Origin of the sequence: Virgisporangium ochraceum (assembly GCF_016863655.1) — a bacterium.
GTDB lineage: Bacteria > Actinomycetota > Actinomycetes > Mycobacteriales > Micromonosporaceae > Virgisporangium > Virgisporangium ochraceum.
This window is the reverse complement of record NZ_BOPH01000081.1, coordinates 1-57,671: the sequence shown is the minus strand read 5'-3', so window position 1 is coordinate 57,671 and position 57,671 is coordinate 1. Positions and strand designations below refer to the sequence as shown.

Sequence of the window (57,671 nt, the reverse complement as noted above, 5' to 3'; positions counted from 1 at the left end):
GACCTTCGCGCCGACCGAGTCGGCGATCTCCCGGATGGCCGCGACGGGGTGCGGAACGAGGTTGAGGCTGCCACCGATCGTGATGAGCTTCGGGCGGACCGCGCGCGCGAGGTCGGCCAGGGCGTCGACGTCGACCGTGTACCCGGTGGGGTCGACCGGTGCGGCGACGGTGGTCACCCCGTAGAGACCGGCGGCGCCGGCGGCGTGGTGCGTGACGTGGCCCCCGATGGTCGCCGGTGGGGCGATCACCGGGTCGCCGGGTTCGCAGCACGCCATGAACGCGTACAGGTTCGCCAGGGCGCCGGACCCGACCCGCACCTCGGCGTGGTCGGCGTGGAACACCCGCGCCGCCAGCGCGGCCGCGACGACCTCGATGTGCTCGATGGCCTCCAGACCCGTCTCGTACTTCTCGCCCGGGTAGCCCAGGGACGCGCGGGACCCCAGCCGGGCCGCCAGCATGTTCTCCGCGCGTGGGTTCATGCGGTTGGTCGCCGGGTTGAGATTGAGGCACTCCTCGTCGTGGATGCGCTGGTTGTCCACGATCAGGTCCGACAGGAGGTCCGCGACGCCCGCCGCGTCCCGGGTCTGCAGGTCGGTGACGATCGAGGTGATCCGGTCGGCGACCGGGCCGGGCAGCCACGGACGCGGGGCGAGGGTGTCGGTCACGGGTGCTGCCCTCCTGGGACGCGGTCGGTACCGATGACGGTAGGAGCGGTGCCACCTGCGCGTCTTCGGAGCGGTGACCGCAATTCGCCCGCCGGTCTCCTACATTTGACGGATGGAGCCCGGCGACGTGCAGCGCGAGCTGGACGGGCTGGCCGCTACGCTCGGCCGCTCGGTGAGCCTCGACGACCCGGACGGAACGCTGATCGGCTACAGCACGCAGGGCGCCGACGTCGACCCGGTCCGCGTCCAGGCCATCCTGTCCCGCCGGGTCCCCGAGGCGGTGCTCGCCTACCAGCGCGGCCACGGCGTCGACACCGCGACCGGACCCGTCCGGCTGCCGGCGAACGCCGACCTCGGCATGTCGGCCCGCACCTGCGTCCCCGTCCGCGACGGCCGCGCGCCCGTCGCCTACCTGTGGGTCCTCGACGACGGAGCGCCGCTCGACCGGGCCGCCGACGACGCGGTGCGGGCGTGCGCCGACCGCCTGGCGACCCTGCTCCGCGCGCCCGGCGTCGACGGCGCGCTGGCCGAGCTCTTCGGCGACCGGCCCCGGGCCGACCCGGTCGGCGAGCTGGTCGGCCGCGAGCCCCGCATCCGGTCACACGAGCTGCGGTTCGCCGTCGTCGCCGCGACCACGACGACCGACGGTCGGCGGGCACCCGCCCCACGGACGACGCCGCCGGTGGCGACCTCGCGCGCCGTCCTCGGCACGGCCGCCGCCCACGGCCGCCGGCTCGTGCTCCTGGCGCACTCCGGGCGGGCCGGCGCCGTCGACGTCGGTGCCGTCGCCGGGTCCCACGTGACCGGGTACAGCGCGCCCTTCCGCGCCGGCGACGGTGACCCGGCGCTCGCGTCGGCCCTCGCCGCCCGCGCGATCGTCGCCGCCGACTGCGCGGCCGTCGACCCGGCGCTGCCGGCCACCGTCGGATGGGACCACCTCGGCGTCCACCGCCGGCTGCTGCTCGCCGGCGACCCCGGCGGCTGGCCCGACCCGCTGCCGATCGCCGACGACGACCGCTCCGCCGCAATGCTGCGTCAGACGCTGGAGACCTACCTCGACAACGCCGGCGACGCCGCCCGCACCATCACCGCGCTGCGGATCCACCGCACCACGTTCTACTACCGCCTCGAACGCCTCGCCGCGGTGCACGGCATCGCCCTCGACGACGGGCTGGTGCGCACCGAACTCCACCTCGCCCTCAAGACGCACCGCCTGGCCCGGGCCCGCGACACCTACGGCTGGACGGCCCGGTTCCTGACCCGTCTGCGCTGACCAGCGGACCCCGCCGGTCTAGCGCACCAGGCCGGCGTCGTACGCGCGGATGATCGCGGCCGGACGGTCGCGGACGCCGAGCTTCTGGAAGATGGCCGAGATGTGGCCCTTGACCGTGCGTTCGCTCAGGAAGAGCCGTCCGGCGATCTCCGCGTTGGTGGCGCCCGAGGCCACGAGGGCGAGTACCTCGCGCTCCCGGTCAGTGAGGACGTCGAGAGACGCGACCGGCGACGCGACGCGCTGCCGCACGGTGGCCATGACCCGGCGGGCCACCCGGGGGTCGAGCCAGGAGCCGCCGCGTGCGGTGACCCGGATCGCGCCGACGAGGTCGGCGGCGGGTGCGTCCTTGAGCACGAAACCGGCCGCACCCGCCTCGATTGCGCCCCACAGCACGTCGTCGTCCTCGAACGTGGTGAGCGCGAGGACGTGCGGCGGTGCCTCGTCCCGCAGCAGGTGACGGGTCGCCTCGATGCCGTCGAGCACCGGCATGCGGATGTCCATGAGCACGACGTCCGGGCGCAGCGTGCGCGCGGCGTCGATACCGGCCCGCCCGTCGGCGGCCTCGCCGACGATGTCGAGGTCGTCATGGGGTGACAGGATCAGCCGCAGGCCGACGCGGACCAGTTCCTGGTCGTCGACCAGCAGGACGCCGGTCACGCGTCGACCGTCGCCGACACGTGGGGCAACGGCAGCGACGCCGTCACCAGCCAGCCGTCGCCGTTCGGGCCGGCCGTCATCGAGCCACCGAGGGCGTCGACCCGTTGCCGCATTCCGTCGAGGCCGGTGCCGCCGCCGCGACCGCGCTGCCCCGCCCGGCGGGCCGGGCCGTTGCGCACCGAGACGACCAGCCGGCGCGGCTCCCGGGCCACCCGCACGACGGCGTCCGACCCGGGAGCGTGATGCTCCACGTTGGACACCGCTTCCTGTACCAGCCGGAACGCCGCGAGGCCGGTGTACGGGTCCACTGTGGACAGATCGCCGGAGAGCTCGCCGCGCACCGCGAGCCCCGACGATGCCGCCGTCCGCAGCAGGCCGGCGATGTCGCCGGCGCCCGGCGGTGGCGGCCTGGCTCCACCGGGGTCCCCGGCCGAGCCGCGGTCGGGGCCGCCGTCGGGGTCCCTGAGAAGGCCGACAATGCCGCGCACCGACTCCAGGCTCTCGCGTCCCACGTGCTCGGCCCGGGCGAGGGCCTCGGCGGCGGCCGCGGAGTCGCGGCTGAGGACCTCGCGCGCACCGACGACGTTGAGCAGCACGACGCTGAGCCCGTGACCGATGGCGTCGTGCACGTCGACCGCGATCCGTCGGCGTTCCGCGGCGGCCGCCGCGGCGTCGAGGCGGCCCTGCGCCTCGGTGAGCGCCGCGACGAGTGTGCGCTCCCGGCGCACCATGCGCCCGATCAGCCAGGACAGCAGGGTGCCGGTGCCGAAGAAGACGGCGGCGGGATAGTCCTCGCGCCACTCCCCGTACCGGACCACGAACGCCACCGGGACGGCCAGCGCACCCGCGAAGGCGACCGCCTCCGCCGGCCACGACGCTGCGGTGGCGGCGAGCCAGGCGACCGCCAGCAGGGCCAGGAAGATCGCGCCGGGCGCGTCGAACCCGATGCTCACCACCGCCGGCGCGCCGACCCCGACGCCCGCCATCACCCACGAACCGACCCGCACGTCCCCGGCCAGCAGCGCCCACGGCACGAGCGCGACGGCCAGTACGCTCACCAACCCGGCGGACACGCCGCTGGTCACGAACACCAGCAACGCCACGGCCAGCGCCGCGAACGGGAACGCCGGACCCGTCGTGAGCGCGCCGCCCCACGCCCGCGGCCCCTTCACGTCCATCACTGCAAACTACCGTCGTGACGGCCGCCGCGGCCCGTACCGTGGTACGGGTCGGAGACCGACCGCGGTGCGATGTGCGCGCAGCGCCCGGGCCGCAGATTCATGGCATGTTCACGAGCATCGGTCGCCTCACCGTCCGCCGGCGCCGGCTTGTGCTGGCGCTCACCGTCCTCTTCGTCGTCGTCGCGGGGGCCCTGGGCTCCGGCCTGTTCGGATCGCTCGGCGGCGGCGGCTTCACCGACCCGGACGCCGAGTCGGCCCGCGCCGCCGCGTTCCTCACCGCGACCGGCACGACCACCGTCCCCGAACTGGTGCTGCTCGTCGAGGCGGCCGCCGGCGTCGACGACCCCACCGTCGCCGCCGCCGGACGCGACCTCACCGCGGCCGTCGCGGCCGAACCCGGCGTCGGCCGGGCGGTCTCCCACTGGTCGGCGGGAGGCGACGAGCCGACGCTGCGGTCCGCCGACGGCCGCTTCGCGCTCGTCGTCGTCGACCTGGCCGACGCGACGGACGCCGACGACCTGGCCGCCGCGATCGCCGGGCGGTACACCGGCACGCGCGGCCCGATCGCCGTACGCGAGGGCGGCGCGCACGCCATCGACACCGCGATCGGCGAGCAGTTGGAGACCGACCTGATCCGGGCAGAGGCCATCGCCGTGCCGGTCACGTTGGCGCTGCTGCTCATCGTGTTCGGCGGCCTCGTGGCCTCGGTGACGCCACTCGTCGTGGCGGCGATCGGCGTCGCCGGCGCGTTCCTCGGACTCGCCGTCATCGCCCGGTTCACCGAGGTCTCGGTGTACTCCATCAACCTGATGACCGGGCTCGGTTTCGGCCTCGCCATCGACTATTCGCTGTTCATCCTGACCCGGTTCCGGGAGGAGCTGGCCGCCGGTCGGCCCACCGCCGACGCCGTGGTCCGCACGGTGGAGACCGCGGGACGCACCGTCGCCTTCTCGGCCCTCACCGTCGCGGTCTCGCTGTCGGCGCTGCTGGTGTTCCCCCTGTCGTTCCTGCGCTCGTTCGCCTACGCCGGGGTGGCGGTCGTGCTGAGCGCCGCCGCGGCGTCGCTGCTGACGTTGCCGGCGTTGCTCGCCGTCCTCGGTCCACGGGTCGGGCGTCGGCGCACGGCCCGGCGCACGGCTGAGCACCGGTTCTGGTTCCGCCTCGCCCAGGCGGTCATGCGCCGGCCGGTGCCGGTCACCGTCGGCGTCGTCGGGGTGCTCCTCGCCCTCGGAACCCCGTTCCTGCGGGTCGACGCGGGTCTACCGACCTACCGGTCGCTGCCGCCCGGCAGTGAGGCGCGCGAGGTCGCCGAGATCCTCGACACCCGGTTCGCCGGCACCCGGACGGACGAGTTCGCCATCGCGCTGCCCGGCGTCGCGGCCGGCCCGGCGGTCGACGACCTCGCGCGGCGGGTCCGCGCCGTGGGCGGCGTCGACAGCGTGCGGGTGGAGACCTCGCCGGCCGGCTCCTGGCTGACCGTCGTGCCGTCCGTCGTCCCCCGGTCGCCGGAAGGCGAGCGGATGGTCCACGACCTCCGTGCCCTCGACGCGCCGTTCGACTACGCGGTGGGCGGCGACGCGGCCGAACTCGTCGACGCGAAGGCCGCCATCGCCGACCGCCTGCCGCTGGCACTGGCCGTCATCGCGTTGGCCACGGCTGTGCTGCTCTTCGCCGCGTTCGGCAGCCTCCTGGTGCCGGCCAAGGCGATCCTGCTCAACCTGCTCTCGCTCACCGCGACGTTCGGCGCGATGGTCTGGATCTTCCAGGACGGCCATCTGTCCGGGCTGCTCGGCTTCACCGCGACCGGGCAGCTCGACGTGACGATGCCGATCCTCATGTTCTGCGTGGCGTTCGGCCTGTCGATGGACTACGAGGTGTTCCTGCTCTCACGCATCAAGGAGGAGTACGACGCCACCGGCGACAACTCCCGCGCCGTCGCGACCGGCCTGGCCCGCACCGGCGGCCTCATCACCGCCGCCGCGCTGCTGCTCGCCGTGTCGTTCGCCGCCTTCGGCGTGAGCGGCATGAGCTTCCTCAAGCTCATGGGCATCGGCCTGGCCCTGGCGGTGGTCGTCGACGCCACGGTGATCCGCGGGCTGCTGGTCCCGGCGCTGATGCGGCTCGCCGGCGACGCCAACTGGTGGGCGCCCGCGCCGCTGCGCCGGCTGCACCGCCGCCTGGCACACCGGTGAACCCGCGGGGTCACTGGTACGGCAGCGTCAGCGTGGACAGCGCGCCCAGCGACACCGTGCTCGGCCCGGGGCCGATCGCACTCCAGATCTCCACCTTGACCGTGCCGTTCACCAGGTTGCCGAACGACCCCGTCGTGGTGATCTGGCCGACGCCGTCGGTGTACCGCTCCCACCCGGTCACCGGGTCGGTGGCGAAGTACCGGTAGGTCTCCACCCGGTCGAAGCTGCCGTTGCCGGTCAGGTCGTAGGAGACGCGGACCTGGGTGGCGTTGCCGACCCAGGTGCCGGCGTCGACGGAGAAGGTGAACGTGGTCGCGGCGCCCGACCGGTACGTCAGGTTCAGGCCCGTCGCGGTGAAGGTGGTCGGCGAGTGCGGCTGGTTGTCGTTGGCACCGGACGCCTTGACCACGGTCGCGGTGCCGGCGCTGCCCGCGGAGCCGGCGAGGACGCCGTTGGCCTGCAGGTAGCGGACCGCTCCCCCGCCGGTCGGCGGTGCGGAGGACGACTGCGAGGCCGACGGCGACGGGTTCGACGGCGACGGGCTGCCGCCGGACGGGCTCGGGTTGATCCCGCCGCCGGTGGCGTTGCCGCCGGACCAGTTCTGCGCGCCGCTGGCGACCGTCTTCCCGGCCGGCACCGTCAGCACCCGGCCGTCGGAGAAGGTCACCGTGATCGCCGCGTTGGTGATGTTGGACGCGACGTAGGTGCGGGCGCCGTTCTTCGTGAACACCCGGAACAGCGGGTGGTTGGCGGTGACGCCGAGGTCGACCGTGCCGAGGGCGGCGAGGTTGCGGATCCAGTGGAACGTGTGCGCCTTCGTCTCCCCCTCCTCGGGCGTGTAGCCGCTGTTGGCCCGGAACCTGGACAGCGCGCCGTCGCCGTCGCCGAGCGCCAGGTACTGCCAGGCGATGTCCTGCCACAGCGCGGGTTCGCGGCCGGCGTTGCGGACCAGCTCGGCGTAGTTGCTCCGCACGTAGGCCGGGTCGTTGCCGAGGTAGAAGTGCCCGCCGGTCACGGGGAGCATGTTGATGCCCTGGATCTGCTCCGGAGCGGCGGAGAACCAGGTGGCGTACGCGCCGCCGTCGCCCCAGACCATGCCGACGGTGCCGTGGCCGAAGGCGGCCGGGAAGTTCTCGTTGCGCGTGTCGAACCAGTACTCGTTGATCGCGGCCGACTGCGTCGTCCAGATGAAGATGCCGGCGTCGCGGATCGCGGTGTTGCCGGTCGCCTGTCCCCACTGGATCAGGGCGTTGGCGAAGTTCATCCCCTCCGACGAGGACTCCTGGTTGTTGCCGGCGAAGAACGCGCCGTGCCCGGCCGCCCAGTCGTGGCCGGCGTAGATGTCGAAGTCGCGCAGGTACGGGAACCGGTTGTCGCCGCGGTCGTAGTTGTTGGCGTCGCGGATCAGCAGGTCCACCATGCCGCCGTAGGCGGAGTTCGCGGCCCACGCCGGGTCGAACTTGGCCAGCGTCGCGGCGGCGGCGATGTAGTAGCCGTAGTGGAAGTGGTGGTCGTTGAGCTCGGCGTCCGACCCGTACGAGGCGGGGTAGCCGATCAGGGTGCCCCAGTTGCGGTCGTAGTAGAACAGCCGCTGCGTCTTGCCCTGCGACGCGGTGAACCAGTCGGTCAGCCGGGCCCGGATGGCGGCCAGGGCGGCGTCGCGGACGTCGGTGCGGCCGACCTGGTCGGCGATCTCGGCGATCCGCGCGCCGACGCCCAGCGCCTTGCCGGTCCAGTAGGTGTCGTTGCCGAGCACGTTGACCGGGTTGGCCTTGACCTGGTCGAGGTAGCCGTTGAGGGTGCTCAGGTCGGAGCCGGAGCTGTCGGCCACGGCGGGGACCTCGGGCAGTACGCCGGTGAAGACCGCCGACGTGGTGTAGGACGAGGCACCGACGAGGGTTCTCATCGCGCCGCGGGCGGTGACGTAGCTCTGCGCGATCGGCGTCCCGCTCGACAGCGCCCGCCACTGGTGCGGGTAGAGGCCGATGACGGTCCCGGAGCCGCTGCCCTCGCGGGCGGTGGTCGTGTACGTGTACGTGGTGGCGACCCGGCTGGTGCTCTGGTTGTACGTGTACGACACGCGGGTGCCGGTGACGTGATTGTGCGCGTAGGTCCCGTAGCTGTTCGCCAGCGCGACCTTGTCCGCGGTGCTGGTGCCCGACGCGGTGGGCAGCACGGCGATCGAGAAGTAGCCCCGGCCCGCGAGCGTGGACGTGATGACGGTGCCGCTCACCGCCCAGGTGGCACCGGACGGCGCGTACGCGACGTAGTCCCGGCCGGCGACCGTGTAGCCGATCCGCGAGCCGCTGTTGGACCAGACGGTCCGCGTGCTCTTCGCGGTGATCTGGGCGTTGCCGCCGGTGACCTGGAAGTACGCGAACGGCAGGCCGTGGCCGATGGTCGCCTTCATGGTGCGGGTGCCGTCGCTCCAGTACGGCGTGACGGTCCAGTCGGTCCAGCCGTCGACCAGGGTGCGCGGCGCGTTGAGCCCGGTCACCCCGGCGGTGAAGTCCTCCTGGTAGATGTAGTGGTACTCACCGACGCCGGTGCTCGAACCGCTGATCTGGGGCGTGGTGTTGTAGGAGAAGCCCAGCCCGCCGGCGGTGGTGTCGTAGCTGATCGGGTGCGCGTGCAGGTTCTCGCTGTAGGAGCAGTCGAACTTCTTGAAGACCAGCGACGACCACCAGTCGTTCGTCGGCACCGGGCCGGCCGGCGCGTTGGCGGTCATGAACTGCCGGGGGTTCGTGGCGAGGTCTCCGCAGCCGACCGGCAGGCTCGCGCCGGCCGGCAGGGTCTCGGTGTAGCTGCCCGAACCGACGGGGGCCGCGGGGGTCGCTCCGCCGAAGGCCACCGCTCCCAGCGCGGCCGCGAGCACCGCGGCGGCGGCCAGGGCGAGGGTCCGGCCGGACGGGGTCCGTGAAAGCCGGGAACCGTCTGAGCTCGCACGTCGGAAGACTGGTCCCATGACGCCTCCACCTTCGGCACACCATCTGTGAGAGCGCTCTCTCGCCGCTCGAACTGTAAGTGTGAACATCGCGTCTCGTCAATGTTGCGACGAGTTCACGTGCCGGTGCCGGGCTCCGGTGCGCGCAGCGAGTCGACCATGGTCCGCAGGAGCCGGAACGCGTCGGACCGCTCGGCCCCGGTCAGCCCGGCGACCATCCTGAGCTCGACGGACCGGACCGCCACGGTCGCCTTCTCCAGGCTGCGCCGGCCGCGGGACGTCAGCCGCGTGGGGAGCACCTTGCCGACGGGCGCCTCCGCGGGCCTGGTCACGTAGCCCTCCCGCTCCAGGGCCTGCAACAGCACGTTCATCGACTGCCTGGTCACGAACGCGCCCCGCGCGAGCTCGGAGTTCGACAGGCCCGGCCGCTGGGCCAGCAGCTCGAGGCAGGCGTAGCGGGTCACGTTCATCCCGAGCGGGCGCAGCACCTCCTCCATGGCCGCGCGCAACGCGCTCGACGCCTCCTTCAGCAGGTAGCCCAGCGACGTCTCCAGGTCGATGCCGGCACCGTCTTGACTCATGTCAGGATTCTGACATACTCTCGTGCGTGTCAGCAAACTGACATGCATTGTCGACATCCCGAGGAGCACCACCATGCCCGTCACCGGTCCCGACTTCATCTCGCTCCAGGCGCGCGACCTCGCGGCGTCACAGGCGTTCTACGAGCGGTACCTGGGGCTCGTCCGCTCGCCGGCCGGACCTCCCCACGCCGTCGTCTTCGAGACCACGCCGATCGCGTTCGCGCTGCGCGACGTGGTTCCCGGCACCGACCTCGACTCCGTCGACCGGCCCGGCATCGGGGCCGCGATCTGGCTGCACGCCACCGAGGTCCAGGCCATCCACGACGCGCTCGTGGCCGACGGGCACCCGATCGTCTCCGCGCCGGTCGACGGCCCGTTCGGCCGCACGTTCACCTTCGCCGACCCCGACGGCTACCAGATCACGCTCCACGACCGGGCCTGACCGCCGGCGCACCGGCAGGTGCCGAAACCTGGCGGCGACGTGGTGCGCCCGGCCCGTACATTGGGGAACCGGTCATGCCCGTTCGCTGCCGGCCGGCGGAGGTTGTTTTGCAGGTGCGGATACTCGGTCCGCTGGAGGCGTTCCGCGGTGACCGCCCGCTACCGCTCGGCGCGCCGAAGCAGCGCACGGTGCTGGCGATGCTGCTGGCCCGCGCGAACGACACCGTCGACCTGACCGAGCTGATCGACGAGCTGTGGGACGAGCACCCGCCCGCGTCGGCGACCGCGAACGCCCAGATGTACACGGCGAACCTGCGTCGGCTGCTCACCGCGGAGCCCCCGGTGGCGCGGCTGGTCAAGCGCGGCCAGAGCTACGAGCTCAGCGTCGACCCGGCCGGGTTCGACCTGCCGTGCTTCCGCGACCTGGCCCGCGAGGGCCGGGACCGCGCGCGGCGCGGTGACCTGCCGGCGGCCATCGAGCGGTTCTCCGCCGCCGCGGCGCTCTGGCGCGGTCCGGCCGCCGCCGACGTCGCCGCCGGCCGGTGGCTGTCGGCCTGGCGGGTGGCGCTCGACCAGGAGCGCGCGACGCTGCTCGACGAGTGCATCGAGGCGCTGCTGGCGCTGGGCTCCCACGAGGCGGCCGCCCGGCAGGCGCACGACCTGCTGCTGCGCGAGCCGCTGCGGGAACGGACCCACGCGTTGCTGGTCCGGGCGGTCTACCTGGCCGGCGACGTTCCCGCGGCGCTGGCCGCCTACGACGCCGCGCGCCGGACCCTCGTCGCCGAGCTGGGCCTGGAGCCCGGGGACGAGCTACGGCAGCTGCACCGGGCGATCCTCAACCGGGCCGAGCTGCCACCGCTCCCGGGGTCCGCCGCGGTGGCGGTGGTCGCCGACCGGCCGTCGGTACGGGACCGGCCGCCGGCGGTCGTGCCGCGCCAGCTGCCCACCGACATCGCCGGGTTCACCGGCCGGGAGACGTACCTGCGGCGGCTCGACGCGATGCGGTCCGACGCCGGTCCCCCGGGTGCCGGCGCACCCGCGGCCGTACCCATCGCCGTGATCGCCGGGACGGCGGGCGTGGGCAAGACCGCGCTGGCGGTGCACTGGGCCCACCGGGTGGCCGAGCGGTTCCCGGACGGCCAGCTCTACGCCAACCTGCGGGGGTTCGGGCCGGCCGGTGCGACCACCGAGCCCGCCGCGGCACTGCGCGGCTTCCTGATCGCGCTGGAGGTGCCCGTGCAGCGCATACCGTCCGACCTCGACGCGCTGGCGGCGCTCTACCGCAGCGTGCTGGCCGGTCGGCGGGTGCTGGTCGTGCTGGACAACGCCCGCGACGCCGAGCAGGTCCGTCCGCTCATTCCCGGCTCCGCGGGCTGCCTCGCCCTGGTCACCAGCCGCAACCGGTTGGCCGGCCTGGTCGCCGCCGAGGGCGCGCGTCCCCTCGAACTGGACGTGCTGACCCCCGCCGAGGCGCGGGACCTGCTCGCCCACCGGATCGGTCCGCGCCGGATCCACGCCGAACCCGACGCGACGTCCGGGATCGTGACCTACTGCGCCGGGCTGCCGCTGGCGCTCACGCTGATGGCGGCGCGGGCCGCGCAGCGCCCCGACAGCGCCCTGCACGCGCTCGTCGAGGAGGTACGGCAGCTCCGCGGCCTGCCCGACCCGCTCGACAGCGACGACGCGACCACCGACCTGCGTGCGGTGTTCTCCTGGTCCTACCGCAGCGTCAGCCCGCCGGCCGCGACGCTGTTCCGTCAGCTGGGGCTGCATCCGGGTCCGGACATCACCGCGGCCGCCGCGGCCAGTCTCGCCGGCCTCGACGCGGGCCCGACCCGCGCGCTGCTGACCGAACTGGCCCGCGCCCACCTCGTCGACGAGCCGGTGCCCGGCCGGTACACCGCCCACGACCTGCTGCGCGCCTACGCCGCCGAGCTCGCCGCGTCGGAGGACCCGGCCACCGAGCGGTCGGCGACCCTGCGGCGGGTGCTCGACCACTACCAGCACACCGCCTACGCCGCCGCGCTGCTGCTGCACCCGCACCGGGACCGGATCGAGCCGGGCACCCCGGCACCGGGCACGACGCCGGAACGGCTGGCCGACCGCGACCACGCGCAGGCGTGGCTGGACGCCGAGTACCCGGTGCTGCTCGCCGCGGTCGACCGGGCCGCCACCGCCGGCCGGTACCCGACGGCGTGGCTGCTGACCTGGGCCCTGGCCGACCACGTCCAGCGGCGCGGCCACTGGCAGGACTGGGTACGGATCCAGCAGACGGCGCTGCACGCCGCGCGGTCCCTCGACGACCGGGCCAAGCAGGCGCACGCCCACCGCGGGCTCGGCCGGGCCTACGCCCGGCTGGGCCGGTTGACCGACGCCGACGACCACTACCGGCGGGCGCTGCGGATCTTCGACGGACTGGGTGACCTCCGCGGCCAGGGGCATGTCCGGCGGGGGCTGGCGTGGCTGCAGGAGTTGCAGGGCGACCACGCGGGCGCCCTGCGGCAGAACGAGGCGGCGCTCGCGTTGTTCAGTGCCGCCGGCTACCGGACGGCCGAGGCCGACTGCCGCAACGCGATCGGCTGGAACCTCGCCCACCTCGGTGAGTACCGGGCCGCGCTCGCGTACTGCGAACAGGCCCGCGATTTGGTCGACGACCTCGACGACCAGCACGTCCTGATCTCCGTCCTGGACAGCATCGGCTTCATCCGCACCCACCTCGACGACCAGGCGGGAGCCGTCGCCGTCTACCGGGAGGCGCTCGACGGGGCGCAACGCCTCGGCGACCGGTACCTGGAGGGCCGGGTCTCGGCGAACCTGGCCGAGGCGATGGAGCGTGCCGGCGACCCCGCCGGCGCGCTCGCGCTGCTCCGGGAGGCGGTGGCGATCCTCGACGAGCTCGGCCACCCGGAGGCCGACCAGGTCCGCGACGAGCTGGACCGGTTGACGGCCGGCCGATCCACGCGGGTGGTCACCGGGTAGCGACCTATCGCCGGTCTATCGCCGGCCGGAATATCGTCCCGCTTCGGCAGTGACAGCCCACGGGGGGCGGGCGGCCGGTCGCGGTCGCGCGGCCGGTCGCCGACGGGCTGCCGGTCGCGCGGGAGGGTGCGATGCCGACCTTTCACATCCTCGGCCCGGTCGAGGTGGTGCGTGACGGGCGGCGCCAGCCGCTCGGCTCGGGCAAGGTGGCCGCCCTCGCCGTCGCGTTGGCCGTGCGGTGCGGTACGCACGTCGGCCAGACCCGGCTCTTCGAGTGCCTGTGGACGGAACCACCGGCCTCCGCCCTCGCCAACCTGCGCACCTACGTGCACCGGCTGCGTCGGGTCGTCGGGTTCGACACGCTGCACGAACGCGAAGGCGGCTACGTCCTGTCGACCCGGCCGGAGGACTGCGACCACGTGCGGTTCCGTCACCTGTGCGAGCTGGGCCGCTCGGCTGTTCGCGACTGCGACCTGGTCGCCGCCGCGGCCCGGCTGGAGCAGGCGCTGCGGCTGTGGCGCGACGACCGGGCCGCGGAGTCGGTGCCGCGCCACGGACCGCTGGCCGGCTGGCTGGCCGCCCTCGACGACGAGCGGACCGCGGCCGCCACCGACCTCGCCGAGGTCTGGCTGCGGCTCGGGCAGCCGGCCACGGCCGTCGACCAGCTGCGCCGGCTGCTCGCCGTGGCGCCGACCGAGAGCCGGGCCTGGCGGCTGCGCATGATCGGTCACCACCGCCTCCGGGAGCCGGGCGCGGTGACGCGGGCGTACCGCGAGGCCGTCGCGAGCTTCCGCACCCACCTGGACATGGACGTCGACCCGCAGCTGACCGTCCTGCACGGCCGGCTGTTCGGGGCGTCCGGGCCGGGGGTCCGGGCGGACGTCGCCCGCCCGGACCCTGTGCGCACGTATCAGCAGCAGCCGTTGTTGTAACAGCTGGTGCAGCCACCACCGCTGTCGTGGCAGTAGCACCGGATCCGCTGCGAGCCACCGCCGCTCGAGCACGCGTACGGCTGGCAGAAGTTCTGCCAGTAGTAGATCGCCGACGCCTCGACCTTCGGGACGAACATCCCGAGCAGTCCGTCGGCCATGCGCTGTAGCGCCCGCATCTGCCGCTCCTCTCCACGTGTGCCGGCCCCCGTGGCCGACGTCGGCGACCGTAGGCGCGGTCGCTACACCGGCCGTCCACGTCGGCGTGTATCGGCGGTGTACCGGATCCGCGTACGTTTCCCGCTGCTTGCGACCTGATGGGAGATCTGATGGCTCTACTCACCGCCGCCGTCGTCGTCGTGGGAACGGTCGGCGTCGTCAACCTCGTGCTCACCGTCGGGGTGATCAGGCGGCTGCGCGAACACGAGGAACTGCTGCGGCGCGGGCCGCAGGGCCGGCCGGTCAGCGGGCTCGCGCCGGGCGCCACCGTTCCCGACTTCTCGGTGCGGACCCGCGCCGGCGGCCACCGGTCCGGTGCGGACTTCAGCGGTGACACGCTGGTCGGCTTCTTCTCCGTCGGCTGCCAGCCGTGCGAGGAGCTGGTGCCGCAGTTCGTCGAGGCGGCGCGCACCCACCCGGGCGGTCCGGCGCGGGTGCTGGCCGTCGTCACCGGCCGGGAGCCCGACACGCTGGCCGACGCGCTGGCACCCGTCGCCGACGTGGTGGTCGACGCCGAGGCCGACACGCTGGCCAAGGTGTTCCAGGTCAGCGCGTTCCCGACGCTCATGCTGGTCGACGGCCACGGCCACGTCCGGGCGAACGACCTGCGGTTGGACCACCTGCCGGACCTCGTCGCGGCATGAACCCCGGTCCCGCCGCGCCGCCGGCGGCGCCGTTCGGCCGGCTCGTGCTGGACGCCGTGCGGCTCGGGGCGCGCGGCGCGAAGGGTCCACTGGTCCTGGTGGTGGCGGTCACGCTGGTCGGCGCGGTGGTGCCGACCGCCGTCGCGTGGCTGACCAGCGTGATCATCGACCAGCTCGCCGGCGACGGGGTGATGCCGGCCGGCCGCGCGTGGACCGTGTGCCTCGCGCTGGCCGGAGCCAGCCTCGTGGCCGCGCTCCTACCGTTGGTCACCGAGTACGCCGAGGCGGAGTTCGGCCGCCGCGTCGGGCTGGTCGCGCAGGACGAGCTGTACCGTGCGTTGGACCGGTTCGGCGGGCTGGCCCGTTTCGAGGACCCCGCCTTCCACAACCGGCTCGCCGTGGCACAGGCGTCCGGCGGCGCCATTCCCGGTCACGTCATCGGCAGCGGGCTGCGGGTCGGCCAGGCGCTGATCGGCGCGGTCAGCTTCGTGGTCACCATCGCGCTGATGGTCGGCTGGCTGGTGGTGTTCCTCGTCGCGGCGGCCGTGCCCATGCTGCTGGCCGAGCTGCGGCTGGCCCGGCACCTGGCCGCCCTGACCTACCGGGTGGAGACCCTGGAGCGGCGCGAGCGGTTCTTCGCGTCGCTGATCTGCGACCTGCGGGCCGCCAAGGAGGTGCGCCTGTTCCGCCTCGGCCCGTGGCTGCGGGGACGGGTGCGCCGGGACCGGGAGGCGATCAACGCCGGGCAGCGCGCCCTGGACCGCCGCCGGCTCGCCGTGCTCGGCTGGCTCCGGCTGCTGTCCTCGGTCACCGCGCTCGCCGGTCTCCTGTGGACGGTCAACCTCGCGCTCCGGGGCGAGCTGTCCACCGGCGACGTCGCGATGTTCCTCGCCGCGGTCGCCGGCGTGCAGGGCGCCCTGGCCGTGATCGCCAGCTCGACGGCGTCGATGCGCCGGCACACGCTGCTGTTCGGCCACTACCGGGCGGTGGTGACCGCGCCGGCCGACCTCGCGGTGCCGGCGACGCCGCGGCCGCTGCCCCCGCTCCACGACGGGATCGAGCTGCGCGACGTGTGGTTCCGCTACGGCGAGGACCAGCCGTGGGTGCTGCGTGGCGTCGACCTCACCATCCCGAAGGGCAGCTCGCTCGCGCTCGTCGGCTCCAACGGCGCCGGCAAGTCCACGCTGGTCAAGCTGCTGTGCCGGTTCTACGACCCGCAGCGCGGGTCGATCCGGTGGGACGGCGTGGACCTGCGCGACGTGCCGCCGGCCGACCTGCGCGACCGGATGGCGGTGATCTTCCAGGACTTCATGCAGTACGACCTCACCGCCGGGGAGAACATCGCCGTCGGCGACCTGACCCGCGCCGCCGACCCGGCGGCGGTGCCCGCGGCGGCCGGTCGGGCCGGGATCCACGACGTGCTGGCGGCGCTGCCCGACGGCTACCGGACGATGCTCAGCCGGTCCTTCGAGGACGGTGACCCCGACCACGGGACCGGCGGGTCCGGGGTGCTGCTCTCCGGTGGACAGTGGCAGCGGGTGGCGCTGGCCCGGGCGCTGGTGCGCCAGCCCCGGGACCTGGCCCTGTTCGACGAGCCCAGCTCGGGACTCGACCCGCGGGCCGAACACGACCTCTACCGCGACCTGTACACCAACCGGCTCGCCGGCACCCTGGTCACGGTGACCCACCGGCTCGGCTCGGTGCGCCGGGCCGATCTGGTCGCGGTCATGGACCGGGGCACGGTCGTGGAGTGCGGCGACCACGACACGCTGGTGGCCCGCCCCGGCTGGTACGCCACGATGTTCGGCCTCCAGGCCGACAGCTACCGGGCCGGTGCCGGGCGGTGAACGGGCGGTGAGCGGGCGGTGAGCGCGGCGCTCTGGACCGGCGGCGCGGTGGCGGTGATCGTGGCACTGGTGGTGGCGGTCCGGGTCGCCACCCGTCGGCTGTTCATCGTCACGGTGGACGGCCCGAGCATGGAGCCGGTGATGGTCGCCGGCGACCGGCTCGTCGCGCACCGGGTGGCGGGGAACGGGCTGCGGGTCGGGCAGGTCGCCGTCGCCGAACGCCCGCTGAACGCCGGCGGCTGGCACTGGCCGGCCGGCGATCCCGCCCGGCGCCGCTGGATGATCAAGCGGGTCGTCGCCGTCGCCGGCGACCCGGTGCCTCCGGACGTGCTCGGCGCGGTCGGCTCGGCACCCGGTGCCACCGTGCCGGCCGGAATGCTGGTCCTGCTCGGCGACAACCGCGACGACAGCCTGGACTCGCGCGTGTTCGGCTTCGTGCCGGCCGACCGTGTCCTCGGTGTCGTGCGCCGCCGGCACGGCGAGCGGACCGCGGTCGCCACGGCCTGACGCTGCAACAAACCTGCAAACACCTTCGCTTGCCATGAGGAAAGCGCTTTCCTAGATTGATGGTTGTCGACGACTCACCCCACCCCGGGTAGTGACCGCCATGCACTACGACAACGAAGGTGAACACCCATGAGACGATCAGTTGCCCTACGGTGGGCATCCGGGGCAGCCCTGGCTGTCGCGGGCGCCGCCGTCACGCTGACCGTGGCGCTCCCCCACGCCGCGGCCGCCGACGGCAACCTCAGCATCGGTGCCGGCGCCGACGGTTCCAGCAAGGCCAGCGGCACCAGCTACGGCAACGTCAAGGACGGCGACACCGGCACCTACTGGTCGCCCAACGGCACGACCGGCTACGTCTCGGTCAAGTGGAGCAGCGCCACGACCGTGAGCAGCGCCGTCATCCAGCAGGCGTCCGGCGGCGGGTCGATCGGCGCCTGGCGCGTGCTCAACGGCGACAACCAGCAGGTTCTCACCAGCGGCAGCGGCAGCCCGAGCAGGATCTCCTTCTCCTCGACCTCGCTCAAGAAGCTCACCTTCGAGATCACCAGCGCCTCCAGCGCGCCGCGGATCTCGGAGTTCGAGACCTACGCCTCCGGCGGCGGGTCCAACCCGACCCCCACCGCGACGGGACCCACGGGCAACCCGACCCCGAGCTCCAGCGGCGGCGCCGGCACCCCGACCACCACCTGGCCGACGTCGCGCGGGAACGTGTCGATCTCCGGCACGCAGAACGTGTCGGGCGTGTTCGACGGCGGCATGAAGACCTACTGCTGCATCGGTGACGGCGGGCAGAGCGAGAGCCAGGACCCGATGTTCAAGCTGGCCAACGGCGCCACGCTGCAGAACGTCATCCTCGGTGGCCCGGCCGGCGACGGCGTGCACTGCGAGGGCACCTGCACGCTGCGCAACGTGTGGTGGAACGACATCGGCGAGGACGCCGCCACGTTCAAGCAGACCAACGGCGGCACGTCGTACGTCATCGGCGGCGGCGCCCGCAACGGCAGCGACAAGACGTTCCAGCACAACGGCAACGGCACCGTCAACATCAGCGGCTTCTACCTCAAGGGTTCCGGCAAGCTGTACCGCGGCTGCGGCAACTGCTCCAGCTCGTACCAGCGCCACGTCGTGATCGACAACGTCATCGTCGACGACGTGGACTACGTGGCCGGGATCAACAGCAACTGGGGTGACACGGCCACGATCACCCGCGTCACCGTCTACAACAACTCCAGCATCCACGTGTGCGCCAAGTACCAGGGCGTCGCGAAGGGCAGCGAGCCGAAGTACCTTGGCGACGGGTGGAACGACACCAACTGCCGGGTCCGGCAGAGCGACATCACCTACCGGTAGACCGGCCGCAGGTCGAGGGGCGCCCACCACCACCAGTGGGCGCCCCTCCGCGCGTCCCCGACACCGTGAGTAGTTGACGGAACAACAACCGGGAATCTAACGTAGGAGTTGATATCCGTTAGAAGCGCGGTGGAGGACGTCACCATGACCATGGACATTGCGGCACCCTCGGAGCGGTCGGAGCGCGGTCCCGTCGACCCGGTCGCCGCCGAGCTGGCCGCGGCGGACTTCCTCGCGGCCCTCGGCATCGACCTCGGCCGGGAGGGGCTGCGCGAGACGCCCGCCCGCATGGCGCGCGCCTATGCCGAACTGCTCACGCCGGAGCCGTTCGAGATGACGACCTTCCCCAACGACGAGGGCTACGACGAGTTGGTGCTCGCCCGCGCGATCCCCTTCCGGACCATCTGCGAGCACCACCTGCTGCCGTTCGCCGGCGTCGCGCACGTCGGGTACCTGCCGGGTGACCGCATCGTCGGGCTGTCCAAGCTCGCCCGCGTGGTCGGGCACTTCGCCGCGCGGCCACAGACCCAGGAGCGGCTCACCCGGCAGATCGCCAACCACCTGGTCACCACCCTGGACCCGCGCGGCGTCGGCGTCGTCCTCGACGCGGGGCACACCTGCATGACGCTGCGTGGGGTGAGGGCGGTCGGCGCCACGACGCTGACGTCCGCGCTGCTCGGAACGCTGCGCACCGACGCCCGGTCGCGGGCCGAGTTCCTCTCGTTGGTCGGCGCGCCCGCCTGAGGTTCCCGCCGGCGGAGCGCCGCGTCCGGGAGCCGACATCGCGCCGATCCCCGGACGGTCACCGCAGCGGCCACCACCGCCGGCCGGTCCGGCCGGTGCGGCGGGGCGGGTCGGCCGGCGGCGGCACGGGTGGGTCCTCCTCCGGCTCCGGCGGCTCGACCGGCTCCGGGGCGGTCGCCATCGTGGTCGGTGACGCGACGTCGGCGACGCACGCGTCGGTGACGTGCCGCAGCCGGGTCCGGCGGGCGGTACGCAGGCCCGCGAGGAGGACCACGGGCCGCGGCGTCGACCGGGCGTCCTCCCACACCGCGGGGGTCCGGGCGGCCGGATGCAGCCACACCGCGTCCGCGACCGACGGCAGCGGTCGTCCGGCCGGCGGGGGCACGACGCCCCACGGAGCCGGGCCTCCCGGTGGGGTGTGGACCGGTCCGGCCACGGTGCGGTGCCAGTCCGGGCGTACCCACGCGTCGTAGGTTGCCGCGGCCCACCGCGTCCAGCCGGCGCGGAACTGGTCGAACGCGGGCGCGGCCGCCCGGTCGGTGCCGAGCCAGCCGACGAAGCAGTAGAACGGGCGCCGCCCGTCGGAGTCCAGCTCGGTACCTAGGTCCCGGCACAGACACGCGACACCGACCAGGCACCGGTCACCGGAATGGGCCAGCAGCAGCCGGGGCGACCGGTCGAGCTCCCAGCCGCTGGACACGGCCGCCTGCACCACCCGCCGTACCCACGGGTCCCGCCCGGACGGGTCGGCGCGCCACCAGTCGTCGACGTGCAGCAACCGGCCGTACACGACGGGCGCCCAATCGTCCTCAGGCATCGCGGCGCACTCCGCCGATGTACACCGGCACCTCCCGGAGCTCGCCGGCGATCAGGTCGGCCCACTGCCCCCGTACGTATGCGGCGGCCCATGCCTGACGCTCGGCGTCGCCGAGATACCCCAGCCGGGTCTGCGCCTCGCGGATGCGGCCGCCGTGCCTCAGCCCGTGCAGGAACCGGCTCTGCAGCTCGGTCGAGACGACGGTGAGGTCCTGGCGCTCGGCGGCGAGGGCGTGCGCCTGCGCGGCGTACCGGGCGGCGTCGCGCCGCAGCCACTGCTCGGCGGTGAACAGCACCGGCAGGTGCAGGTCCTTCGGTGTGATGGTCCGCGGGTCGACGCGGGTGGCGTTGGCTTCGCCGAACTGCCCCACCATCACCGGGCAGACGACAGCGGTGACCCCGGGCATCGTCATCACCGGCAGCAGGTCCCGGACCTGCCCGTGGGCCCGGTCGAGCCGATCGGCCGCGGGCGTGTCGTCGCCGTACATCGTCAGCAGGTCCGCCTTGGTCAGCAGCACCGCGAGCGAGGGAAGCGGTAGGTGGCGGCACAGCCGTTCCTGGAACGCCCGCCGCACCAGGCTGGTCATGCGCCGGGCCATACTCAGCTGGGTCAGTCCGTCGGCGCGGCCCACCAGGTGGTCGCTGTCGAGCACCAGGTAGATGCTGTCCGACCCGGCGAGCCGGGCGACGAGTTCGGCGGCGTCCCCGGCCTGCGCGTCGCTCAACCGGGCGTCCATGGCCCCGCCACGGAAATCGGTCCAGGCCAACCGCATGAGCTCCGTGGCGCCGTAGTTGAACGCGAAGAGATGATGCTGCGGCGTCTCGTCGGTCGGTAGTGGCAGCACGCCCTCCCGGGTGAGACGGTCCCACGCGTCGCCGAGGTCCTTGTCCCGGTCGTGGTCCTGCTCCACGAGCGAGAAGGCGCTCACCCCGCGCGACAGGGTGGCGTACGTCGCCAGCATGTACGTCGTCTTGCCGCAGCTCGGGGCGCCCAGCATCGTCACGGTCACGGTCCGCTCCGTGGTGGCGGGCGCCGGAGAGGGCGCCCGCCGGGACTCCGCGGCGGTCACGTCCGGGTCCATTCGCGGGGCGTGAACGTGGCCGCCGCGCCCGCCGCCGCGACCGCGCCCGCCGCCGCGGACCCGGCGTGGTGCAGGCACCACAGAAGCGGCAGCGCCCGCGCCAGGGCCGGGTCGTCGGCGCGCAACGGCACCGTGACCCCGGCGACGCGGACCTCGTGGCGGTGGCCGATGCGCAGCGGGCGCAGCGGGCCGTCGAGGTCGAACGGGTCCCGGCCGAGCGGCAGCCGTTCGCAGCCGGTCAGGGCGAGCACGACAGGGAACGGCGACGACCGGGCGTGCCGCAGTGCCTCGGTCACCCGGCGGCGGATCAGCACCACGAGCGTACGGACCTGGGACGCGGCGAGGACCGGGTCGTCGCACAGGACGGTCGCGTCGACAGCGGCCACGATCGCGTCGGCCGCCGCGAGCTCGGCGAGGAGCCGACGGGTCCCGGAGGTTCCGCTGCTGCCCCGCACCGACCCGCCGCCGCCGTCGACGACGCGCACCACCGCGCCGCCGCCGGCGTGGCGCAGCCGCATCGGGTACGCCCGCGGACGCTCGTCGCGCTGCGGCCGCCGTGCCCGACGCGACGCGGTCCACAGCCGCCACCGGCCGATCGGCGACCGCGGGCGCAGCGCCACCCCGGACGCGGGGTCACGCAGCGCCGCGCGTGCGTCCGTGAGCAATGTCGTGGTGCCGGAACCCGGATGGCCGAGGAGCACGATGCGCACCGGTCACTCTCGACCGAAGACGACGCGGCCGGGCACCTCGTCGCCGGGAACCCGAAGCCACACCCGCAGGGTCGTCAGCACCGTTCCGGCCCGCGACCGTCCACTGTGGTGGGACAGGTCGGCGCCGCCGGTGTAGCGCCGCGCGGTCGGGTAGTCCTGGTCCAGGGTGCGGATCTGCCCGCCGGCAGCGTGGACCGCCTGCCGCAGGCAGTCGCGCGAGAGGCCCTGGACCACGCCCCACCAGCTGTCCGGTGCCGCCGGCGGCAGGTGGACCAGCGAGCAGAAAGCCTCGTCGACCTCGTGCAACGCCAGCGCCTCGGCCACGGTGCCCGGTGCCGCCAGTGCCCACGCGCGCACGCGACGCAGGAGCTCGTCGTCGTAGGCGCGGCGCACGGCGTCGTCGGTCATCGGGTGGAAGCCGCGGGCGCGCAGGCTCTCCAGGGCGTGACAGAGGTCCGGGTCGACCGCGCCGAGCGCGAGGGCGACGTTTGCCAGCGCCGTGACGGTCCCGTGGCGGGGGTTGTCCACCGCGCCCTCGACGGCGGCGGTGAGGCGCGGGTCGACGATCCCGTCCGGAGCGACGTGCAACCCGTCGACGCCGAGGTCCGGGTCGGGGGCGACGACGACCGTCGCGACGGGGCCGGCGACGGTCGACCATCCGACGTCACCGTCCACTGTGGCCGGACACAGGCGGGTGGCCACCTCCGCGGGCAGTCTCAGCAACGCGGTCCAGGCGCGCCGCCACCGGACCTCCGGTGGGTCACCGTCCACATCGGACGGTAACCACGAAGCGGCGTCCCGGTCGGCGGCCATGGCGGCCGCGAGAGCGACGAGGCCCGCATGGGTCCGGGCGGACACCGCGCCGGCGGACCCGGTGGCGTCGGGGCCGGTCGACGTGCAGCCCCTCAGTGCCAGTAGGTCCGCGTGGACCCGCGACACCGCGTCGCGGGCCGGGTCGTGCGGGTCGGCCTTGTCCAGCGCCGCGGACAGCGCCGCGACGGCACCGGTCAGCACCGCGTGGGCCGCGAGTCCCAACGGCGATCCGGTCTCCCCCACCTGTGTACCTCAGTGCTTTCCGCAGAACGGGTCGTAGTGGTCGCGCCGGTCGCCGTTGTCGGGGGTCATCGCCACGCGCAGCACCGCACCGGGACGGTCGGCCAGCTGCCGGGCCGTGACGGCCGACCGGTACGGTGGACGGCCCGCGTACACCCGCAACTCCCCCGCGTCGTCGAGCGTGACCCAGTGCGGCAGCGGCACCCCCGACGGCTCGTCGTCGGGTCCGTCGACCGCGCCGATGAACCGGTCGACGGGCTCCCCGTCCGGGCCGGTCCGGCGAAGGTAGAAGCTCCACCGGCCGTCGGAGGGCAGGTCGACCGGCAGCGGACGCCCGCTGACCGCGCCGAGCCTCGCCGCGTCGTCGGCGTCGTCGGCGACGAACCGCGCCGTGTACACCCCGCCGGACCCGTCGAGGTCGAACACGACGTGGGCGGGCGCGCGCTCCATCGAGCCGGGCACGCCGGGGTTCACCACCACCTGCCCGGACGGCCTCGTGCCCGGTTCGCCGGCGAGGAACATGGCGTCATGGTCCTCGGGAGTGCTGCTCCCGACCCGGTACCAGGCGATCTCCCGGCCGGTGCCGGCGGCGGTCGTGCCCGTGCCGTCTGCGTTGTCTGTGCTGTCTGCCGTGTCCGTGTCCGTGTCCGTGGCGTGGCACAGCAGCAGCGCCATGTTCAGCTCGGCGTCGGTCTCCACCCGGGCGCGGACCCGGTCGCGCCAGAACGCCGATGCCGGGTCCGGACCGGGGTCGGCGTTGTCCTTCAGGTAGGTCGCCAGCAGGAACTGCGCCCACATCATCGTGGACCCGTCACCGCGTTCCCGCGACACCGAGAAGTTCTCCACGAACGGCAGCCACTCCGGGTTGCGCAGCGCGGGCGGCCCGTCCGGTGCGTAGCGGGTCAGCGGCGTCCCCGACGTGAACAGCGGGGTCGCCGCGGCCCGGTCCTCGACGGTGCCACCGGTGCGGAACGACCCGTGCAGATGGTGGAACAGGTTGCGCACATCGATGGACAGCATCGTCGAGCCGCTCTCCAGTCGCGACACGTCGACGATGTCCTGATGCACCGTCTGGCAGATGTTCTCCGCCCAGACCGCGCCGATCGACGTCGCGTGCTTGGCGTACCGCTCCTCGACCCACAGCCCGTTGGGGTCCCACGGCACGGCGCGCAGCCGCTTGCCGCCGCGCACGTCGTCGCCGGCGAGCGTGCGCACCAGCAGGTCCCGGACGAGACCGAGCCGCGAACTGCGGCCGGTCAGCGCCACCCGGTCCAGCCGCGCCTCCGCGGGCAGATGGCTGCGCACGAGGTCCGCCGCGAGCCGCAGGACCTCGGTCAGCGACGGCGTGACGAGGCGGTCGAAGACGTCCTGTCGCAGCGTCGCCGCGCCGGCCGCCCAGTCTCCCGCCGCCCGCTCCGGCACCGCCTTGGGAGCGACCCTGGTGAGCAGTTGCCGCAGCAGGTTCTCCTTCGGCACGTGCACCGCCGGTTCCGCACCGGCCGGCCGGCGCCGGCCGAGGTCGATCTTCGCGGTCTCCGCCATCGCCCACAACTGGTGGAACGTCTGCCGGCGCTCGGCCGTCTCGTGTGCCCCGGCGCGGTCCCACCGGGTCGGCACGATCCGGTCGGCGGCCGCCCGCGCGGTCGCCTGGCGACCCGGGTCGTCGACGAGGGCCTCCATGACGAGCGCGCCGTCGCGGTACCGCGTGCCGTCGGCGTCGAGCAGGTTCTCCGGGAAGTTCTCCACGACGCCGGCGTAGTCGGCGTGACGCGTCGTCAGCAGGTGGTCGGCCAGGACAGCCTTGAGCCAGTGGAACACCAGCAGCGTGAGGTAGTCCCCGCCGCGCAGGGTGTCGCCGGTGCTGCCGAGCACCTGCGGCACCAGCTTGTAGGCGCGGCCGTAGTGCGGTCGTTGTGCGTCGTCGACGTTCGACGGGGTCCGGTCGACCAGCCGCAGCTCGAGCAGCGCGATGTCGGTGGTGCCTCCACCGATGTCCACGATCAGCATGTGCTGGCGCCACGTCGGCGGACCGTCGTCGTCCACGCGGTGACTGCGTGCCTTGAACGCGCTGACGCTCGGGTCGTACAGCCCACCGAACTCGCGGACGAGGAAGAACATGGCGGCCGCGATGGCCTCGTCGAACAGGATGCTGACCTTCGGCACGCCGAGGTCGTGCAGCATCCGGCGCATGGTCTGGCGCACCTGCGGCGGCGCCATCGTCGGGTAGGTGGCGACGACGTTGACGACCTCGCCGCTCATCAGCGTCTCGCTGCCGTCGCGGGCGATGTGGTCGTCGGTGCGTTGCAGCAGGAACCGCAGGGCGCCACGGACGAGCGCGTCGGCGGACATCTCGTGTCCGTCGACATCGATCCGGACGTCCCGGCCCACCTTCTGCTTCAGGCCGCGCTGCGGGGTCACGTCCTCGCCCGCGGTCGTCTCGTGTCCCAGCTCGACCGACGCCGGCTCACCGGGCCGGGTCACCCACATCACACTCGGCAGCTCGTCCTCGCCGGTGGCGTGGTCGAGGACCACCGGGAACAGCCGCAGGTTGTCCAGCGCGGGCTGGGTGACCGTGTCGTCGTAGCAGGCGTCCAGGCGCACGGCCAACGCCCGGCGCAAGGCCGGGGAGCACCCGGAGCGGGCCCGTTCCAGCTCCAGCACCACGTCGTCGAGCAGGTGCGGCAGATCCGGCGGGAGGGCGCGGAGAAGGCCGGCGAGCGCCGGCTCGTCGGTGTCCTTCTGCCGGTCGGCGGGCAGGAGGCGCTGAGAGACCTCCGCCACGATGGCGTCCCACTCGACGCGGGTGGCGCCGGTCGTCCACCCGCCCCCGATCAGCTCCACCGTCCGGACGGCCAGAACTCCCTTCTGCAGCCCCGACAGCGGCGGGTAGCGGCGCTCGCGGGGGTCGTGGAGCGTCACCGTGCAGCTCGCCGTGCCGAAGTCGACGGCGGCGATGCCGGCGTAGCGCCGGCGTCGCGTGGCGGGGACGACCTCGTCGCCGGCCGTGCCCTGCAACGGTACGGTCGGGGTCTCGTCCGCCGGCACCGTCGGCCAGGTCTGCGTATCGGCGCGCACCCGGGCGACGCCGTTCCAGCTGGCGAAGTCGCCGGCCCGTCCGGTCGCGGGCACCTCTGCCATCGTGTTCTCCTCGTCCGTGGTCCGGGTCAGGTGCCGGTGCTGTCGACGGCGCGGCCGAGTGCCTCGGCGCGGTCCTGCCATTCGCGGAACTGGTTGCGGAAGTCCTCCAGGTTGACCACGACCAGCTCGCGGACCTGGGCCTGCAGCTCGCTCAGGCTGCGCACGGCCCGGTCGCTCGCCGCCCGCACCAGCTCGCGGCGGTACCGCAGCACCTGGTACTGGGATGTGTGCTGGTCGTCGTCCTGCGGAGAGTCCGGGTGCCACGGGAAGGCGCGGTCGAGGTCGAGCGGGAACGCGGCGGCGACGTCGTCGTCGGTGGGAGCGTCCGTGGTCTTCAGGAGCTCCCGGACCTTGTCCTCGAACACCGACAGGTCCTGCACATACTCCAGTGCCGCGACGAGCAGGTCGCCGTCGGGCAGCCTCTCGACCTGGGCGCGGGCCGGTTCGGCGGTCAACGGCGCGAGGTCCGTCATCGCCGAGGCGACCCGCCCCTCCCACGTGGCCAGCCAGTCGCCGACGGCGTCGAGCAGGTGCCGGTGGGCGCGCTCGAACAGGGTCCGGCAGGTCTGCGCGAACGGCTCCGCGAGGTCCGACACGAGCAGGGGCACGGTGCGCCGGGCGCCGAGGAGGCTCATCGAGCCACCCGACGCGGCCCGTGCCACGACCCGCCCACCGTCGACGGCGGCCAGCAACCGGGTCCAGGCCGGCCACTGCAGTACCTCGTCGGCGGCGTCGTCGACGACCTGGGTGCGCAGGGGCGCGCTGCTGCCGATCCCGGAGTACGGGTCGATGAGTGTGCTGCGGGCGTCCTGCACCATGTCCGTCAGGACGCGGTCGAGCGCGGCGAGCGCGGTGCGTACCATCGCGGCGGAGTCGCCCGCGCCGAGGTCCGCGCCGAGCTGGTTCAGCTTGCGGTCGAGCCGCGCCTCGTGCGCCCGCAGCTCGTCGGCGACCTTCGTCGCGACGCTCGCCTGCAGCGCAAGACCACGCTGGTTGACCAGCCCGACGACCATTGCCCGCAGGTGCCGTAGCCCACCGTCCACAGTGAACTCGGCCAGTGCCGTCCCGATCGTTCCCGCGGGCCGGTCGACCTTCGTCCACTGGTCGGCCGTGTGCGCGGCCCGAACGACCAGCGCGGCACCGCCGACGGCGCGCGTCACGTCCGCCGCCCGCCACGGCGGGCCGCCGTCGGCGTCGGCACGGGCCACGGTGACCAGTGGTGAGACGAACGCGATCCGCTCGTCGCCCCCGGCCGGCAGCAGCCCTCGCGCCGCCTCCAGCAGGCTGCGCAGGTCGGCGGCCGAGTCGAGGTCGACCGGTACGCCGTCTTCCACCTGCTGGTGCGGGGTGGACGGCAGCGTGTCGAACTTGCCACCCACCACCAGGATCGCCTCCTGGATGGCGTTCCACGGACGGCCGTGCCGACGCAGGATGTCGCGCAGCTGCTGCGGTTTGGTCGCCGCACCCCTGTTGGCGTCGAGGACCACGAGCGTCGCGGCGACCGCACCGACCTCCTCGGCCGCCAGGAACTCGTCGCGGATCGTCGCCGTGCCGCCGCTGGAGCCCGGCAGGTCGACGAACTGCACCTGGGCGCCGTGAAGCTCCGCGAGGTTCCACACGCCGACCGGCACCGCGACGTCCAGGACCACCCGGCGCACCAGCGGCAGCCGCGACCTCAGACCGCGCGCGTCGGGTGGGTCGACCGACGCACCGGGGTGGGCGACGACCAGCGGCAGCTCGTCGAGGGACAGCGTCTCGGGCCCGGGGTCTGTGGGCCGGTGCGCCAGTGCGGCGTGCAGCCGGTCGAGCTCACCTCTGAGCCGGCTGAGGCCGTCGGAGCGGTCCGCGACCGCCGTCACCGCCGCACGCAGCGGCGCGACTCCGGTGGCGCCGCGCGGCATATCCGCCGGCACCAGGTCGGTGACCGCCGCCAGGTGCGCCTCCTGCGTGGCGGTGTACGCGAGATGGTCCACATAGGAGTCCAAATCGCCGTCGGTGAACCACTCGACGGCGGCCTCCTGGACGACGGCCGGACCGTCCTCCGACTGTCGCAACCGCAGCAGCACCACGTTGCAGGTCGTCGGGATGGCACTGACCGGAAGCAGCACGGGGTTGCCGAGCAGCGTGCCGAGCAGCAGCGACTTGCCGACGGAGAACTCCCCCCACACCGCGACCGTCACGACCTGCGTGGCCTGGCGTGCCAGCGCCTCGGCCCGCTCGGCCAGTTGCGTGCGGAGGTGGTCGAGCTCCGGGTGCTGCGGCGTGCGGCGTACCCGCTCGAGCACCGACCCGGCGTACTCGCCGAGCTCCTTCAGATTGCGGGCGGCCGAGCGGCCCATGGACACCTCCGACATCCGGCGCACTGGCGGCAACAAGCCTCACAGGCACCATGCGTGTCGCGGCACCTACATACGGCCACGCTCACGCCCGCCGGGGATCCACAGAATGAGCACCGGACCTTCAGGCGAATCGAGGCGGGAAGCGGATTGACTCCGCGTTCGCGTCGTGAGCGTGAAAACCACCCGCAAAAGACCCGGCTCAGCGGGGGGCCAGTCCCAGCGTCCGGCTCGCCTTCGCGGCACAGCCCGTCACTGCGGCGACCGCCTCGCGGACGACGTCCGGCCTGGCCTTGAAGCCGAACACCGTCATCGCCAGCACCGGGTTCCCGCCGTTGTCGAAGACCGGCGCGGAGATCACCCGGGCCTGGGCCAGCACCTCGTCGGACAGCTCCGCGGGCTCGTAGTCCAGCGAGGCGACGAGCGCGTCGAGCTCCTCGTTGGGCACCGTGCCGGGCTCGGCGGCCAGCCGCTCGAGGGCGGCGGCGAAGCGCCGGTGGCCCTCGCTGCCCAGACCGATGGAGAAGCCGCGCTCGCGGATGCGGGCCAGGGCCCGGATCTCGGCCTCCTGCGAGTCCGGCGAGAACCTCGCGACCCAGGCCGCCTGCTCGTCGCCGGGCGCCCACGCCTCGAAGATCGAGGGGCCGTGCGGCCGGAACGGCAGCCGCTGGCCGACCAGCGTGGTCGGCTGCTCCGCCACCGGCGCCGTGGGCGGGTCGAGCTGTCCGATGACCACGACGCTGTCGCTCACCGGCGCGGTCACCAGGCAGCGCAGCCCGTGGTCGGGCAGTTCCTGCGCGATCGGGCGGATGAGCTCGAAGTGGCGCAGCGGGCGGGTCAGGCTCATGTCCGGGTCGTAGGCGGTCAGGGTGAGCGGGGAGAAGCTTCCGTAGCCGCTGCGGAAGAACAGCAGCGGCAGCTCGGTGCTCGCGGTGTCGAGGTGCCGCACCTCGGCCAGCGCGATCTTGTGGTCGCCGGCGTCGTGCACGGCGACCGGGACGCAGTCGATATACGCGACCGCGCCCTCGATGATCGGGGCGCCCGACGGCGCGGGACGCCACGGGACGCCGTCGAACCGCTCGGCGAGCGGAGCGGTCGCGATGCGACGGCACACGTCGGACTGGTGGGCGGCGAGGATGTTGACGCACCAGCTGCCCGCCCGGCGCAGGTGCGGCCAGGTCTCCGACGTGACGCTCGGGTAGAACCCGACCAGCGGCGGGTTCATCGACACCGACGAGAACGACCCGACCACCATGCCGATCGGGGGCCCGTCCTCCGGCTGGGCGGTGATCACGCAGACGCCGGTCGGGTACTGCCCCAGGACGTGACGGAACCAGGCGGGATCGTCCGGCGACCGGTTCATCACCCGTCCCCCGGTCGCAGCTCGCGGTCCTCGCGCAGCCCGATGGCCTCGGCCCACAGGGTGGTCAGGTGGTCGATGACGGCCTCGGGGTCGAGGGGCGGTTCGGGCGGGTCGGCGATGAACCCGTCGTAGCAGTAGGAGCTGACCATCAGGCTCATCGCGCGCGCCGTCTCCTCCGCGTCGAGACCCGACCGGACGTGCCCGCTCTTCATGCCACGGGCCAGCGACCGCGCGAACGTCCGGCGGAAGCTGCCGACCCATTCGCGGCGCAGCTCGGCCAGCCGGGCGTCGCTGTGGCTGGCGGTCTCCCACAGGCTGAAGAAGTCGCGGTTCTCCCAGTGGATGGTCACGATCGCGCCGACCGCGCGGCGCAGGCCCAGGCGGCCGGTCGCGGCGTCCCAGTAGTCGGCGCCGGCGTTCAGCATGCGCAGCGCGCTCTCGCCGGCCAGCGTCGCCACGATGTCGTCGCGGTCGGCGAAGTACTGGTAGACGGTGCCCAGGCTCACCCCGGACCGCTGGGCGATGTCACCGAGGGACACGTTGGCGTAGCCGTCGCGGGCGAACAGCTCCTCGGCGACGTCGAGCAGCTTCTTGCGGGTCCGCATGGCGCGCGGGCCGACCGGGGTCTCGCGGCCGTCCTGGCGCCGCACCGCGCCGCGCAGGTTGGCGGCGACCCGCTCCAGGCGCCGGCTGCGCGCCGGATCCGGGTCGTCAGGCAGTTTCTGCATGCGCCGCCACCTTCCCTCGCCCGGCTCCGCCGCGAACGCGGAGAACCATAACGCCATCGGTGTGTCGTACGCCACCCTGAATCTGAACAGATTCAGCTCCCTCCGGACCGTCACCCTCCGCCTCAGTCTCGCGCTCGGGGGCAGAGACACCCGTGTATCTGCGGAGCAGCACGCGGCGACCCCGCGTCGAACATGTTTCCGGGAGCGTCTTGCGCCCGTCGAGTTTCTGAGTAGATTCAGCAATCAATCGCTGAGACCGGCGTCACACGCGCCGGTCACGCGCTCCTGCCCTCACCGCTCTGCTCGCGATCGACACCCGCTTATGAGGGGGATCTCCATGCCTCGTCCGGCGCCCATGACGTTTGGCGTGTTCATCGCCCCGTTCCACGCGAACGACGACAGCCCGACGCTCAGCCTGCGCCACGATCTGGCGCTCATCGAGCTCGCCGACCGCCTCGGCTTCGACGAGGCATGGGTCGGTGAGCACCACTCGACCGGTGTCGAGCGGATCGCCGACCCCTTCATGGCGCTGGCCGCCGCGGCCGTCCGCACCTCGCGGATCCGCCTCGGCACGGGCGTGGTCAGCCTCCCGTACCACCACCCGCTCCTGGTCGCCGACCGCACCGTCCTGCTCGACCACCTGAGCATGGGACGCGCGATGCTCGGCGTCGGCCCCGGCGCGCTGATCTCCGACGCCGACATGATGGGCATCGCGCCGGTGACCCAGCGCGCCCGGATGAACGAGGCGCTGGACGTGATCATCAAGCTCCTCGACGGCGAGACGGTCACCGCCTCCACCGACTGGTTCGAGCTGCGCGAGGCCCAGCTGGCCTTCCTGCCGCTCAGCCCGGCGGGCGTACCGATCGCCGTCGCCAGCACGACCTCGCCCTCCGGGGTCACCACGGCCGGCCGCCACGGCGTCGGCGTCCTGTCCCTCAGCGCCGGGTTCATCGGCGGCAAGAAGGACATGCGGGCGCAGTGGGACATCGCCGAGCAGGCCGCCAAGGAGGCCGGCACGACGATCAGCCGCGACGGCTGGCGGATGGTCGTGCGCGTCCACCTCGCCGAGGACCGCGAGCAGGCGGTCCGCGACGTCGAGCGGGGCCGCGCCGAGGAGCGGGAGAACTACTTCAAGCCCGTCCTGGGCCTGGAGAACGACTACACCCTGGCCGACGAGATCGCCGACGACAGCTCGATCATCGGCACGCCCGCGGACGCCATCGCCGCCATCGAGCGGATGCTCGACACGACCGGCGGCTTCGGCGGATTCATGATCATGACCCACGACTGGGCGAGCCGGGAGAAGTCGCTCACCAGCCTCGAGCTGTTCGCCCGCTACGTCATGCCGCACTTCCAGGGCACGCTCACGGCCGCACAACGGTCGGCCCGCGTCGTCACCGAGAAGCGCCCGTCCTACAAGCCCCTGGCCCAGGCCGCGATCTCCAAGGCGTACTCCGACTCCGGCCGCGAGTTGCCCGCCGGAACCAACATCCAGAGCCTGCGCTGACCCCGCGCCCGCGAGGGCGCGACGCACCACCTCCCTCTCTCCACCACGGAGGACCACCATGCCCATCCCCCCATCCCGCCGTGTCCTCGTACCGTTGGCCGCCCTCGCGCTCGTCGCCGGTCTCGCCGCCTGCCGCGGCCAGGAGAACGACGGCGCCGCCGCCGGCGACACCGGTCCGATCAAGATCATGCAGATCGGGACGTTCGAGAGCCCGAACCTGTCCCTGAAGGACGCGCGGGCCGGGCTCGACGCGCACGTGCAGTCCATCAACGCCGCCGGCGGCATCGACGGCCGGAAGATCGAGGTGGAGTTCTGCAACGACGCGTACAACGCCAACACCGGCGCGGCCTGCGCCCGCACGGCGGTGACCAACGGCGTCGTCGCCGTGGTCGGCGCCGCCAGCTCGCAGGCGGCCGCGGCGCTGCCCGTGCTCGAGGCCGCCGGCATCCCGTGGCTGGCCGGCGCCGGATCGGGCGGCCCCACCGAGGGCACCAGCTCGGTCTCCTACCCGATCACCGGCGGCACCCAGTCGATGCAGGTCGGCATGGGCCGGCTGCTCGCCAACAAGGGCGGGAAGAACATCGCGGTGATCGTCGCCGACGCGGCCGCCGCCTACGCCGCCGCCGACGACATCGCCAACGGAGCCAAGGCCGGCGGCGCGCAGTCGTACCGCATCCTGGCCCCGCTCGGCGCACCCGACTTCAGCGCCGTCGCCTCGTCGGCCCTGGCCAAGAACCCCGACGCCGTCGCCGTCGCCTCCACCGCGACCGACGCGCCCCGCATCATCCGGGCGGTCCGCCAGGCCGGGTTCACCGGCAACATCTCGACGCTGGCGAACATCTTCAAGCCCGCCGACCAGAAGGCGCTGGGCAACCTGGCCGACAAGGTGTTCGTCACCTCCTCGGCGGTGCCGGTGACCAACACCTCGATCGAGCAGGTGAAGCAGTTCCAGGCCGACATGACCAAGTACCACCCGGAGGCCGTGACCGACAACGGGTCCCTGGGCACCTGGAGCTCGATCACGTTCCTCGTCGAGATCGTGAAGCGGCTCGACGGCGAGGTCTCCGCCAAGGCGATCACCGACCTGCTGAACAAGCTCGACAAGCCCATCGTCCTCGGCACCGTGCCCGACTACGCCGGCATCCCGAACCCGCCCGTCGTCCAGAACTACCCGCGGGTGCCGACGTTCAAGGTCTACGTGTCGGAGGCGAAGGCCGGAACGCTGCAGCAGGACGGCGACGCGATCGACCCGCTGGGCAGCAAGTAGATGGACGCGCCCGTCCTCGAACTACGCGGACTCAGCGTCGGGTACGACGACCTCGCGGTCGTGCGCGATGTCGATCTCACGGTGAACCGCGGTGAGATCGTCGCGCTCCTCGGAGCCAACGGGACGGGCAAGTCGACGACGATCCTCACCGCGGCCGGGGAGCTGCCCCCGGTCGGCGGTGAGGTCCGGTGGCGCGGGACGGCCACGACCGCCCCGCTCCACGTCCGCGCGCGCATGGGCATGTGCTTCGTTCCCGAGGAGCGGTCGGTGCTCATGGGGATGTCGGTGCGCGACAACCTGCTGCTCGGCTCCGGCGGCATCGACCGGGCCGTGGAGCTGTTCCCCGAGCTGCGGCCGCTGCTCGGGCAGCGGGCCGGGCTGCTGTCCGGCGGCGAGCAGCAGATGCTGACGCTGGCCCGGGCCCTGGCCTCGAACCCGGTCGCGCTGCTGCTCGACGAGCTGTCGCTGGGTCTGGCGCCCCTCGTGGTCGACCGCCTGTTCGCCGCCCTGCGGCGGGCGGCCGACCACGACGGGGTGGCCGTGCTCCTGGTCGAGCAGCAGGCCCGCCGGGCCATGGCCGTCGCCGACCGCTGGTACCTCCTGCGGCGCGGTGCCGTCGCGGCGCAGGGGAACGCCGCCGACGGCATCGCGGCCGTGGAGTCGCTGTACCTCGGAACGGAGTGACCGTGGAGATCGTCCAGTTCATCCTGCTCGGCCTGGGTATCGGCGCGATCTACAGCCTCCTCGGCCAGGGCCTGGTGCTGATCTACCGGGGTTCCGGGATCGTCAACTTCGCGCAGGGCTCGTTCGTGATGGTCGGCGGCTTCGCGTACTACGAGTTCCGCGTGTCGCTCGACTGGCCGGCGGTCCCGTCCGTCGTCCTCGCGACCGCGGTCGGCGTGCTGTTCGGCGTCGCCGTGCAGTACCTGATCCTGCGGCCGATGCGCACCTCGTCGCCGATCGAACGGGTCATCGCGACCCTGGGCGTGCTGCTCACCCTGCAGGCCGCGGCGGTGCTGCGGTACGGGGTCAGCAGCACCAGCGTCCCCTCGTTCCTGCCCACGAACGCCGTGGAGCCGCTACCGGGCGCGTCGCTCGGCGTCGACCGGCTCATCATCCTGGTGATCGGGGTCGTCCTCACCGTCGCGTTGTACTGCGTCTTCCGCTTCACGGCGTTCGGGCGGGTCGCCAGCGCCATGGCCGAGAACCAGCGGGCGGTCGCGAGCCTGGGCCACTCCCCCGACCGGATCGCGGTGGCGAACTGGGCGCTCGCCGCCGGCATCGCGGCCCTGGCCGGCGCGCTCATCGGTCCCATCACCTACCTGCAGCCGACGCAGCTCACGCTGCTGGTCGTACCGGCGCTCGCGGCGGCGCTGCTCGCGCGGTTCGTCTCGTTCCCGATCGCGTTCGCCGGCGCACTGGGGATCGGCGTCGTGCAGTCGCTGCTGACGCGCTACGTCACCGTGACGGGCTGGGGCGACAGCGTCCCGTTCGTGGTCATCGTCGCCTACCTGGTGCTGCGGGGAAGCTCGCTGCCGCTGCGCAGCCACGTGCTGGAGCGGCTGCCCAGCGTCGGCGACGGCCGCATCCGCGTCGTCCCGACGGTCGTGGTCGTCGGCGCGTTCGCGTTCCTCATCGCGTTCGTGGTGCCGCCGGTGTGGGCGCAGGCGCTGACGGTCACGATGGCGTTCGGCATCCTCACCCTGTCGGTCACCGTGGTGACCGGGTACGCCGGGCAGCTGTCGCTGGCGCAGTACGTGCTCGCCGGGTCCGGCGCCTTCGCCGCGGCGACGTTCGTCTCCCGCGCGGGCTGGAGCTTCCTGCCGGCGCTCCTGGGCGCGATGGCGGCCGCGGCGCTCGTCGGCGTGCTGGTCGCGTTGCCGGCGCTGCGCACCCGCGGCATCAACCTCGCCATCGCCACGCTCGGCATGGGCATCGTGCTGTTCAGCCTGGTGCTCAGCGACTTCAAGTTCGCCGGCGGCGACACCGGCATCCCGATCGAGGAGCCGTCGATCCTCGGCTGGGAGTTCGGCGCGATCCTGCACCCGTACAACTACGGGCTCGTGACGCTCGCGGCACTGACGCTCAGCGCCCTGGCCGTGGCGAACCTGCGCCGTGGCCGGGTCGGCCGGCGGCTGCTCGCCGTGCGGTCCAACGAACGCGCGGCGGCGGCCCTCGGCGTCAACGTCTACGTCGGGAAGCTGTACGCGTTCGCGCTCGCGTCGGCGCTCGCCGCGCTCGCCGGTGTCCTGCTGGCCTTCCAGGGCGTCACCGTCCTGCCGGCCCAGTTCGACGTGCTCACCTCGATCACCGTCATCGGTGTCGCGGTGGTCGGCGGCATCGGGACCATCGGCGGCGCGATGCTCGCGGCGACACTGCTCCCCGGTGGCGTCGGCACCCAGATCCTGCACGGCGCCGACAACCTGGAGCGCTTCCTGCCGCTGATCAGCGGCCTGTTCCTGCTCTACGTGCTGCGCAGCGGCCGCAACGGCCTCTACGAGATGAACGCCCACCTGGTGCGCCGGATCGGCAAGCTGCTGCGGGTCCCCTCCGTCAAGGCCCGGCCGCCGAAGGCCCGGCCACCGGAGAGCGCGACCGTCGAGGAGCAGCACGACCGGCCGCCGTCGCGGACCCTGCGCGTATCCGACCTGCGGGTGCAGTTCGGCGGCGTCGTCGCCGTCGACGACGTGTCCCTGGACCTCGTCCCCGGCGAGGTGCACGGCCTGATCGGACCGAACGGCGCCGGCAAGACCACTGTCATCGACGCGCTGACCGGTTTCGTGCGGCCCACCCGCGGCACGATCCGGCTCGACGACGTCGCGATCGGGCCGTGGAGCGCGCGGCGCCGGGCGCGGGCCGGGCTGGCCCGGTCGTTCCAGTCCCTGGAGCTGTTCGCCGACCTGTCCGTGCGGGAGAACCTCGCGGTCGCCTGCGACGACGGCGGCGGCCGGCGGTACCTCAGCGACCTCGTCGCGCCCGGCCGCATCCGGCTGACGCCGCCGGCGCTCGCGGCCATCCGGGAGTTCCGGCTCGAGGACGACCTCGACCGCAAGCCCGGTGAACTCGCGTTCGGCAAGCGGCGTCTCGTCGCGATCGCCCGGGCGGTGGCGGCCGACCCGCGCGTGCTGCTGCTGGACGAGCCGGCCGCCGGGCTCAGCGACGACGAGGCCCGCGAGCTGGGCACGCTGATCCGGACGCTGGCCCGCGACTGGGACATGGGCGTCCTGCTCGTCGAGCACAACGTCGACCTGGTGCTCAGCACCTGCGACCGGGTCACCGTGCTCGAGGCCGGCGCCGTGCTGGCCCGCGGGACGCCCCGGGAGGTCGCCCGCGATCCGCGGGTGGTGTCGGCCTACCTGGGCCGCGAGGCCGATGAAGCGGACGAGACCGACGAGGGAGCCCGGGTATGAGCAGCAGGGAGGCCGTGGCGGCCGAGGCGCACGCGTTCTTCTCCGCCCGCGCGCAGCGGCGGGAACGGCGCGGCATGCTGCACGGCGTCGGCGACGACGACGTGGTCGGCGTCGGGCTCACCCAGCCGGAGCACGAGGCGGCCGAGGTCGCCCAGGCCCGGACGTGGCAACGGGAGCTGTTCGACGCGGGGCTCGCCTGGCTCGACGGTCCCGTCGAGCTGGGCGGACGCGGCCTCGGCCACGACTACGTCGAGCTGGTCGCCGGCATCGCCGCGGAGTACGAGGTGCCGTCGACGTCGACCTACATGGTCAGCCACGGGATCGTGGCGCCGACGATCCTCGCCCACGGCACCGACGAGCAGAAGCGGGCCTTCCTGCCGGGGATCTGGCGCGGCGACCTGATCTGCTGCCAGCTCTTCTCCGAACCCGAGGCCGGCTCGGACCTCGCGAGCCTGCGCACCACCGCCGTCCGCGACGGCGACGACTGGATCGTCACCGGCCAGAAGGTGTGGTCGTCGTTCGCCCACGTCGCGTCGCTCGGCGAGCTTCTGGTGCGCACGGGTCCGCCGGAGAGCCGCCACCGCGGCCTGAGCATGTTCCTCGTCGACATGGACTCGCCGGGAATAGACGTGCGGCCGCTGCGGCAGGTGACCGGCTCCGAGCACTTCAACGAGGTCTTCCTCGACGGCGTGCGCGTGCCCGACTCGCGCCGGCTCGGACCGGTGAACGGTGGCTGGAACATCGCGATGACCACGGTCGGCAGCGAGCGTTCGGTGCTCGGCCGGGCCCACAACGGCATCATGATCGAGCCGGTGATCCGGCTGTTCGCCCTGGCCCGATCGACCGGCGCCATCGACGACCCGGCCATCCAGGACCTGCTGGCCGAATGCTGGGCGCGCGAGCAGGTGCTGCACGAGACCGCCACGCGGCTGCGCGACGCCGGCGGGCCGGCACCCGGGTCGGTGGTCAAGCTGATGACGACCTCCGACATGGAGTACTACTCCGACGTCGCCGCGCGGCTGCTGGGCTACCGGATGGTCGCCGACACCGGCGCCTGGGGCACCTACTCGTGGTCGCAGCTGCTGCTCAGCGCGCCGTCGCACCGCATCGCCGGCGGGAGCGACGAGATCCAACGCAACATCCTCGCCGAGCGGGTGCTCGGCCTCCCGCGCGAGGAGCGCCCGACCAGCGAGAAGAGCGCGTAGTGGACGACATCGAACAGCTGCGGCAGGTGGTCCGCGCCCATCTGGAACGCGACCCCGGCACGGCGCTGCGCGGCGGGTCCCTCGACCCGCGCGCGGCGCAGCGGCTCGACCGCGACCGCTGGCGGCGGCAGGCGACCGACCTCGGGCTCCCCGGCGTGCGCATCCCCGAGGAGTTCGGCGGCGCGGGCATGGGACTGGCCGAGGAGGTCGCCGTGCACACCGAGCTGGGCCGGGCGCTCGACGACGGCCCGTTCCTGACGACCTCGCTGATCGCCGCGGCGCTGGTGACCCTGTCGGACGACGAGGCCAACCGCGACCGGCTGGCCCGGATCGCCGCCGGCGACCTCGTCGCCGTGCCCGTGCTGCCGATCGAGGAGACGTTCCCGCTGGAGTACCCGCACGCCAAGGAGGTGCCCGGCGGGGACTTCGAGATCCGCGGCGAGCTGCCGTGCGTCGTCGACGTGACGGTGGCCGACGCGCTCCTCGTGCTCGCCGAGTACCGGGGCTACCACGCGTTCTTCTGGGTGGAGACCAGCGACCCGGGCGTGGAGACCGTCCCGCTGGCCACCCTCGACCTGACCCGGCGCATGGGCACGGTGCGGCTGACCGGCGCCCGCGCCGTGCTGCTCGCCGAGCAGGACCGGGCCCGCGCCGGCGTGGCCGCCATCCGCCAGGGCGCGATCCTCGGCATGTCGGCCGAGTGCGTCGGCGCCGCCGCGCGGGCGCTGGAGATGGCCGTCGAGTACGTGAAGGTGCGCACCCAGTTCGGCCGGCCGATCGGATCGTTCCAGGCGGTCAAGCACAAGTGCGCCGACCTGCTGGTCTCGTTGGAGCGGGCCCGGTCGGCGCTGTCGGTCGCGGTGCGCTCGGTGCAGCACAACGACCCCATCGGACGGCGTCCGGAGTCACTGGCCGGGCTCGCGGTCGCGCGGATGTACTGCGGGCGGATCGGCGCCGAGATCACCCGCGAGGTCATCCACCTGCACGGCGGCATCGGGTTCACCTGGGAGCACCCGGCCCACCTGTACTACCGCCGCGCCGTGTCGAACCGGCAGCTGCTCGACTCGACCGGTCAGCAACCACGGCTGCTCACCGCGTCGGTCCTCGCCGCGCACGGCGAGGACGACCAGCTCGCCTCGTTCTACGCCGGGAAGGTGGGACGGTGACGCCGCTGTCCGGGCTGGCGCCGGGTGACTGGGTCACCGCGCAGGCGCGGTTCACGCCGCGGGCCGACTTCCTCGTCGCCGCCGACGGGCGCACCCGCACCTACGCCGAGGGCGATCAGCGGATCACCCGGCTCGCCCGGGCCCTGCGCGGGCTCGGGATCGGCCGCGGCGACCGGGTCGCGCTGCTCGCCGTCGACTCGCCCGAGTACGTCGAGGTGCTGCTCGCCTGCATGAAGCTCGGCGCGACGTACATCGCGCTGAACTTCCGGCTGTCGGCCGCCGAGATCCGCACGGTGCTCGCGGCCGGCGGTGCCCGGATCGTCTTCCACAGCGCCCGGTACGCGGAGATCGTCGACACCTTCGGGGTGCCGGTCGCGATCGACCTCGACGCCGGCTACGAGGAGTTCCTCGCCAGCGGCCCCGACGGCGGCGAGCTGTCGGCCGACACCGGCGACGACGACATCCTGAGCATCTCGTTCACCAGCGGCACGACCGGCACCCCGAAGGGCGTGCTGCAGTCGCAGCGCATGATCAAGGCGGTCACGCAGTCGGGGATCCTGGAGGTGGGCCTGCGCCCGGGCGACCTGATCCTGTCGGGTGCACCGCTGTTCCACGCCGCCGGGTTCGGGCACCTGCTGTACGGCGTCGCGCGCGGCGGGGCGTCGGTGGTGATGCCGCAGTGGGACGCCGAGGTGGCGCTGTCCTGGCTCGGCTCGGGACGCGTGCGGCACGCGCTGCTGGTCCCCAGCATGATCATCGAGCTGCTCGAACACCCGAAGCTCGCCGGGACCGACTTCTCCGGCCTGCGCTCGATCATGTACGGCGGGGCGCCGATGCCCACGTCGGTCATCCGGCGCATGGTCGAGGTCTTCGACTGCGACCTGCACAACGGGTTCGGCGCCGGCACCGAGGCGGGCGGGCAGCTGGTCCTGCGGCCCGAGGACCACCGCCGTGCCCTCGCCGGTGAGGAGTGGCTGCTCGGCACGATCGGCCGGCCCGCCTTCGGCTGCGACGTGCGGCTGCTGGATCCCCTGGGAGCCGAGGTCCCCGACGGCGAGATCGGGGTGATCGCGAGCCGCGGCGACACGGTGATGAGCGGCTACCTCGACCGGCCCGACCTCACCGCGCAGGCCGTCCGCGACGGGTGGTTCGTCGCCGGTGACCTCGCCTGGAAGGACGAGGAGGGCTTCCTGCACCTCGCCGGCCGCGCCGACGAGATGATCATCCGCGGCGGCGAGAACATCTACCCCGTCGAGATCGAGGACGTGGTCGGCGGGCATCCGGCCGTCGCCGAGATCGCGGTCGTCGGCGAGCCCGACCCGCGGTGGGGCCAGGTGGTGACCGCGGTCGTGGTGCTCCGGGAGGGCCACCGCGCGCCGACGGCGGCCGAGGTGAAGGAGCACTGCCGCGGCCGGCTGGCCAGCTACAAGGTGCCGCACCGCATCGTCGTCGTCGGGTCGCTGCCCCGCAGCCCCGTCGGCAAGACCGACAAGATCCTGCTGCGGGAACTACTGACACAGGCAGAGGAGCCCACCTGATGCTCACCGGAGACCAGTACCTGGAGTCGCTGCGCGACGGTCGCCGGGTCTTCATCAACGGACACTCCGTGCCCGACGTGACCACCGAGCCGCTGCTGCGCGGGCCGGCGCTGGCCGCGAAGCTCGGCTACGACCGGCACTACCGGCCCGGCGACGACGTCCACGGCCCGTACTTCTTCATCCCCACGTCCGTCGACGAACTGCGCGAGACCCAGCGGCAGCAGCTGCACTGGGACTTCCCCACCATCTCCACGGCCGCCGCGCTGCTCATGGTGCTCACCGCGGCCAGCCGGATGCGGGCGCAGCACCCGCAGTACGCCGAACGCGCGCTGGCCTACTTCGAGCGGAGCAAGCGCCGCGACATCCGCGTCGTGCAGGGGATCACCGACGCCAAGGGCAACCGTGCGCTGTCGCCGGGCAAGCAGGACGACCCCGACCTCTACGTCCGCATCGTCGACCGCGCACCCGACGGGGTCGTCATCCGCGGGGCCAAGCTGCACATCTCGTCGGCGGCGGTCGCGCACGACATCATGGTCATGCCGACCAAGCGGATGAAGGCCGGCGAGGAGGACTGGAGCGTCGCCGCCGCGGTGCCGGTCAACGCGCCCGGGGTGCGGATCATCAACGCCTCGTTCGCGCCGCGGCCCGACCTCGACCCGGACTTCTACCCGTACAGCTCCCGGCACGTGATGACCGAGGGCCTCATCGTCTTCGACGACGTCTTCGTCCCCAACGAACGCCTGTTCCTGGCCGGCGAGCTGGAGCACTCGGCGACGTTCGTGCACTCCCTCGGCCTGTGGGAGCGGCTGGGCAGCGTCGGCAGCTACGTGCGGCTCGCCGACACGCTCGTGGGGCTGGCACACCTCGTCGCCGAGGCCAACGGGCTGCTGCGGGTCGCGCACATCAAGGACAAGATCGCGGAGATGATCGTCTACGCGACGCTCATCCGCGCCGCGTTCGAGGCCGCGATGACCCACGCCACGTTCACCCCGGAGGGCTGGGCCTCGCCCGACGAGCTGTTCACCAACGCCGCGAAGTACCACGCGGCCGCGAACTTCTCCACGATGGTCCGCAACCTGCACGACATCGCGGGCGGCTCGGTGCTGACCGCGCCGTCGCTGCGCGACCTCCACAACCCGGAGACCGCCGCCGACCTGCGCAAGTACATGCGCACCATGGAGGGCGTCGACGCCGGCTACCGGATGCGCCTGTTCCACGCGATCCGCGACTTCACCGCCGACGCCTACGGCGGCTGGAAGCACGTGACCGTGATCCAGGCCGGCGGCGGCCTCTACGCCCAGAAGGTGGTCGTCACCAACCACTTCGACATGGAGGCCGCGAAGGCGCTCGCCCGCGAGACAGCCGGCGTCACCGCGTCCGGCGAGGTCCTCAGCGGGCTGCACCGGTTCGGCCCGCACGGGTACGGGCACGGCGCCGACGAGGGCGCGTGAGGTACGAGGAGTCCACGTTCGCGTGGACCGCCCCGTCCACCCGTGACCGGCCCGACGGCCTCACGCGGGTCCGGTGCGAGACCGACGACGGCGTCGCCACGGTGACCCTGGACCGGCCCGACCGGCTGAACGCCATCGACCGCACCATGCTCGACGAGCTCGCCGCCGTGCTCGGCTGGTGCGACGCCGACGACGAGGTCGGCGCGGTCGTGCTCACCGGCGCCGGGCGCGCCTTCAGCGCCGGATCGGAGCTGACCGACGACGGTTTCGGTGGCGCCGGCGCGCCGTGGGTCGCGCCGTACCAGGTCCGCAAACCGGTGCTCGCCGCGGTCCGGGGCGCGGCCGTCGGCGCCGGGCTCACGCTGGCCATGCAGTGCGACGTCCGGTTCGTCGCCCACGACGCCGTGCTCGCCCTCCCGTTCGTCCGGCTCGGCGTCACCGCCGAGTGGATGGGCCACTGGACCCTCGTCCGGCACGTCGGCCTCGGCCGCGCGCAGGAGCTGCTGCTCACCGGTCGCCGCTTCACCGGTGCCGAGGCGGCCGCGTGGGGACTGGCCGCCGCGGCGCTTCCGGTGGACGAGGTCCTCCCCCGCGCCCGGGCCCTCGCCCGCGAGATCGTCGACCACGGCGCACCGGTCGCCGTCGCCGCGACCAAACGCCTGCTCTGGGAGGCCACGCGGGCCGACCCGTTCGACCACGCGCGCACCGAGCGGCAGGTGATGGAGGCGCTCCTCGACCGCCCCGACGCCCGCGAGGGTGTCGAGGCGTTCCTGCGGCGCCGCCGCCCCGTCTGGACCGGCCGGGCGTCGACCGGCCTTCCCCCATGGCCGACCGAAAGGGTGCCCCTGCCATGATCATCATCAGCGGCTTCATGGAGCTGGACCCCGGCGACACCGACGAGTTCGCCCGGCTCAGCGCCGCGCTGTGCGTCGCCAGCCGCGCCGAGGACGGCTGCTCGGACTACCGGTTCGCCCGCAGCGTCGAGGACCCGGCGCGCTTCGACATCTTCGAGGTCTACGACACCGACGCGGCGCTCGAGGAGCACGCCCGCGCCGGGCACTACCGGAAGTGGCGCAGCGCCGTGCGCGGGCTCGGCGTGCGGCGCACCCACGTGGTCCGGTACACGGTCACCGAAGGGACACCCGCATGACCGCCGTCGACCGGGAGTTCATCGGGGTCCCCTCGCCGGCCCTGGGCCGCGCGGGCGCCGGTGGCCATCCGCTGCAGGGCTTCTACTACACGCCGTCCGGTCGGAGCCCGCGGACGGCGCTGATCGCCAGCCACTACAACGTCGACTTCTCCGAGCACTACCTGGCGACCCGCATGGCCGAACGCGGCTACGGGTTCCTCGGCTGGAACACCCGCTTCCGCGGCGCCGAGCACCTGTTCTCCCTCGACCACGCGCTGGCCGAGATCGGCGTCGGTGTGCGGCTGCTGCGCGAGCGCGGCGTCGACACCGTGGTGCTGCTGGGCAACTCCGGCGGCGGGTCGCTGATGGCGGCCTACCACTCGCAGTCGCGCGAGCCGAACATCCGCCCGCCCTACGGCCGGTCCACTGTCTTCGAACCGGCCCTGCACCTGCCGCCGGGCGACCTGATGGTCTTCCTGGCCGCCCACCCCGGCCGGCCGGAGTGGATCACCCGGACCATGGACCCGTCGGTCGTCGACGAGAACGACCCGAACGCCGTCGACCCGGAGCTCGACATGTACGACCCGCGTCACCGCGGCTCGTACACGCCCGGGTTTCTCGCGCGCTACCGGTCCGCCCAGATCGAGCGCAACCACCGACTGACCGCATGGTGCCGGACGCAGCTCGACGCCGCGCGGACGCTGCCGGCCCGCGACCGGATCTTCACGATGGGACGCACGTGGGCCGACCCCCGCTACGTCGACCCGGCCATCGACCCGTCGGAGCGACCGACGCCGATGTGCTACTTCGGCGACCCGAAGCGGGCCAACTACGGCGTCATGGGCGTCGGGGTGGTCAGCACGATGCGGACCTGGCTCAACATGTTCAGCCTGGAGGAGTCCGACTGCATCGTCGCGCCGCACCTGGCGCGCCTGGACCTGCCCACGCTCGTGGTGCAGCCCGACGCCGACAGCGGCGTGTTCCCCAGCGACGCGCGTGGCCTCTACGACGGGGCGGCCACGACGGACAAGGAGTTCGTGACGCTGCCCGGTGACCACTACTTCGTGGGACCGGACGGCGCCCGCGACACGGTGGCCGACACCCTCGCCGACTGGCTCTCCGGAAGGGCGAACTGATGCGTCACGCGGTCGTCGTGGACATCGTCCGCACCCCGTCGGGCAAGGGAAAGCCGGGCGGCGCGCTGTCCGGCGTGCACCCGGTCGACCTGTACGCCACCGTGCTGCGCGCCCTCGTCGAGCGCACCGGCCTGGACCCGGGCCGGGTCGAGGACGTCATCACCGGCTGCGTCAGCCAGGCCGGTCAGCAGGCCATGAACGTCGCCCGCACCGCGGTGCTCGCCGCCGGCTGGCCGGCGTCGGTGCCGGCCACGACCATCGACCGGCAGTGCGGCTCCAGCCAGCAGGCGATGCACTTCGCCGCGCAGGGCGTCATGGCCGGCGCCTACGACATCGTGGTCGCCGGTGGCGTGGAGTCGATGAGCCGGGTGCCGATGGGCGTCACCACGATGGGCGAGGACTGGCAGGGGCCGGCGGTCGCCCGGCGCTACCCGGACGGCCTGGTCGGCCAGGGCGTATCCGCCGAGCTCGTCGCCCACCGGTGGCGGCTGTCGCGGGAGCGGCTCGACGGGTACGCGGCCCGGTCGCACCGCCTCGCCGCCGAGACCGCCGCGACCGGCGGCTTCGACGACGAGATCGTGCCGGTCGACGGCGTCACCGCCGACGAGACGGTCCGCCCGGCCACCACCGAGGCGGGCCTGGCGGGGCTGCGCACCGCGTTCGACGTCCCCGACCTGCGCGACCGGTTCCCGGACCTGGACTGGCGGATCACCGCGGGCAACTCCTCGCCGCTGACCGACGGCGCCTCGGCGGCGCTGATCATGGCTGAGGACGTGGCCGCGCGGCTCGGCCTGCGCGCGCGGGCCCGCTTCCACGCGTTCGCGGTGGCCGGCGACGACCCGCTGCTCATGCTGACGGCGCCGATCCCGGCCACGCGGATGGTGCTCGAACGGGCCGGCCTGGGCATCGACGCGATCGACGCCTACGAGGTGAACGAGGCCTTCGCGCCGGTGCCGCTGGCCTGGCTGGCCGAGATCGGCGGCGACCCCGACCGGCTCAACCCCCGCGGCGGCGCGATCGCGCTGGGCCACCCGTTGGGTGCCTCCGGCGTCCGGCTGATGGCCACGATGCTCAACCACCTGGAGGCCACCGGCGGCCGGTACGGGCTGCAGACGATGTGCGAGGGCGGCGGCATGGCCAACGCCACCGTCGTCGAGCGCCTCTGACCGGGCGGGTCGGGGCGGGGAGCGTTTCGGGAGCGTCCGGGGAGCGGTGCGGACGAGGGTGGGTGCGACAACGACCCATCTGGAGGACCCATGCGAAGAACACTCCTCGTCGCCCTCGCCGGCCTCGTCGCCAGCGTCGGTGTCGCGGTGCCGACCGCGGCGTCGGCCGGCTCCGAGGAACGGCAGAACCGCCGCTGTGCCCAGGAGTTCCACGCGGCCGTCGTGGAGGACAACGACGCCTACAACTCCCGTGACGCGCAGCGGTACGAGCGCATCCTCAACCCCCGCATGATCTTCTGGGCCGACGGCGTGGCGACCTACGGCCGCGACGCCATCATGGCCAACGCCCGGCAGGCGTTCGCCGTGCCCGGGTGGGTCTGGCTCTACGAGATCAAGACCGAGACGGTGTACGGCTGCCACTCCGGCATCGCCGTCCTCGAGGCGCACGTCAACTACCCGGAGACCGGCAAGGACATCCACTACGAGGTGACCATGGGCCTGGTCAAGGAGCACGGGCGGTGGTCGGTCGCCATCGACAACGTGCACCGGGTCAGCCCGCCGCCCGCCTGACCCACCGGTACGGCCGCTGAGCGTGGCGCCCCGCCGCGCTCAGCGCCACCACTCCGAGCGGCCCGGCCAAGACACAGGAGCCCGTCGCCTACCGGGTCACGAAGCGCCAGTGCTGGTAGCGGCTGTTGACGGTCACGTTCATCCGCACCCCTCGGCTGACACTGCCGTCGAGGGCGCGGTCGTCGTCGTACGCGGCGTTGAACAGCTGGAGGTTCTCTCCCGACTCCCAGACCTGCCAGGCGCCGTAGTTGCACGGCAGCATCCGCGCACCGGACGTGACGCTCCCGTCCAGGCACACGGTGCCGCTGGCCCGGTTCATGAGGATGTAGGAGTCTCCGTCGAGGAAGGTGCTCGTCCACCGCTGGTACGGGCTGGCCGCGTTGCACATGCTCAGGCGGACGCCCTGGGAGACGCTGCCGTCCAGGCACAGTTCGGTCGCGTCGTTCACGATCAGCTGGCCCGGGTTGTCCGCGGCCCGGGCCGGTGAGCCGACGGCCACCTGAGCCACCATGATCGTGATGACCGCGGCCACGGTTCGGATGAGGACTCTTGTACGCACGTCAATACCTCCAGTTGCGCGGAATGGAACGCGCCACTCCCCCATGCGGAGTTTCGGTCCGGGCCAAATCTATTGATCTCGGTCCTTGTGGTCAACGCATCGACCCAGATAGGTCGTCAGGCGCTTTACGGTCCCGCACGAAATCGCGCGAGATGCTCCTGGTGAGGCAGCGGCGACCGTTCAGGCACCCCCGTTTGGCGTCACGGTGCGTAACGTTCACAGAATCGACCCCGGGCCGATTCGCATCAACAAGATCGGCTTCCAGGAACCATTCAGGTACTTCAACCAGTCGAGGGATCGAGGGGCCAAGATCGCGCCCCCGATGCCCCTTACTCCCCGTGACAACACTTGGATGCCCGGTTCGACTGTTTCGCGCCGCCGTCAACCGGACAAGATCAGCTTTTCAGGAACGACAGTGAAGTCCCGCTGCACTCTCGTTCCTCAAAGGCTAATCTTGGTGCGTCGATCGACCCGGGCCGACTCCGCGAACGTCACGCACAGTGACACCACTCAGGCATGGCGCACGCTGGAGGAACCTGTACATCGCAGCAGGCCAGGAGGCCGGTGCGAGTACCTGGACAGTTACCAGGAACAGACGTGAAGACGCTGACTTCACTGTCGTTCCTGAGAAGCTGATCTTCGCCGGCTGAAGGTGCGCGAAACGGCCGCATCGGGCATCGAGGGGTTGTCACAGAGAACAAAGAGCGATCCCGAACCGTGGACCGGCGGCGGTTGGTAACCCGCATTGTGAGCAGCGGTGACTCACCTGTGTTCCCGCCGGAACCGCGTCGACGCTCAGCTGTTGAACGGGTCGATGAACGCCAGGGCGATCAGCAGCGTCCACCAGGCGAGGAAACCGATCACGAGATAACGCGCCGTCCGGTTGTGGTACCAGCGCCGCCGCACGTACGGACCCGACGGCTGCACCGGCTGGGGCATCGGCTGCGGCGGTGCCTGGTATGGCGCCTGATGCGGCATCGTCGCCGGCGGCATCGTCGCCGGCGGCATCGTCGCCGACGGCATCGTCGCCGACGGCATCGTCGCCGGCGGCATCGTCGCCGGCGGTGCTTGCCGTACGGGTGCGTACGGCGCCGCGGGACCATACGCCGGCGTCTGTACGACGGCGTGCAGGCTCCCCTCCGACACCACCAGCTCCGGATGGTCGAGCACGGTCGGCGCGATCCGCAGGGTCCGGTGCAGCAGCGTGCCGGCCAGCGGGATCCGCGACGACCCGCCCACCAGGAACACACCCGCGACAAGCTCCGGCGGGACGCGGGCCTCACCGAGCACCGTGCGGGTCAGCGTCGCCGTCCGCTCCAGGTGCGCGTGGGCGGCCCGATCGAACTCCTCGCGGGTCAGGTGGACCCGCGCACCGACCAGTGGCACGGCGAACTCCGCGGTCGGGTGCCGCGACAGCTGCTCCTTCGCCGCCCGCGCGCCCTGCCACAGCTGCCGCCGCGCCTGCCGGTCGGGCTCGTCCCGCGGCCAGTCCAGCCGCCGCCACAGTTCCGTCGCGCCACCGTCGGTGGCGCCGCCGGTGGCGCCGTCAGTGGCGCCCGCGGTGGCGCGGGCGTGCGCCACGACGACCGCGTCGAGGTCGAGGCCGCCCACGTCGTCCAGGCCCGCCGTCGCCAGAACCTCGTACGTGGACCCGCGTGGGCGCACGACGCTCACGTCGAACGTCCCGGCGCCCAGGTCGTACACGACCACCGAGTGCCCGGCCGGAACCCGCGCACCGGCCACCGCGACGAAGTACGCCGCGGCCGCCACCGGCTCCGGCACGAACCGCACCGGACCCAGCCCGGCCCGGCCGGCGGCGTCGGCCAGCACGGCCAGCCGGGTGGCGCCCCACGCCGCCGGATGGGTCACGGCGACCTCGGCCGGTGCCCGTCCACCGACGCGCGTCGCCTCGTCGGCGACCCGGCGCAGCACGGCGGTGAGCAGCTCCGCCACCGGGATCTCCCGCTCGCCCAGCCACACCGTGCCGTCGTCGATACGCCGCTTCGGGTTCGCCTCGAAGCCGCCGGGGTCCAGCGCCGCCGCGCGTTCGGCGTCGGCGCCGACCACGAGACCGCGCCCCGACGCGTGCACCGCCGACGACAGCAGCGGCGACGCGTCGAACAGCAGCTGTCGGGCACGCCCGTCGGAGCCGACGACCGTGGCCACGGTCGTCGACGTCCCGAGATCGACGCCCAGGCGGTAACCGTTCACCCGGACACCCTAGAAGAGGTGCCCGGTCCGCGGGCCCGCGCGGTGCCCGGCGGAAGAACGATTTCCTTATGGAGAACGAAATGGCGGCTCAGCCCATGCGCCGCACGACGACGCCGAGTACCCGGTCGACCGGCGCGTAGCCCCAGAACCGGGAGTCGGTGCTCTCCCCGACGTTGTCGCCGATCACGACCAGCCGCCCGACCGGGACCGGCGTGCCCGCGGGAGCGCCGACCCCGCGCACCGCCGACGGCGGAACCGGGTCGCCCGGTGCCGCGGCGATCCGCTTGATGTACCACCGGCTGGTGCCGACCGCGCGGGCCGGCAGCGGCGCGGTGTCCCAGCTCTGGTGGTCGGCGTGCTGCTGCAGCACCACGACCTGCCCGAGGCGCAGCGCCGACGGGGCGACGCGCCGCACCAGGACCCGGTCGCCGTGGGTGAACGTCGGCGCCATGCTCATCCCGTCGACGGTCACCACCGCGAAGCGCCGGCGCACCCCGTCGATCGCCAGCAGGACGGCCGCGACCGCGACGACGACCACGGCGGCATACAGCATCGGTCCCCCGCCCCTCAGGTGCGGGTCACACGCTACCCGCTGGCCCGACAGCCCACCGTGGTCGGCCGAACGGGTGCGCCGCGGCGCCCATCGGGCAGTTCACGGGGTGCGGCGGCGACCCGGACCGCCGCGCGACGTACGGCCGGTATGGGTATGCCGTCGCCGGGTTACCAGCTCGGGATCGACTACGGGACATCGAACACGGTCGCCGTCCTGCGGTGGCCGCAGGGCCGGGTGCGGCCGTTGCTGTTCGACGGCTTTCCGCTGCTGCCGTCGGCGGTGTTCGCCAACCCCGACGGGTCGGTCGTCAGCGGGCGCGACGCCGTGCGCAGCGCCAGCCTGGCACCGGCCAACTACGAGCCGCACGTGAAGCGGCGCATCGACGACCTCGACGTGCTGCTCGGCGACCGGGTCCACCCGGTGGTCGACCTCATCGCGGTCACGTTGCGCCGCGTCTACGCCGAGGCGGTACGGGCCGCCGGCACGCACCCGGCGGCGGTCTGCCTGACGTATCCGGTGGCGTGGGGACCGGCGCGCCGGTCGGCGTTGACGCAGGCGGCACAGGCGGCCGGCATGCCGCAGCCGGTGCTCGTCCCGGAACCGGTGGCCGCGGCGTCCTACCTGGCGGCGGTCGGTGGCGGGCGGGGCGGCGACTGCATGGTGGTCTACGACCTCGGCGCCGGCACGTTCGACGTCAGCGTGGTCTGCCACACCCCGGCGGGCTTCGAGACGTTGGCGTCGCGTGGCCTCGACGACTTCGGCGGCCTCGACCTCGACGCGCAGATCGTCGCCGCCGTCGGCCGTGCGCTCGCCGGCCGCGCACCGGACGTGTGGCGGCGGTTGAGCACCCCGTCGGGACCGTCGGACCTGCGGCATTTCCGCGCCCTGTGGAACGACGCCCGCGAGGTGAAGGAGGCGTTGACCCGCCAGTCGTCGGCCGGCCTGTACGTGACGCTCGCCGAGTCCGACGTCCTCGTCACGCGGGAGGAGTACGAGCGGGCCGCGCTGCCGCTGCTGGCGCGCACGGTGGAGGTGGCCGAACGGTGCGTCCGCGAGGCCCGGGTTCCCCGTGAGCGCATCTCGTCGCTGTTCCTCGTGGGCGGCGGCAGCCGCACGCCGATGGTCGCCACGCTCCTGCACCGCGCGCTCGGCCTCGCACCGACCATCACCGAGCAGCCGGAGACCGTGGTGGCCGAGGGCGCGTTGACGTTGGTCGCGCCGGTCCGGGATCCGCTTCTCGTGCCGGTCACCGCCGCGCGGGGCGGCGCGGGGACCGCGTGGCCGCCTCCGCCGGTCCCGTGGAACCCGGCTCCGCGGCCGCCGGCGGCCGTGCGGCCGCAACCACCGCCGGCGCCGCAACCACCGGCGCCGCCGCGGGTGAGCGAGTTCGTCCGCAGGCGCGGCCTGATCGCGACGGCCGGCGCGGCGCTGACCGTGCTGGGCCTGCCCGTGGCCGCCTGGGGCCTCGCCGCGATCTCCTCGGACACGTTCACGCCGGAGGATGTCCAGGTGGCGACGACCGTGCTGCTGGTGCCCGCCGGCGCGCTGGTGACCGCCGGGCTCGCGCTCCTCGGCCGGTCGCTGGACCGCCGCATCCTGCGCGTCGGCCCCGACGGCATGACGGTCGCCACCGCGAACCCGTGGTCCGCCAACGCGTTGCGGATCCTCGGCCCGGTCGTCGCCGGCCTGACGTTCCTCGCGACCGGCCTGTTCGTGAAGGATTTCGACTACCGCCTCACCGAGAACTTCCATTCGACGCTGTACCACCCGGAAGCGGCCCAGATCATGCTGCTCGGCGCCCTCTGGCTGCTCCTCGCGGTCGCGCTGGGCCGCCGGGCCGCGGTGCGCTCGGGCCGGTGGCGGCGCGCGTTCGCCGCCGGTAACGAGGTCCACAGTGGACACGCGTACGCCCGGCACCACTTCCCCTGGCGCGCCATGGAGATGGTCACCGTCCGGCGGGTCGGCCCCCGCCGCGCCCGAACCGTTCTCGTCGGCGCCGCGCCGGACTCCGAGCTGTTCGGCACCCCGGCGACCGCGGACCGGTTCCACAAGGGGCAGCGGGCGTTCACGGTGTGCGACCTGTCCGCGTCACTCATGCCGACCGCGGAGGTGACCCTGGCGATCCGTCGACACTGCGGGGACCTGTGGCGCCCGTGAGCCCCGATGGCCCTGGAGGACCGCATCCGTCGCGCCGGCGCAATGTCACGTTCCCGCGATACAGTTCCCGCCGCTACAAGGGCCAATGAGCCGTTTTCATCCTGGCTGGCGCTGCTCCTCGGTGGGTTGAAGACGAAGATCGCGGCGAGGAGCTGGGTTGCTCGTTGTGGGCAGCAGTGCAGTCTGGCCACCACCTTCCAGGTCTTGAGGGTGGCGTTCGCGCGTTCGCCGAGGGCTCGGATCTTGGCGTGGGATCGGTTGACGGCCTCCTGGTTACGCGACAGCGCCGGCCGCGGGTGGTGCCGCTTGTGCGGCGTGCGGATGGTGCCGCAGCACCCTGGTATCCCTTATCTGCGAACGTCATCACATCCTTGTCTGCCAAGGCGTCGATGATGCCGTGCTCACGCGCGGCGGTCAGGTCATGCGTCGAGCCTGGCAGCGCCGGTGACACCCACCTCAGCCGCCCGGCGCAGTCGGCGATCACCTGGATGTTGACGGCGTGATGGCGGGGCGTGCCTGCGTGGTAGCGCCGGTTTGCGCTGCCGCCGAGCCGGTCGTACGGATCAGGGTGCCGTCGAGGATCGCGAAGGCCAGCCGGGCGATCGAGGCCATCGCCTGCGCCAGGGTCGGCGCGGTCGCGGCGAGGAGATCGACGGCCTCGCGGATGTAGCGCCACGCGGTCGTGGGACCGATCTCGAACCCGGCCGCCGGCCGAGCCGGCGTGTCGCCGTTTCGTAGGTGTGCCAACGCGAGCAGCACCTGTCGACCGGGTGGCAGGCGGCGCCATCGTGACCGCAGTTCCTTACGCCGGGCTCGGATCAGGTCGGCTAGGTGGTTCAGGGTGCGGTTGGACAACGAGATCGACGACGGGTAGGTCAGCATGCGAGAGGCTCCCTGGCGAGGGGCAGCTCTGTCGACCCCGATCGATCTCACCCCACTGGGCACGAGCTGTTCGCGGTGATACTGGCGTGGGCCCAGAGCCATGGACCGCGTCTTCGCGGCCCTCGCCGAGTTCGACGGGCAGCCGCCTGACCCGCCGTGATCAGTCGGGGCCGACCAGCAGGATGAACGTGCGTGCGAGACTGTAGATGTCGCTCCGGGGCCAGTCGAGCGCGGCAAGCGCCTCGCCGGACGGCTCGTGCCGCCGGCCGTTGATCCGTACCTCGCACTCGCTGTAGTCGCCGCCTTGGCCGACCAGCATGCGGATGCCGTTGAGGTGGGGCCGGTCGAGTTCCGGCGCGATGACCGGCGCGAGCGTTGCCCACGGCATCGTCTCGGCGAACCAGTGCTGCTTGGCCTGCGATCCGTCCAGGGACCAGCCCGTGGCAGCGCCGACGATTGCGTGCCAGCCCGGGAACCCGCCCTCGTCGGTCGACCGGAAGTGCTCGGCCAGCCGCCCCTTCTGCTCAATCACCTCCAGGGCCGTGACCAGGCAGGTTTCACTCCACGCCTGAACCGCCTGACGGGTCGCCTCGACCGGATCGGCCGCGAGGCCCATCGTGCAGTCGCCGATCGGCGGCAGATCCGGCCGGTCGGCGTTCAGCAGGATCTCGAGGTCGAGGTGCCGGGGGTCATCGACGTCCGACGGAAGGACCCGTATGCCGACAGACCCCGCCCTGAGCATCGGCTCGTCGGTGAGGCGCCATTCACCACCGACCATCCCGGTGATCACAGGTGCGGCGACCTCCAGCACCTGCCGCGCGGAAAGAGGTGCGTCGACCATGGTCGATCAGCGTACCGGCAACGGATCAGCCGACAAGGTCGGGCCGCTGCCGCTCCTCGCCGAGCCATGGTGGGCGAGGAAGCAAAGACGTCTTTCAACCACCGAGGAGCACCGCCAGCCAGGCTGAAAAGGGCTCAATGTGCCAGGGGTGCCTGTAGACACCTTTTGTCCAGCTCGGCCGGCACGGTGTGACCCTGGCTGCTGACGTTTCGTTCGTGGTGACCCGTCTGTCAGGTCTCACTCAAGCGAGTTGATCTAGTTGTTCAGCATTCTGATCGCACGACCGCAGGCAGCGGCGTTCCAGCACTTCCGCACATCGCGACCAATCCCTTCGCCGTCTTTGGCGCAGTTCCACCTCGTGCATCCACGTGACCCGTGCTCATTGCCCGGCCTGGACAGGCAGGCACCAGACCGACCTGTCGCTCACGGCCGAAACCTCCGGCGCAACAGCGGCACTGAAGGCGCCGACGATGCGAAAGAACCTCCGGTACGGCGGCAATCGACATTGTGGCCGGCGCCGCATTCGGGAAACACCGCTAATATGTGGGCACCTGGCGCTTGGAGGCCGCGATGACCGAGGTTGTTCGGTACACGGTGGACGATGGCTCAGTCGTCCAGTTCGAGGTTGATCCACCTGCGGGGTTCGATCGAGCTTCGACAGACCGGGTACTCGGCCGGATCCGCTCGGCGGTGGATCCAACGTTGGTAGCTGCTCGAGAAGTGCTCGAGCAGGCAAAGACTCTGGTGCCGGATGAAGTCGAAGTCAAATTCGGAATCAAGGTCTCAGGAAAGGCGAATTGGCTGATCGCCAAGGCCGCCACGGAGGGCAACTTTGAGGTCACACTGCGGTGGCAGCCCGGGACCGGCCGACCCGACAGCGAGACCCCGCCTACGTGACGCCATCCCTGGCTCCAGCAGAGGATCCGTGGACGCTCGCGGTACATCGCGAAGAGAGCGGGTTCGTGCCTATTGGCACCGCAGTCGCGATCTCGAAACGCCAGGTACTCACGTGCGCTCACGTAGTCCTTGACAACTTCGATGACTCCGTACCGTTGGAACTGGTGACACCACTGTGGGTGTCATTCCCCAAGGTCACGTCTTTGTGGAAGGTCCGCCGCCGCGTGGCAAGGGTCGAGTATGACGCTGACCTTCCGCAAATTGCCGATGTGGCAGTACTGCACTTGGAGGAGGACCTACCTGGCGCGGTTACTCCCGCCCGATTGAAGTTGTTGGAACCGGAAGTCCTGGTTGGCCTCAGATGGTGGGCGTTCGGATTCCCTGCCACTAGTCGTCCCAACGGAAACGAGGCCGACGGTACGGTCGCGGCGAGGCTGGCGCATGGCTGGGTTCGCCTCGACACTGAATCGCCTTATCCAGTTGAGAAGGGATTCTCGGGCGGTGGGTTATGGGTTCCCGAGTACAACGCTATCGCAGGGATAGTAGGGCAGGCCCTGCCTTCCGGCGATCGCAAAGGCGATGCACAAGCGTTGACTCTGGCCCAGGCGCATATCTTTCTACCTGCGGCCAATCTGCGTTTCTATGGAGGTTGGTCGCCGGAAGATGCCGGTTTGTCTGCCCTTGCGGAGTGGGGCTGGAATCTGTCGGACGACCCAGAGGCCGGTCGACACTGGCGCCCGCGTGGCCGCGGGGTGATGAACGATCTGGATCATGGGTACCGGTTCCAGGGACGGTCCGCCGCCTTGACGGAAATCATCGCGTGGTTGGACCGTCCGGATCCGGATCGACGCGTGTTGGTGGTGACCGGCTCTCCCGGCGCTGGCAAGTCGGCGGTACTGGGCCGGATCGTCACTACCGCCGACAGGGAGCTCCGATTGCAGGTTCCATCCCTGGACACCGCGCTACGTGCCACCGCGGGTTCTGTGGGATGTGCGGTTCACGCCAAAGGCAAGACAGCACTCCAAGTAGCGACCGAAATCGCCCGCGCGGTGGGCGTTCGACTACCGAGTCAAGTCGACGACCTCGTACCCTCGGTGCAGAGGTTCCTGACGAAACAGCCGCGCCGCTTCAATGTTGTCATCGACGCTGTCGACGAAGCCACTACACCAGAACAAGCCCGTTCCTTATTGATCGACGTGGTCCTTCCGTTGGTTCAAGGATGCGGTGGACTCGGCGTCCAGATCGTCTGTGGAAGTCGACACCATGATGCGGCCGGCAATCTGTTGGAGGTGCTGGACGCAGCAGCGAAGATCATTGACCTCGATCACGAGGCATACTTCGTGCTGGCCGACCTTGAGGCCTATGCCGCAGCAAACCTGGCAATGGATGACGCGGCGCGTCCCGCCAACCCCTACGCTGACCCGACAATCGCTCGACCTGTGGCCAGGCAAATCGCTGCTCTGGCAGAACCAAACTTCCTGATCGCCGGACTGGATGCCCGTCGACGCGGAATGTACGACGAAGTCGCCGCCGATCCAAACAACCTGACTCTGACACCAACGGTGCGCTCTGCCCTCGACGCGTATCTGGACAAGATCCCGCCCGTAGGAGATGTGCCTGCTCGCGTGCTACTCACCTCGCTGGCATATGCAGAGAACCCGGGTTGGACAACGCTGTTGTGGCGTGTCGCGAACGGCGCTCTCGGCGTTACCGTCGAGCCACACAAACTGGATTGGTTCGCACGCTCCGCCGCTGCAAGCTTTATCATCGAAAATTCCGTTCTTGGCGGAGCGCCGGTCTTCCGCCTGTTCCACCAGGCCCTGAACGACGTGCTGCTCCGCGCACGGGGAACCGGTGGTATTCGCGCCGACCAGCAGCACCTCACGCTGGCATTCCTTGCACACGGGAGAGATCAGGGCTGGGCGAACGCACCCGAGTATCTGTTGCAGTCGCTGCCTCGGCACGCCCACGATGCCGGCCTGATAGACGACGTCCTAGCCGACGACGAGTATCTTCTTCACGCCGACCTGACTCCCCTACTGTCTCCCGCCAACGGTGCACGTACCGAGATCGGGCTCGCCCGAGCGAGAACGATTCATCTCACTCCACAGGCAATCCGAGTGGAAGCCCCCGAACGCGCCGCCATGTTCAGCGTGACCAACGCCCTCGAAAAACTGAATCCTCTGCCGCAACGTCAGAAACTCCTGTACCGTGCCCTGTGGGCCTCGGCCCGTCCTCGCACAGAACTTCGTCGCCTCGACGGGAACACTGTCTCGATACGCGCCATCAGTGTACTCGACGCTCACGATCCCCCATTGCTCGCGACGGCAGGGCTAGACAGCTCGGTTCGAATCTGGAATCCCGCCGTCGGTTCAGAACTACGGCGCTTTGATGGTCATACGGACGCAGTTCAAGCGGTGTGCGCCCTTACGATCAATGGCCAACAACTCCTTGCGACCGGCAGCGACGACGCTACGGTGCGCATCTGGGATCCCATCGCTGGGTCAGAACTACGGCGCCTTGTCGGCCACACCAGCGGGGTGCAGGTCGTTTGTGCCCTCGAGGTAGACGGCCGGCAGTTGCTGGCCACCGGCGGCCGTGACTCATCGGTGCGGATCTGGGACCCGGCCACAGGCAGACAACTGCACTATCTCGACGGCCACACCGGCACGGTGCTGGCGGCGTGCGCAATCACCGTCGATCATCGACAGCTCCTGGTCACCGGCAGCCGTGACTCATCGGTACGGATCTGGGACCCGGCCACAGGCACACAACTGCAACACCTCGATGGCCATACCAACTGGGTGCGGGCGGTGTGCGGTGTGAATCTTGACGGCCGTTCCCTGGTGGCCTCGGGAAGCGACGATGCCTCGGTCCGAATCTGGGATTCGTCGACCAGTAGCGAGGTACTGCGGCTCCGTGGACGCATTCTGTCAATCCGAGCCTTGTGCACCATTGTCCTCGACCGTAAACAGTTGCTGGTCACAGGCGGTCGCGACCCTTCGGTGCGGATCTGGGACCCGGCCACGGGGGCTGAACTTCAGCACCTCGACGGCCACACAGCCTCCATCCGCGCCATGTGCGCACTGGATCTCGACGGCCAGCAGATGCTTGCTTCGACCAGCGATGACAAGACCGCACGAATCTGGAAACCCGTTCCTGAATCCGGCCCGCGCTCTCCCAACCTGTTCACTGATCCGGTTCACGCCATCTCGGCGGCAATCTTCGACGACAAGCACCTGCTCGCAACCGCGAGTGGCGGCCGATCGCTTCAGATTTGGGACCCGGCAACCGGCAAGGAGCTTCATCGCCTCGACGGTCACATCGCCCGGATTCCGGTTCTCTGTGCCGTCAACAGTGCGGGCCGTCAGTTGTTGATGACCGGTGGCCGCGACCCGTTTCTCCGATTCTGGGACGTGTCTGCGGGCAAGCAGGTTCGGCGTCTGACCGGTCCGAGCGAAGGAATCATCGCGGCTTGTCCTGTGGACTTCGAAGGCAGCCAACTTCTGACAATCGCGTGTGGCGACCAGTCGGTGCGAATCTGGGACCCAGCGACCGGCGAAGAACTCCAGCGATTGATCGGTCACACCGGCTGGGCGCAGGCAATATGCACACTCGTGGTCGACGACCGCCAGCTGGTTGCCAC

The 57,671-nt window shown here is 72.3% G+C and carries 44 protein-coding genes and 1 pseudogene (1 of these 45 running past the window's edge); 26 read left to right on the top strand and 19 right to left on the bottom strand.

Annotation, left to right across the window (positions count from 1 at the left end; translation table 11 throughout):
- Positions 1 to 666, bottom strand: the start of a protein-coding gene (gene glyA, locus Voc01_RS27355; protein WP_203930434.1) for a serine hydroxymethyltransferase. Its footprint begins 669 nt before the window's first position; 666 of the gene's 1,335 nt are visible here — the first part of the coding sequence; it begins with the start codon at positions 664 to 666; the stop codon falls past the left edge of the window.
- A gap of 112 nt (positions 667 to 778) precedes the next feature.
- Between glyA and Voc01_RS27350 the strand changes: the two genes are divergently transcribed.
- On the top strand, positions 779 to 1,939 hold the full coding sequence (locus Voc01_RS27350; protein WP_203930433.1) for a helix-turn-helix domain-containing protein: 1,161 nt from the start codon (positions 779 to 781) through the stop codon (positions 1,937 to 1,939).
- Positions 1,940 to 1,957: 18 nt separating this feature from the next.
- Here the strand turns inward: Voc01_RS27350 and Voc01_RS27345 are convergent, their stop codons facing one another.
- Positions 1,958 to 2,596 (bottom strand): response regulator transcription factor, encoded by a 639-nt coding sequence (locus Voc01_RS27345; protein ID WP_203930432.1) that lies wholly within the window; start codon positions 2,594 to 2,596, stop codon positions 1,958 to 1,960.
- The gene (locus Voc01_RS27340) at positions 2,593 to 3,774 is read right to left on the bottom strand and encodes a sensor histidine kinase (RefSeq protein WP_203930431.1); all 1,182 of its coding nucleotides are present in this window, start codon (positions 3,772 to 3,774) and stop codon (positions 2,593 to 2,595) included. Before Voc01_RS27340 ends, Voc01_RS27345 begins: the two co-directional genes overlap by 4 nt.
- A gap of 107 nt (positions 3,775 to 3,881) precedes the next feature.
- Between Voc01_RS27340 and Voc01_RS27335 the strand changes: the two genes are divergently transcribed.
- On the top strand, positions 3,882 to 5,969 hold the full coding sequence (locus Voc01_RS27335; protein ID WP_203930430.1) for an MMPL family transporter: 2,088 nt from the start codon (positions 3,882 to 3,884) through the stop codon (positions 5,967 to 5,969).
- 10 nt (positions 5,970 to 5,979) lie between these two features.
- Here the strand turns inward: Voc01_RS27335 and Voc01_RS27330 are convergent, their stop codons facing one another.
- Entirely contained in the window at positions 5,980 to 8,934 is a 2,955-nt protein-coding gene (locus tag Voc01_RS27330; protein ID WP_203930429.1) for a glycosyl hydrolase, read from the bottom strand.
- A gap of 95 nt (positions 8,935 to 9,029) precedes the next feature.
- Positions 9,030 to 9,494, bottom strand: a complete 465-nt coding sequence (locus Voc01_RS27325; RefSeq protein ID WP_203930428.1) for a MarR family winged helix-turn-helix transcriptional regulator — start codon at positions 9,492 to 9,494, stop codon at positions 9,030 to 9,032.
- A gap of 73 nt (positions 9,495 to 9,567) precedes the next feature.
- Here Voc01_RS27325 and Voc01_RS27320 point away from each other — a divergent pair, with 73 nt between their 5' ends.
- The 3 genes from Voc01_RS27320 (at position 9,568) to Voc01_RS27310 (ending at position 13,846) form a co-directional block, all read left to right on the top strand.
- Complete coding sequence (locus tag Voc01_RS27320; protein ID WP_203930427.1) at positions 9,568 to 9,936, top strand: VOC family protein; 369 nt, start codon at positions 9,568 to 9,570, stop codon at positions 9,934 to 9,936.
- Positions 9,937 to 10,049: 113 nt separating this feature from the next.
- Positions 10,050 to 12,914 (top strand): AfsR/SARP family transcriptional regulator, encoded by a 2,865-nt coding sequence (locus Voc01_RS27315; protein ID WP_203930426.1) that lies wholly within the window; start codon positions 10,050 to 10,052, stop codon positions 12,912 to 12,914.
- 131 nt (positions 12,915 to 13,045) lie between these two features.
- On the top strand, positions 13,046 to 13,846 hold the full coding sequence (locus Voc01_RS27310; RefSeq protein ID WP_203930425.1) for an AfsR/SARP family transcriptional regulator: 801 nt from the start codon (positions 13,046 to 13,048) through the stop codon (positions 13,844 to 13,846).
- Here Voc01_RS27310 and Voc01_RS27305 read toward each other — a convergent pair.
- Positions 13,825 to 14,022 carry a hypothetical protein gene (locus Voc01_RS27305; protein ID WP_203930424.1) on the bottom strand — a complete coding sequence of 66 codons (198 nt, stop codon included), beginning with the start codon at positions 14,020 to 14,022 and terminating at the stop codon, positions 13,825 to 13,827. The genes Voc01_RS27310 and Voc01_RS27305 overlap by 22 nt on opposite strands.
- Positions 14,023 to 14,172: 150 nt before the next feature.
- Between Voc01_RS27305 and Voc01_RS27300 the strand changes: the two genes are divergently transcribed.
- The 5 genes from Voc01_RS27300 (at position 14,173) to folE (ending at position 19,154) form a co-directional block, all read left to right on the top strand.
- Positions 14,173 to 14,706, top strand: coding sequence for a TlpA family protein disulfide reductase (locus Voc01_RS27300; protein WP_203930423.1), 534 nt, complete (start codon positions 14,173 to 14,175; stop codon positions 14,704 to 14,706).
- Positions 14,703 to 16,553 carry an ABC transporter ATP-binding protein gene (locus Voc01_RS27295; protein ID WP_203930422.1) on the top strand — a complete coding sequence of 617 codons (1,851 nt, stop codon included), beginning with the start codon at positions 14,703 to 14,705 and terminating at the stop codon, positions 16,551 to 16,553. Before Voc01_RS27300 ends, Voc01_RS27295 begins: the two co-directional genes overlap by 4 nt.
- Positions 16,554 to 16,571: 18 nt before the next feature.
- Positions 16,572 to 17,060 carry a S26 family signal peptidase gene (locus Voc01_RS27290; protein ID WP_239160518.1) on the top strand — a complete coding sequence of 163 codons (489 nt, stop codon included), beginning with the start codon at positions 16,572 to 16,574 and terminating at the stop codon, positions 17,058 to 17,060.
- A gap of 129 nt (positions 17,061 to 17,189) precedes the next feature.
- Positions 17,190 to 18,410: a pectate lyase gene (locus Voc01_RS27285; protein WP_203930421.1), complete on the top strand. Its 1,221-nt coding sequence runs from the start codon at positions 17,190 to 17,192 to the stop codon at positions 18,408 to 18,410.
- A gap of 144 nt (positions 18,411 to 18,554) precedes the next feature.
- The gene (folE, locus tag Voc01_RS27280) at positions 18,555 to 19,154 is read left to right on the top strand and encodes a GTP cyclohydrolase I FolE (protein WP_275423760.1); all 600 of its coding nucleotides are present in this window, start codon (positions 18,555 to 18,557) and stop codon (positions 19,152 to 19,154) included.
- A 58-nt stretch (positions 19,155 to 19,212) separates the two neighbouring features.
- Here folE and Voc01_RS27275 read toward each other — a convergent pair whose 3' ends face one another.
- The 8 genes from Voc01_RS27275 to Voc01_RS27240 all read right to left on the bottom strand — a co-directional run bounded on the left by Voc01_RS27275 (position 19,213) and on the right by Voc01_RS27240 (position 30,380).
- Positions 19,213 to 19,971 carry a hypothetical protein gene (locus tag Voc01_RS27275; protein WP_203930420.1) on the bottom strand — a complete coding sequence of 253 codons (759 nt, stop codon included), beginning with the start codon at positions 19,969 to 19,971 and terminating at the stop codon, positions 19,213 to 19,215.
- Positions 19,964 to 21,040, bottom strand: coding sequence for a TRAFAC clade GTPase domain-containing protein (locus tag Voc01_RS27270; protein WP_203930419.1), 1,077 nt, complete (start codon positions 21,038 to 21,040; stop codon positions 19,964 to 19,966). The genes Voc01_RS27275 and Voc01_RS27270 overlap by 8 nt, the downstream gene beginning before the upstream one ends.
- Entirely contained in the window at positions 21,037 to 21,762 is a 726-nt protein-coding gene (locus tag Voc01_RS27265; protein ID WP_203930418.1) for a hypothetical protein, read from the bottom strand. Before Voc01_RS27265 ends, Voc01_RS27270 begins: the two co-directional genes overlap by 4 nt.
- Positions 21,763 to 21,765: 3 nt before the next feature.
- Positions 21,766 to 22,818 carry a hypothetical protein gene (locus tag Voc01_RS27260; protein ID WP_203930417.1) on the bottom strand — a complete coding sequence of 351 codons (1,053 nt, stop codon included), beginning with the start codon at positions 22,816 to 22,818 and terminating at the stop codon, positions 21,766 to 21,768.
- 9 nt (positions 22,819 to 22,827) lie between these two features.
- Positions 22,828 to 25,953: a virulence factor SrfB gene (locus Voc01_RS27255; RefSeq protein WP_203930416.1), complete on the bottom strand. Its 3,126-nt coding sequence runs from the start codon at positions 25,951 to 25,953 to the stop codon at positions 22,828 to 22,830.
- A 26-nt stretch (positions 25,954 to 25,979) separates the two neighbouring features.
- On the bottom strand, positions 25,980 to 28,307 hold the full coding sequence (locus tag Voc01_RS27250) for a dynamin family protein (protein WP_203930415.1): 2,328 nt from the start codon (positions 28,305 to 28,307) through the stop codon (positions 25,980 to 25,982).
- A 184-nt stretch (positions 28,308 to 28,491) separates the two neighbouring features.
- Positions 28,492 to 29,652, bottom strand: coding sequence for a flavin reductase (locus tag Voc01_RS27245; RefSeq protein ID WP_203930414.1), 1,161 nt, complete (start codon positions 29,650 to 29,652; stop codon positions 28,492 to 28,494).
- Positions 29,652 to 30,380, bottom strand: a complete 729-nt coding sequence (locus tag Voc01_RS27240; RefSeq protein ID WP_203930413.1) for a TetR/AcrR family transcriptional regulator — start codon at positions 30,378 to 30,380, stop codon at positions 29,652 to 29,654. The genes Voc01_RS27245 and Voc01_RS27240 overlap by 1 nt, the downstream gene beginning before the upstream one ends.
- A gap of 367 nt (positions 30,381 to 30,747) precedes the next feature.
- On the opposite strand from Voc01_RS27240, the gene Voc01_RS27235 reads away from it, so the two are divergent.
- From Voc01_RS27235 to Voc01_RS27175, 13 genes are all read left to right on the top strand, one after another.
- Entirely contained in the window at positions 30,748 to 31,887 is a 1,140-nt protein-coding gene (locus Voc01_RS27235) for an LLM class flavin-dependent oxidoreductase (protein ID WP_203930412.1), read from the top strand.
- A 58-nt stretch (positions 31,888 to 31,945) separates the two neighbouring features.
- Positions 31,946 to 33,154, top strand: a complete 1,209-nt coding sequence (locus Voc01_RS27230) for an ABC transporter substrate-binding protein (protein WP_203930411.1) — start codon at positions 31,946 to 31,948, stop codon at positions 33,152 to 33,154.
- Positions 33,155 to 33,838 carry an ABC transporter ATP-binding protein gene (locus Voc01_RS27225; protein ID WP_203930410.1) on the top strand — a complete coding sequence of 228 codons (684 nt, stop codon included), beginning with the start codon at positions 33,155 to 33,157 and terminating at the stop codon, positions 33,836 to 33,838.
- Between the two features lie 2 nt (positions 33,839 to 33,840).
- Entirely contained in the window at positions 33,841 to 36,564 is a 2,724-nt protein-coding gene (locus Voc01_RS27220; RefSeq protein WP_203930409.1) for a branched-chain amino acid ABC transporter permease/ATP-binding protein, read from the top strand.
- The gene (locus tag Voc01_RS27215) at positions 36,561 to 37,769 is read left to right on the top strand and encodes an acyl-CoA dehydrogenase family protein (protein ID WP_203930408.1); all 1,209 of its coding nucleotides are present in this window, start codon (positions 36,561 to 36,563) and stop codon (positions 37,767 to 37,769) included. Before Voc01_RS27220 ends, Voc01_RS27215 begins: the two co-directional genes overlap by 4 nt.
- Positions 37,769 to 38,935 (top strand): acyl-CoA dehydrogenase family protein, encoded by a 1,167-nt coding sequence (locus Voc01_RS27210; RefSeq protein WP_203930407.1) that lies wholly within the window; start codon positions 37,769 to 37,771, stop codon positions 38,933 to 38,935. The genes Voc01_RS27215 and Voc01_RS27210 overlap by 1 nt, the downstream gene beginning before the upstream one ends.
- Positions 38,932 to 40,473 (top strand): class I adenylate-forming enzyme family protein, encoded by a 1,542-nt coding sequence (locus Voc01_RS27205; protein ID WP_203930406.1) that lies wholly within the window; start codon positions 38,932 to 38,934, stop codon positions 40,471 to 40,473. The genes Voc01_RS27210 and Voc01_RS27205 overlap by 4 nt, the downstream gene beginning before the upstream one ends.
- Entirely contained in the window at positions 40,473 to 41,924 is a 1,452-nt protein-coding gene (locus Voc01_RS27200) for a 4-hydroxyphenylacetate 3-hydroxylase N-terminal domain-containing protein (RefSeq protein ID WP_203930405.1), read from the top strand. The genes Voc01_RS27205 and Voc01_RS27200 overlap by 1 nt, the downstream gene beginning before the upstream one ends.
- Entirely contained in the window at positions 41,921 to 42,778 is an 858-nt protein-coding gene (locus Voc01_RS27195; RefSeq protein ID WP_203930404.1) for an enoyl-CoA hydratase/isomerase family protein, read from the top strand. Before Voc01_RS27200 ends, Voc01_RS27195 begins: the two co-directional genes overlap by 4 nt.
- Positions 42,775 to 43,074, top strand: a complete 300-nt coding sequence (locus Voc01_RS27190) for a putative quinol monooxygenase (protein WP_203930403.1) — start codon at positions 42,775 to 42,777, stop codon at positions 43,072 to 43,074. Before Voc01_RS27195 ends, Voc01_RS27190 begins: the two co-directional genes overlap by 4 nt.
- The gene (locus tag Voc01_RS27185; protein ID WP_203930402.1) at positions 43,071 to 44,189 is read left to right on the top strand and encodes an alpha/beta fold hydrolase domain-containing protein; all 1,119 of its coding nucleotides are present in this window, start codon (positions 43,071 to 43,073) and stop codon (positions 44,187 to 44,189) included. Before Voc01_RS27190 ends, Voc01_RS27185 begins: the two co-directional genes overlap by 4 nt.
- On the top strand, positions 44,189 to 45,355 hold the full coding sequence (locus Voc01_RS27180; RefSeq protein WP_203930401.1) for a thiolase family protein: 1,167 nt from the start codon (positions 44,189 to 44,191) through the stop codon (positions 45,353 to 45,355). Before Voc01_RS27185 ends, Voc01_RS27180 begins: the two co-directional genes overlap by 1 nt.
- A 90-nt stretch (positions 45,356 to 45,445) precedes the next feature.
- Positions 45,446 to 45,925, top strand: coding sequence for a nuclear transport factor 2 family protein (locus Voc01_RS27175; protein ID WP_203930400.1), 480 nt, complete (start codon positions 45,446 to 45,448; stop codon positions 45,923 to 45,925).
- An 88-nt stretch (positions 45,926 to 46,013) separates the two neighbouring features.
- Here Voc01_RS27175 and Voc01_RS27170 read toward each other — a convergent pair whose 3' ends face one another.
- The 3 genes from Voc01_RS27170 to Voc01_RS27160 all read right to left on the bottom strand — a co-directional run bounded on the left by Voc01_RS27170 (position 46,014) and on the right by Voc01_RS27160 (position 49,248).
- Positions 46,014 to 46,484, bottom strand: a complete 471-nt coding sequence (locus Voc01_RS27170; RefSeq protein ID WP_203930399.1) for an RICIN domain-containing protein — start codon at positions 46,482 to 46,484, stop codon at positions 46,014 to 46,016.
- Between the two features lie 795 nt (positions 46,485 to 47,279).
- Positions 47,280 to 48,695 (bottom strand): Hsp70 family protein, encoded by a 1,416-nt coding sequence (locus tag Voc01_RS27165; protein WP_203930398.1) that lies wholly within the window; start codon positions 48,693 to 48,695, stop codon positions 47,280 to 47,282.
- Between the two features lie 88 nt (positions 48,696 to 48,783).
- The gene (locus Voc01_RS27160) at positions 48,784 to 49,248 is read right to left on the bottom strand and encodes a S26 family signal peptidase (RefSeq protein WP_203930397.1); all 465 of its coding nucleotides are present in this window, start codon (positions 49,246 to 49,248) and stop codon (positions 48,784 to 48,786) included.
- A gap of 153 nt (positions 49,249 to 49,401) precedes the next feature.
- Between Voc01_RS27160 and Voc01_RS27155 the strand changes: the two genes are divergently transcribed.
- Positions 49,402 to 51,405, top strand: coding sequence for an Hsp70 family protein (locus Voc01_RS27155; RefSeq protein WP_203930396.1), 2,004 nt, complete (start codon positions 49,402 to 49,404; stop codon positions 51,403 to 51,405).
- Between the two features lie 125 nt (positions 51,406 to 51,530).
- Here the strand turns inward: Voc01_RS27155 and Voc01_RS27150 are convergent.
- A pseudogene (locus Voc01_RS27150) lies at positions 51,531 to 52,287 on the bottom strand (transposase family protein); the annotation flags it as partial.
- A 160-nt stretch (positions 52,288 to 52,447) separates the two neighbouring features.
- Positions 52,448 to 53,128 (bottom strand): DUF6348 family protein, encoded by a 681-nt coding sequence (locus Voc01_RS27145; protein ID WP_203930395.1) that lies wholly within the window; start codon positions 53,126 to 53,128, stop codon positions 52,448 to 52,450.
- Positions 53,129 to 53,698: 570 nt separating this feature from the next.
- On the opposite strand from Voc01_RS27145, the gene Voc01_RS27140 reads away from it, so the two are divergent.
- Positions 53,699 to 54,025, top strand: coding sequence for a CU044_2847 family protein (locus Voc01_RS27140; RefSeq protein WP_203930394.1), 327 nt, complete (start codon positions 53,699 to 53,701; stop codon positions 54,023 to 54,025).
- Positions 53,977 to 57,671: trypsin-like peptidase domain-containing protein (locus Voc01_RS27135; RefSeq protein WP_307781594.1), on the top strand; the 3,695-nt coding region annotated here is incomplete at its 3' end. The genes Voc01_RS27140 and Voc01_RS27135, both read left to right, overlap by 49 nt.

Excerpts from the sequence above, each read along its gene's own strand:
- Voc01_RS27335 (WP_203930430.1), top strand. The coding sequence starts at position 3,882 with ATGTTCACGAGCATCGGTCGCCTCACCGTCCGCCGGCGCCGGCTTGTG.
- Voc01_RS27160 (WP_203930397.1), bottom strand. The coding sequence starts at position 49,248 with ATGCTGTATGCCGCCGTGGTCGTCGTCGCGGTCGCGGCCGTCCTGCTG.
- Voc01_RS27275 (WP_203930420.1), bottom strand. The coding sequence starts at position 19,971 with ATGCCTGAGGACGATTGGGCGCCCGTCGTGTACGGCCGGTTGCTGCAC.
- Voc01_RS27200 (WP_203930405.1), top strand. The coding sequence starts at position 40,473 with ATGCTCACCGGAGACCAGTACCTGGAGTCGCTGCGCGACGGTCGCCGG.
- Voc01_RS27350 (WP_203930433.1), top strand. The coding sequence starts at position 779 with ATGGAGCCCGGCGACGTGCAGCGCGAGCTGGACGGGCTGGCCGCTACG.
- Voc01_RS27295 (WP_203930422.1), top strand. The coding sequence starts at position 14,703 with ATGAACCCCGGTCCCGCCGCGCCGCCGGCGGCGCCGTTCGGCCGGCTC.
- Voc01_RS27325 (WP_203930428.1), bottom strand. The coding sequence starts at position 9,494 with ATGAGTCAAGACGGTGCCGGCATCGACCTGGAGACGTCGCTGGGCTAC.
- Voc01_RS27175 (WP_203930400.1), top strand. The coding sequence starts at position 45,446 with ATGCGAAGAACACTCCTCGTCGCCCTCGCCGGCCTCGTCGCCAGCGTC.
- Voc01_RS27180 (WP_203930401.1), top strand. The coding sequence starts at position 44,189 with ATGCGTCACGCGGTCGTCGTGGACATCGTCCGCACCCCGTCGGGCAAG.
- Voc01_RS27155 (WP_203930396.1), top strand. The coding sequence starts at position 49,402 with ATGCCGTCGCCGGGTTACCAGCTCGGGATCGACTACGGGACATCGAAC.
- Voc01_RS27255 (WP_203930416.1), bottom strand. The coding sequence starts at position 25,953 with ATGGCAGAGGTGCCCGCGACCGGACGGGCCGGCGACTTCGCCAGCTGG.
- Voc01_RS27330 (WP_203930429.1), bottom strand. The coding sequence starts at position 8,934 with ATGGGACCAGTCTTCCGACGTGCGAGCTCAGACGGTTCCCGGCTTTCA.
- Voc01_RS27300 (WP_203930423.1), top strand. The coding sequence starts at position 14,173 with ATGGCTCTACTCACCGCCGCCGTCGTCGTCGTGGGAACGGTCGGCGTC.
- Voc01_RS27340 (WP_203930431.1), bottom strand. The coding sequence starts at position 3,774 with ATGGACGTGAAGGGGCCGCGGGCGTGGGGCGGCGCGCTCACGACGGGT.
- Voc01_RS27240 (WP_203930413.1), bottom strand. The coding sequence starts at position 30,380 with ATGCAGAAACTGCCTGACGACCCGGATCCGGCGCGCAGCCGGCGCCTG.
- Voc01_RS27250 (WP_203930415.1), bottom strand. The coding sequence starts at position 28,307 with ATGTCGGAGGTGTCCATGGGCCGCTCGGCCGCCCGCAATCTGAAGGAG.
- Voc01_RS27190 (WP_203930403.1), top strand. The coding sequence starts at position 42,775 with ATGATCATCATCAGCGGCTTCATGGAGCTGGACCCCGGCGACACCGAC.
- Voc01_RS27140 (WP_203930394.1), top strand. The coding sequence starts at position 53,699 with ATGACCGAGGTTGTTCGGTACACGGTGGACGATGGCTCAGTCGTCCAG.
- Voc01_RS27285 (WP_203930421.1), top strand. The coding sequence starts at position 17,190 with ATGAGACGATCAGTTGCCCTACGGTGGGCATCCGGGGCAGCCCTGGCT.
- Voc01_RS27185 (WP_203930402.1), top strand. The coding sequence starts at position 43,071 with ATGACCGCCGTCGACCGGGAGTTCATCGGGGTCCCCTCGCCGGCCCTG.
- folE (WP_275423760.1), top strand. The coding sequence starts at position 18,555 with ATGACCATGGACATTGCGGCACCCTCGGAGCGGTCGGAGCGCGGTCCC.
- Voc01_RS27310 (WP_203930425.1), top strand. The coding sequence starts at position 13,046 with ATGCCGACCTTTCACATCCTCGGCCCGGTCGAGGTGGTGCGTGACGGG.
- Voc01_RS27215 (WP_203930408.1), top strand. The coding sequence starts at position 36,561 with ATGAGCAGCAGGGAGGCCGTGGCGGCCGAGGCGCACGCGTTCTTCTCC.
- Voc01_RS27230 (WP_203930411.1), top strand. The coding sequence starts at position 31,946 with ATGCCCATCCCCCCATCCCGCCGTGTCCTCGTACCGTTGGCCGCCCTC.
- Voc01_RS27225 (WP_203930410.1), top strand. The coding sequence starts at position 33,155 with ATGGACGCGCCCGTCCTCGAACTACGCGGACTCAGCGTCGGGTACGAC.
- Voc01_RS27320 (WP_203930427.1), top strand. The coding sequence starts at position 9,568 with ATGCCCGTCACCGGTCCCGACTTCATCTCGCTCCAGGCGCGCGACCTC.
- Voc01_RS27305 (WP_203930424.1), bottom strand. The coding sequence starts at position 14,022 with ATGCGGGCGCTACAGCGCATGGCCGACGGACTGCTCGGGATGTTCGTC.
- Voc01_RS27245 (WP_203930414.1), bottom strand. The coding sequence starts at position 29,652 with ATGAACCGGTCGCCGGACGATCCCGCCTGGTTCCGTCACGTCCTGGGG.
- Voc01_RS27145 (WP_203930395.1), bottom strand. The coding sequence starts at position 53,128 with ATGGTCGACGCACCTCTTTCCGCGCGGCAGGTGCTGGAGGTCGCCGCA.